Below are 45900 nucleotides of genomic sequence, written 5' to 3'. Positions count from 1 at the left end.
CTTGCATGTGTAAGGCATGCCGCCAGCGTTCAATCTGAGCCAGGATCAAACTCTTCAGTTTAAACCTGTTACTGTTTTCGGTTCGGTTAAGAACCGGTCGCTCACTCAAAGCTGACAGGAATATGAATCACTTCATAAACCTGACTTACTTTAGTGTGAGACTCTTGATACTTTTGCTATCTGACCCGAGGATCAGCTCGCTTTCATCAAGCGCCCACACTTATCGGCTGTTAATTTTTAAAGAGCAATCTGCGAGGAACTTCGTGTTTCTCAGCAGCGCTGCATTTTCAGCAGCAGAGAAGCGAGATTATTAACCGTTTTTTAAAACTCGTCAACAACTTTTTTAACTACTTCGTTGCGACGACTGCGGTTTAATTTCGTATGTACTGGAGTTGCTAAAACCAACTTCAACAGCACCGCTTCCCTTCTTCTCCCGCGCTGCGTTTCCGTTAGCGCGAAAGAGGCGTGATTCTAAGCACCTGCCCCCATCCACGCAAGCCCTTTCGTGAAATATTTTTGACATGCTATGCCGGGAGCAGCCGAGCCTGCCCAGTGGTCATATATAAGCGAAACGGCAAGAGCCGCCCCGGTCGCCCGTGTACAGCCCCGCCGCCGCGAACTCAACCTTCCGTCAGTTACCGCCCCACCATCGCCCTTACCACACCGTCCCGCCGAATCAGTCCGTGATACAGCGCCGCCGCAAAGTGCGCGAGGAACGTCAAGAAGAACAGATAGGCCAGCACGCGATGCGCGACCCTGAGCCAGGCGAACGTCACCGGATCAGCCGACACCAGCGCCGGCAGCTGCACGCCGCCGCCCAACGTCACCGGATACCCGCCCGCCGACAGCATCGCCCACCCGATCAGCGGCATCGCGACCATCAGCGCATACAGCACAAGATGCGATCCGTGCGCGGCCACCTTCTGCCACCACGGCAGATCCTCGGGCAACGCCGGCGGCTTCGACAACACCCGCACCACGATCCGCACGCACACCAGCACCAGCACGGCCACACCCAGCGGCTTGTGAATCGCCACCAGAACCTCGTGCCGCCCGGAAACGGACGCCACCATCCCCACCCCGATGAACAGCATCGCGATGATCATCGCGGCCATCACCCAGTGCAGCACCCTCGCGGGCAAACCAAACGTCGCAGAAGTCTTCATCACCGTCCCTCCGAACTCAACCTGGCCACGCCCGCCACACCGGCCTCTTCACTCGTCCTGCGCAGATACGAATCCGCATAGGCAGCCGAGCGCGCCGCCAGCAACGGATCCCCCGACACCTGAATCCCCTGCGGCAGCACCGTCGGGTCGTAATTCACATCCCGGCACGGCCCGCTGTCCTGCGCCTCCACGCGGTCGAGCACGAGCGTGCCCGCGTCGATCGTCGTGCGCTGCGCGGGCCAGACCTTCGTGGCGTCGTCCACCGGATCGCCGGGCTCCGCCAACGTGACCAGCAGCTTCCACTTCTGCGCACCCGCCGCAATACGCTGCGTCACGTCCTGCTGCAACACGTTCGGGTCCGCCGCCGTCGCGACGTCGCCGGCGCCGGCCGTCTGCTCCGGCACAACGCGCCACCGCACCGCCTGGCGCTTGCCGGCCGCGTCGACGAAGTAGAACGCGTTCAATCCGTAATAGCTTTCGGTGACGTAGCTCGCGCTCGGCTTCGCACCCTTCACCCATTGCAGGAACGCGCCCGCCTCCGGGTGCGCGCCGAAAAACGCCTTTACCTTCGCCGGGTCGGGCTTGCCCGTCTTCGGATCGGGCCGGGTCGCCATCAATTGCGCGTAGAACGCCTGCGGCGTCGCCACCGGAAACACGGGCATCGCGTTCATCCCGGTTCGCCATTGCTCGCCATCGGGCGCGGTGAGCTTCAGCGCGAGGCTGCGGATCGGCACGCTGCTGTCGGGCGCGTACGGGTTCCCGCCCGGCAACGCGAAGCGCCCGACCACCGGCGTGCGCACCGCCTTGAAGAACGGCGCGACCGAATACGCGCTCGCGGCGCCGTTGCCTTCGAAGTAACCGGTCACGCACACGCCCTTCGCGTGATTGCGCCGGAAGCCCGGGTGAATGCCGCCGCCGGCCGTCTGCAATGCGTCGACGATCCGGTGCGGGGTCAGACGCGCCGGCGCGAGCCATCCGCCGACATACCCGAACGCCACGGCCACGCCGGCCACCGCGCCGCCGATCGCGGCCCAGCGCCACCACCCGCGCCCGGGCTCGCGCTGCGGCGAAGAAGAGGAAGAAGATCGCTCCATGAATGTGCTCCCGACCATCAGGTCATTGTCGAACCCGCGTAGGACGCCACCCGCGCCGCTTTATTCCACGAAAATTTTTTTCCTATGCTGGTGGAATACGCGGCGCCCACCGGCGTCCTACGCTGCATCCCGACCCATTCGGCAACCGGCCCGGCCATGCCCTCTACCGCCCTCGACGACGACGTACTGCGCGAACTCATCCCCAGGCTGCGACGCTTCGCGCTCTGGCTCGCGCGCGACGTCCACGCCGCCGACGATCTCGTCCAGTCGACGCTCGAGCGCGCACTGTCGCGCTGGACGAGCCGCCGCGACGACGCGTCGCTGCGCAGCTGGCTCTTCACGATCCTGTACCGGCAGTTTCTCGACGGCAAACGCAGCGCGAAGCGCTACGCGTGGCTGCTCGGGCGCATCCGCGACGACGACGAAGCGCACTGGCCGTCCGCCGAACGCGAATTCGCGGCGCGCGCGACGCTCGAAGCGTTCGGCCGGCTCTCCGACGAACAGCGCAGCCTGCTGCTGCTCGTCGCGGTCGAGGGCTTTACCTATCAGGAAGTCGCCGACCTGCTCGAGGTGCCGATCGGCACCGTGATGTCGCGGCTCTCCCGCGCGCGCCAGGCGCTGCGCCAGCTCAGCGACGGCGAGCTTCCTGCTCCTTCTTTGCGACTGATGAAGAAATGAACACCCCTCCGAACGAACACGACCTCCAGGCCTACGTCGACGGCCAGCTCGACGACGATGCGCGCACCGCGGTCGAGCGTTATCTCGCGCTGCATCCGGCGCGCGCGGAACAGGTGAAGCAATGGCAGCAGGATGCGCAGCGGTTGCGGGCTGCGCTGGAAAGCGTGCGGATGCCGGCGGATAACCTTGCGCTGGATCCTGCCGCCATTCGCGGCAGGCAGGCGGAGCGCACACGGATGCGGTTCGCGATCGCGGCTTCGTTCGTGTTCTGCGTCGGGCTGGGGACATTCGGCGGATGGCAGGCGCGCGGATGGAACGCGGCGCCGCCCATCGCACCGATGAGCGATGCAGTCGAGGCTTACCGGATGATGGTGGTCGATCAGACGGCGAAGGTGGATTACCGGCCGACCGGTGCGGGCGATTTGCAGGGGTGGCTCACCCGGCGCGTCGGGGCATCGGCGCGGCTGCCGGATCTGAGCGCTGCGGGGTTCAGGCCGGTCGGTGGGCGGTTGTTCACGACGGACAGCGGGGCCACGGCTGCGATGGTGCTCTATGAAGACGAGGCCGGGCGGACGCTCAGCTTCTATCTCCGGCCGGCAGAATCGAAACATCGCCTGCTGCCGGCCGGGCAACGTGTGGATGGCGCGTTGCTCGCGCGGTACGGGTCGGTGAACGGGCTCAACTATGCGGTGGTCGGGCCGGCCGGGAGCCTCGCGGAGAAAGCGGTCGTGCAGGCGCTCGATCAGCAGACTTGAAGTAGCAGGATGCGCGCCCGGTTGGCGGTTGGGGGCGGCCGCCAGCGCGTTTTGTGTTTTGTGGCGCGGCCCGGCGGACTTGAACGGGCGCACGCTCACCACTCGCTTGCACAGTGTTTCGACTGACTTTCCCTGGCTGTTATGCACATCGAAGCCGCTCCGGCGCCCTCACCTTTGGGGATCACAGGGTTTCGAGTCGCTGCGGAACAGGATGTCCACATCGATCACGGGTAAGCGATCCGGCTTCCAAGGATGGCTACGATCCTGTCCGTCCAGGTAGAGTCGCCACCGAGACCTGGCTGCCGGCAAGCATCTTGTTCGCTCGACGCACGAACACCCAGTGCCAAACCCAGAGGAAAACTGCAACGCCACCGGCGATGGAGCCAAGGGTATCGGGTATCAACGAAACAACCTGCGCAAGACACCACCCGATGCCACTGATCCGGCCGAACGAGCGCAGACCCGACAGCGCCGGATTGATACGGGACTCTGCTTCCAGGGACTTCGCAACGTTGGAAATAATGAAGAAATCCTCGATGAAGTTGTACGGCAAGAGGAACATGAGCCAGACGCTGTCGGGTTTGGCCGCACGCGATCCTTGGTTGACCGATTTCAAGGTAGTCCTCAGGTCGCTCGCGTAGGCATAGACCAGAGCCAGGAAAACCGTGATGACGACGATGCCGCCGATTGTCCCAAGCCTCTCCATTTCGCCGAGAACGCCACCGTCTTCTGAAGGATGGACAAGGGGATAGGCGAGCCCAAAGGCAATGGGGAGGCTCAGCATGGCTTTGAGAATGATCCGCGCAGTTGCGCTCATGTGTATCCGATGGATAGGTGCGTTGTCACCGGCAGCATAGCGAACGATCATCCTCGCCGTGCGACTTTGTCCTGGTATATGCCGCCTTCTCTCGCGACACCAGTCGAGTCGGTGCCTGAACCGCACCGGGAATCGTGGAGGCCGGTCAGCTTGATCGTGGCGACGCTACATGCTGATATCGTTCGGTTCGCTCACCTTGGGTCTGCACAGCGTTTCGAGTTGCGTGGAAGCGTGATATCCACAACCCGGGAGGTGACGCAAACATCCTCACCACATTCGCGTACCCTCACCTGCTGAATGCACAGGATTTCGAGTGTCTTGGCTGCTCGATATCCACATGGCACTCAATCACGGCGGATCGCGCGAACATTCTCCCCATCACCTGCTCCATTCCGGAAAAACCCTGTCCAACAAGGCATTCGGGCTGATTCACATGGTCGAGTGCATGGCGCTCACCTGTCCGAGGCACAGCGATTCGACTGGCTGGGCGTGCAGGTTGTCCACATGCGGCACGTCGGCAAGCGCACGAACGTGATGCTCTTTCCCCTGCGCTCGCATCGTGGAGCCGGCATTTCTGCACTCAGTCGCGGGCTCACGTATCCGGATCGGCTTGTCACGGTCAGAATTCGCCGGGATCCGCCCTCCGCTTGCGATCCGAGCGCATGCTCACCTATTGCTCGCACAGCATTTCACGTCATTTGCGCCGCGGTTACCCACATACGAAGGCTGACCACCTTCACCGCCGCCCAGGTCACTTGGTCAGATGAACCTTGAGAATCTCGCCGGTCTCCGGGGAGATGACGTATCCCGTCGACGTTCCGAGCGGACTCGCATTGCCGAGCCCGCGCATGCCGGGAGGCATCTTCGCCAGAAACGTCACGCCGATGACGCGGTCGCCCGGTTTCGGATCGACCCTCGCGGCACTTTCGTCCGTGATGCAGATCTCGAAGTTGTGCAGATCCTGCCCGGTTTTCGCGAAGTCGTCATAGGCGGCCTTCAGGCCGAGCAGCGTCGCGGTATTGAGCCGGACGGAACATCGATCGACCTCGCCGAAATTCAGCTTGCTCATGGTGTTCTCCGGATATCACGGGTTCGGGTTCGTCTGCGGCGCTTGCCGTGGCTCGAGGAAATACTGCGATTCGTCGGGAACGACGCCGTTCACGTAACGCCGGTCTTCCCATAACAATCGCCAGCACGTCGGGATGAACAATCCCGGGAAATCGTCCGTCTGGTGCGGCGCACGCGTGCCCCGAGTGAAGTAATTGAAGCAACCTCCATTACGCAAGCCGGGCATGACGATCGGCACGAGGCCCGGCCGCCTCGACCACTTGACGACGACAGGCTCCCAGATGCCGTCGCAAGGCACTTTCCGGCCGGTCCAGACGATCGGGCCAACCGCTTCTGGAACCGCAGGCAGCTCCTCCGGAAACACCGGATACGAAAGCGTGTGGAAGTTGCGCTCATAGGCATTCGGGGACAACAGCTGTCTCGCCGAGCGCAGACGTGCGAGGTTGCCGAATCGATCGTCCGGATCGAACGGCGCAGACTCCATCTGGTATTCCGATGCGTGCAGCAGTCGGGCCAGCGCGTCGATCTTCGGCGGGTATGGGGCAACCTGCCCACCGCGATCCCAGTAATCGGGATTCGGGTAGAAATACGCGTCCAGAAGATGGTATTGCCGGTACACGTGCTTGAACGGCCCACCGCTCCGCCAGCCGAGCCGGTTCCCTCGGGCCAGCTCGGTCAGCCCTCGATCGTAAGCCGCGAGAATGTCGGCGATGATCGGAAAGTGGGTGCGCTGGATGGCCTCCGGATCACCATCGGGCCACGTGTTCACTGCATGCTCGTACGCGTTCGCGAAGCGCTCGAATGCCTCGCGCTTGCGCGTCCAGAGCGACAGGCTCGTCAGGCGTTGCAGCAGCCAGAAAATCTTGCGCCGGGTGGCGTCGTCCGTCATGTCGTACTGCTCGATCGTGTCGGTCATCATTGATCGTCTCGCAACGGCACCGGTTGCCTGCCCGTCATGCCCTCTCCTTTGCGTTCACGCTGGCGCAGCGTCATCGCCCAGGCCGCTGCGTTTCAACACCTCCCGCAGGCACACCGGACACACATACTCACCGGCGTCCCACAGCCGCACGAACATGGCCGGATCGTCGATCCGGAACGTCGAATCGACGATGTCGATATCCGGCCCGAGCACCTTGCGCAAAAACGCTTCGTCGAACCAATACTTGGGCTCGTGCTTCACACGGGCATCGATCACCCGCACGACGTGACAATCACGGATCACATCGATCGTGAGAATCGCCGTTTCGATATCCGGCGACGCCCGCGTCGGCCGGATCAGCCCGTGAAGTTCGCATCGCGCGAAATCGCTCGGCCACTTTGCATTCGCCGCGACGACGGACGTATCGAACGCCTGCTCTTTCGTCGTCGGTTGATGAGGCACCTCGCCGGAACGCACGAGCAGTTCGTCCAGACACGCCAGACAGACATACGCGCGCATGCGCTCCAATGCCGCGATCTTCGGAAATGCCTTCACGTGCGCGACCCGATCGACGAAGATCGCATCGACCTCGTGCTCGTCGAGTTCGGCGCGCAACATCCACATCTCCCGGCTGTATCTCGGCCGGTCGAGCGAGACCTTCACGAGTTCACCGGGCACACACTGCCCGCGCAACCTGATGCGTGCGTCCACACCCTTCGATGTTGTCGCCGTGGAAGCGCGTCCGTGTCGATGGCAAACGATCGGTCCCATTACTCACTCCAGTTGCGAGCGCCGCTTGCGTCGCCCTGTTCTTTCTTCGGTTTCGTCGCGCCGTGGAAGACATCGAGCGATCGCACACCACATTCATCGCGTTTCGATGACGCACTGTCTCGGCCCGCGCCAGGCGATCGCACATTCCCCGCGACCGGATTGCCGAGCGAAGCCCAACCGTGCCAGCTCATCGGCGGCGACCACCTTGGCCACGACAACCGCAACATGGCCGGCAATCTCCGTCGCCAGCATTTCGTCGACAGGTGCCTTCGTCGATCGCTTCGACCTTCGTCGTTCGTCGCGCGCCAGTCAATCCACTCGACCGCGAGCGCGAGGAGCTCCGGCAAATTGCCCTGGCCGCCGTAGCCGGCGAATTCAGCGCTGGTCGCGCGCACGGATATCCAGTCCGACTCGTTGCGCTCGATCGACAGATCGATCACCTTGCCGGACGTCGCGCCGTCGAGCTTCACCTTCCATCCCGGATTGTCCAGCGTGACGACCTCGATGCCGTGCGCGTGTTCCCAGACGCCATCGCAACGCGATTCGTACCAGCGCTGCAGCGCAGTCAAAGAATCAATCATGTGCCTGTGTCCCTCGTCATCCGGTTCACACCGTTGCGAGCCATCTGACGATGTCTTCGATGTCTTGGCGAGACAGCTTTCCGACGCGATCGACAAACACCCCGTAGCCGAGATCGAACTTCACGTTGAATCGCTCGCCTTTGTAGCGGCAGCACAGGACGTCGGCTTCCGGGATCGACACGCGTTGCTCGAACACGATGTCGCCCGGATGTTGCTGCATTCGATGTACGACTGTGTCGATGTCGAGCGTGTCGAGCGTGTCGAGCCTGGACAACGAAGAATCGGTCATGTGTCGTGAGCCTGTCCGCCGGGTCTTTGCATCCTCGATGCCGGCGATTCTACAGACATGACGGTTCGCACATCACCCACGCGCTTCACAGCTTCCCGATTCGTTCTTCTGTTCGCCGCACGCAGTGCATATCCCGGGCGGATCACAGTCGACGGACTGTGCTTATCCAAAGGTGTTAACAGGGTTCGTATATATACGTAGTGATAGTTAACAAGCGCTGTGCCTCACAGTGGATAACCTCCGTAACGCACTGAATTTTCAGCGCGAAGCGGGATGCATAACCATGGGTGTCGCACGTGAACAGCTCCGCGCAGCACAGAACAACTTTTCGTCGATTCACAGACTCGCCGACATATCCTCAATCGTTCCACTGTGAATCCAGAGGCTTGCCGGACGGTTATCCAGAGGGCAATGTGGATAACATCACCGCGCATCGACGCGTTTTGCTGTGATGCGAAGCGGTGAAAGCGACGTGCCCGGCATCGCCAGGCGCCAGCGATCGTTTGCCCCCGCACGCGCCGATTCAAAAAATTTTCACGAAAGGGCTTGTGCTCCTCAAAAACCCTCTCTATAATTCGCGGCTTCTTAGGCTCGTAGCTCAGTTGGTTAGAGCACCACCTTGACATGGTGGGGGTCGTTGGTTCGAATCCAATCGAGCCTACCAACGAACAAAATGAAGGGGTCCGGCAGCGCAAATTGCCTACAGGCAACGCGGCTCGCCAAACATACAAACGCCACGCGGCAACCTCGCGTGGCGTTTTTCTTTTTCCGGCCGAAACAACGCGAAACGACGCATATCGCCCCGATGCGTTGCGCGATCCACGGCATCGCATCTCCACCGACATCCTGGCCCGTGACACTACGACCTGCGCTGCACGGCGGGTAGAATCGTGTGCGACCGAAGCGGCTGCTCCGTTCGATTTTCACCGCACCCGACCACATCAAAACAACAACGCGCGACCCGCGCGACTGAGAGCACCCGACCATGTCCGACGTCACGACCGCCGCATCGTCCGCGAGCAACGACGAAATCGCCGCTTATGTCGGCAAGAAGGCTGCCTGGTTCGAGCGGAAATGGACGATCGCCGCGTCGCGCAAGAACCGGCAGTCGTGGAACTGGGCAGCCTGTTTCCTGGGCCCGGTCTGGATGGCGTATCGATGCATGTACTGGCAGGCCGCGGCCGTCCTCGGCGCGTCGCTCGCGATCACGCTGGTCGAGCTGCTGTTCTTCCCGACATACTTCGAATCGAGCACGCTCGATCCGGTCACGATCGGGATCGCGGTTTCGCTCGGCTGGTACGGGAACGGCCTCTACAAGGCGCACGTCGAGCGCCGGATCGACAAGCTGCGCCCGAACGCGACGTCGCGCGAATCGTTTCTCGCGTTGCTGGAAGCGCAGGGCGGCACGAACTGGCTCGCGGCGACCGGTTTCGCGATCGCGACGCCGTTGCTCGGCTTCCTGATGATCGTGATCCGCAACGTCGTGGTCGGCACGTATTGATCGCACGAGTACGAGCGCGAGCACGCACCGGCGGCCGGTAAAGCAGGGCGGCAGGACGGTGAACAGCGCGCATCGCGGCCGTGCCTGCGCATGGCACCCGACGCGCGATCCCGCCACCTTCAGTGCAGATGCTTCAACTTGTCAGGATTGCGCACGACATAGATCGCGACGATCTTTCCGTCCTCGATCTCGAGCGCCGTGGTCTGCAGCTCGCCATCGGATTCCAGCGTGACGAAACCCGGCAGCCCGTTGATGAACCCGGCACGCACGAGCTTCGATGCATGTGTCGCAAACAGCTCGGCCAGATACTCGTGCACCTTCATCACGCGTTCGAAGCCGAACACCGGCTTGCCCGCCGCCGAGCGCTTGCCGCCACCGTCCGAATGCAGGCTCACGTCCTCGGCGAGCATCGCGCCGAGCGTGCGCATGTCGCCGCTGCGTGACGCGGCAAAAAACGCTTCCGCCAATTCGATCCCGCGCTGTTTCTCGACATGGAAGCGCGGCCGCGCCTCGCGCACATGCGTGCGGGCCCGCGCGGCGAGCTGCCGGCACGCGGCCGGGTCGCGCTGGATCGTCGTGGCCACTTCGTCGAACTCGAGGCCGAACACGTCGTGCAGCAGGAACGCCGCGCGTTCGAGCGGCGAGAGCCGTTCGAGCGCGAGCAGCAGCGGCAGCGTGACGTCTTCCTGTTCGTCTTCCTCGACGACCGGCTCGGGCAGCCACGGGCCGATATAGGTCTCGCGCTGGTGCCGTGCGGACTTCAGCTGGTCGAGGCACATGCGCATCACCATGCGGCGCAGGAACGCCTCGGGCACGCGCACCTCGGTACGGTCGACGTCCATCCAGCGGATGAACGCTTCCTGCACCATGTCCTCGGCATCCGCGACGGAACCGAGCATCCGGTACGCAACGCGGATCAGCGTGCGACGCAGCGGGTCGAAGCTCGCCGCCGCGTCGGCCTGTGCTTCGGCGCTGCCCCTGGCCGGGTCGAGGGTCGGCATCAGGCCACCATCTTCGCGGCGGCGGCCTTCGCGTCGGCCGGGTCAATCCACAGCCCGAAGCCGACGGCGAGCCGGTTCCAGCCGTTGATCACGTTGATCATCAGCGTGAGCTTCACCTGTTCCTCCTGGCTGAAGTGGTCGTTCAGCGCCGCGTAGGCTGCTTCGTGTGCGGCGTGGCCCTCCGACAACCGCGTGAGCGCTTCGGTCCAGCCGAGCGCCGCGCGTTCGCGGTCGGTGTAGCAGGGCGCTTCGCGCCACGCGGCAAGCAGATAGATGCGCTGCTCGGTCTCGCCTTGCTCGCGCGCCTCGGCCGTGTGCATGTTAATGCAGTTCGCGCACGCGTTGACCTGCGATGCGCGGATCTTGACGAGCTCGATCAGCGTCGGCTCGAGGCTCCCGGCAGCGGCGACCGATACGGTCATCCAGTTCTTCATCAGCGCGGGGGCGGCGGCAAACGGATTGAGTTTCGCAGTCATGGTCCTTCTCCTTTCGTGTGGGTTCCGGTGACATGACGAGCGAGCTCCCCGCGTGTGTGACATCGGCGAAAAATTTTTTCGAAGCGCGTTTGGCCGCGGATCCGGACGAAGGGCGGGGCGGTTCATCGTCGTGCCGGTCGCGGCGCACGCACACGTTCGTCAGACAAATCCGGGCATCTCGGGGCATTCACTCACGATCGCTGCGCGGATGTCATGGGGCGTCAGCAGCCCGCCTGCGCGGACCGGCGCGTCGTGCACGGCGTTCACGCCCGAACCGGCAGGCCTGCCCGGCGTGTCACGCGTGCGACACGCGCGCAGCCAACACTTTCATTTCTCTTTCGTTCGCGTTTCACCGGCATCCCGATTCGCAGCATTCACATTTCTGGACCATACTGTTCTGCACGGGCAGATGAAGTGACGCCGCATTCGCGGCCCGGCGCGCGCGCCGGCTGCCCGTCGACGCAGCAGCAGGTTGCACGTCAGCCGCGCGCATCATGCGCAAGGCTTTCCCTTTTCCGGCAACGCAACGCAGCGAATCGCGACGTGGACGGTAAACCGATGAGCCTCCTTGCATCACAGCTTCAGCGCCGTTACCAGGACGTGCGCACCCATAGCGTCGCGTTGACCGCGACGCTGTCCGCCGAAGACCAGGCCGTGCAGTCGATGCCCGACGCGAGTCCGACGAAATGGCATCTCGCGCACACGACCTGGTTCTTCGAAACCGTCGTGCTGATGCGCCGCGTGCCCGGCTACGCGCCGTTCGACGACGCATTCCAGTTCCTCTTCAATTCCTATTACGAAGCGCTCGGCCCGCGCCATCCGCGGCCGCAGCGCGGGCTGCTCACGCGCCCGTCGCTCGACGAGGTGCATGCGTACCGGCAATACGTCGACGACGCGATGCTGCGCGCGCTGGCCGGCGCCGATGCGGCGCTGCTCGATACGATCGCACCCGAGATCGTGCTCGGCCTGCATCACGAGCAGCAGCACCAGGAACTGATCGTCACCGACATGCTGCACGCGTTCTCGTGCAACCCGCTGAAGCCGGCGTTCCGGCCGCGCAACGGGACGGACGCGGACGCGATGGCCGCGGGCGATGCGGGCGCGCTGCACTGGCTTCACCAGCCGGGCGGGCTCGTCGAGATCGGCCACGACGGCGATGCGTTCTCGTTCGACAACGAACGGCCGCGTCATACGGCGCTCGTGCGGCCGTACGAGATCGCGAACCGCCTCGTGACGAACGCGGAGTTCGCGGCGTTCGTCGCCGACGGCGGCTACACCCGCCCCGAGTTCTGGCTGTCCGACGGCTGGGCCACGGTGCAGCGGGAAGGGTGGCAAGGGCCCGCGTACTGGATGCCCGACGACGACGATGCGGCCGCCACGCGCGTCCGTCGCACGTTCGGCCTGCACGGCATCGAACCGCTCGCGCCCGACGCACCGGTGTGCCACGTGAGCTTCTACGAAGCGGCCGCATACGCGGAATGGGCCGGCGCCCGCCTGCCGACCGAATTCGAATGGGAAGCCGCGTTCCCCGCCGAAGGCATCCGGCAGATGCTCGGGCACGTGTGGCAATGGACGCGCTCGTCCTACGAGCCGTACCCGGGCTTTCGGCCGCTCGCGGGCGTCGCCGCCGAATACAACGGCAAGTTCATGGTCGGCCAGCAGGTCCTGCGCGGCAGCAGCATCGCGACGCCGCCCGGGCACGAACGGCCGACGTACCGCAATTTCTTTCCGCCGGCCGCGCGCTGGCAATTCACGGGGGTGCGACTTGCGCGAGACGTCTGACCAGACGGCCACGAGCGGTGGCCAGCAACCCGCCCGCGATTCGCGGCCGAGCGCGTTCGAGCGCGACCTGATCGACGGACTGTCGCGTACGCCGCGCAGCATTCCGCCGAAATACTTCTACGATGCGGCCGGCTCCGCGCTGTTCGATCGCATCTGCGAACTGCCCGAGTATTACCCGACCCGTACCGAGCTCGGCATCCTGCGCGATCGCGCGGCCGAGATCGTGCGGCGCGTCGGCCCGCATGCGGAACTCGTCGAATTCGGCGCGGGCTCGCTCGAGAAGATCCGCGTGTTGCTCGACGCGTTCGCGGGCAACTATGCGAACGCGCCGGCGCGCTACGTGCCGGTCGACATCTCGGCGGACTACCTGCACGGCGCAGCCGCGCGGCTGCGGTCGGCCTATCCGTGGCTCGACGTCGCGCCGATCGCCGCCGACTACACGAAGGCCGAGCAACTGGCCGCGCTGACCGCGACACCGGCGCGGCGCATCGGTTTCTTTCCGGGCTCGACGATCGGCAATTTCTCGCGGGACGAAGCCGACGCATTCCTGCGCGATGCCGCACGGCTGCTGCGCGGCGGCGGCCTGCTGGTCGGCGCCGATCTCGTGAAGGACGCGCGCACGCTGCACGACGCGTACAACGATGCGCAGGGCGTCACCGCGCAGTTCAACCTGAACCTGCTGGTGCGCGCGAACGCGGAGCTCGGCGCGGATTTCGACGTCGACGCGTTCTCGCATTGCGCGTTCTACGACAGCGCGCGGCAGCGCATCGAGATGCATCTCGTCAGCGATGTCGCGCAGACGGTGCACGTGCGCGGCCACGCGTTCCGCTTCGACGCCGGCGAGCGCATCCATACGGAGAATTCGCACAAGTTCACGATCGACGGCTTCCATGCGATCGCGCGCCGCGCGGGATTCGCGCCCGATACCGTGTGGACCGACGCGGACAACCTGTTCAGCGTGCACTGGCTGCGCAGCGTCGACGATATCCGCGCGTAACGCCCGCTGTTGCGAACCGCTCGCGCCGCGCGGTGCGGGCGGTTCGCGTCCCGCGCACGCCGGCGAGCTCGATCGAATCGCCCGGTTTCGTGCCGAAACGCCCTTTTTACCGGCCCGATGCATCGCCGCAACGGTGTTTCGAGCACGGCCTCGCCCTTGTCCCGCAAGGCTTTGCGGGCATCCGTAAACGTCCGTTACCTGTCTCGCATACCCGTTTCACCTGTGTCTGTGTCCGGTGCCTAGACTCCGAACCGTATTCACATGACGCACGACACGTGCAGGGAGTCGCGAGATGAGCAAGAAACTTATTCTCGGTGCAGTTCTCGGTGTAGCGGCGCTGGCAGCTTCGGGGGTCGCGTCGGCCCACGTCGACCTGTCGGTCGGCATCGGCGTGCCGGGCGTCTACGCGGCGCCGGCACCGGTCTACGTCGCGCCGCCGCCGCCTGTCATGTACGCGCCGGTCGGCTACCGCGATGACGGCTGGCGTGACGATGGCTGGCGTCGGCGCGAATGGCGCGAACACGAGTGGCGCCGCCGTGAATGGCGCGAGCACGAGTGGCGCGACCGCGGCGGCTGGCGCGGCGGCCGCTGGGACTAAGCGGCCCGGCTGATCACCACGAGAGGAGAGTGACAACATGACGCCCATTCGTCACATCAGGCTGTGTGCCGCCGCTGCTGTCGTGGCGCTCGCAACGATCGGCAGCGCGCATGCGGCGGGCTGCATGAAGGGTGCGGTGGTCGGCGGGGTCGCCGGCCACTACGCGGGGCACCACGCGGTCGTCGGTGCGGTCGGCGGCTGTATCGTCGGCCACCACATGGCGAAGAAGCAGGCGCAGGAGCAGGCCGCGCAGCACAAGGCCGCCGCGCAGGGCATGCAGCCGCCGCAGTAAGCACTTCACCACCGGGGCGGCGCCCACGCGCCGCCACCGCCTGCTTCGTTCCCCGTTCATGCAACACCCGGATTGATCCGACGAATGTGCACCGCGCGCACCGTTACGATCATTTACAACGTCGTGTGGCGCAAATTTGGCGCGTTCATAGAATGCAGTCACACGAACGCGCTCCAGGGAGCACAAGATGAAACAGCAACGATATCTGTCCGTATTGACGGCCGCGCTGCTCGCGCTCGGCTCGGTGTCCGCCTACGCGGCGGCCGGCGGCAATGGCGGTGGCAACGGTGGCGGTCATGGCGCAGGCGGCTCGGGCGGCAACGCGGGCGGCATGTCCGGCGGCCACATGAGCGGCCAGGCGCTGAGCAACTCGAACGGCATGCACGCGGGGGACCGCGACAAGGGCCTGTCGCGCGCAGCCGACCGCTCGGATACGATCGCCGATCGCGCCGGCGTGCAACCGGGTCGCGGTCACACGCATGGGCAAACGCATGGCCATGCCGCGCATGCGTCGACGTCCACGCATCGTTCGCATCACAACGCATTCGGCCGCACGCTGTAAGCGCGGCACACGCATGCGGGAAAAGGGCGCTTCGGCGCCCTTTTTTTCATCGAGGCACCGCATCGCCGCCGTCGCGCGGAAACGTCGTGCCGACCCGATTTGCAACCAGCCGTAACCGCGTCGTACTCGCGCAGGAACACGGATCGCCTTCACGCGGATGACGGAAGAGAATCCGTCGCGTGAAGAGGGCGCCGCGAGGGTGTCCGGCACGCTCACCAACGCAGAAAAAAGGGCGGCTCATCGCCGCCCTTCGTATCACCGCCCGGCGCCTGCCAGCGGCACCGCAGGTTCGAACAACGCATCGGCCTGCCTGACGCGCACGAAGCGCGCCGCGCCGTCGCCGTCCACCAGTGCACGGAAATGCGCTTCGCCGCACGCGAGCTTCGCACGCTCGTGCTCGCTCGGCACATGGCCGTCCGTATTCGGCGTATCGACGACGAAGTACAGCCGCTCGCCGCCGTCCTGCTCCGCGAGCACGGCCCAGTCCGGGTGATAGCTGCCGAGCGGTGTCTGCACGCGGAACCACGCGGGCAGCTTCGCGTACAGCTTCACGCCGTCGTGCGCCTCGAGCGCATCGGCGAACGCGCGCTCCGCGTCCGTCTCGCACACGACCGCTTCGTGGATCGACTTCTGCGCGTCGGGCCGCAGGTTGCGCAGGTAACCCGTCAGCGCCTCGCTTTCGAACGATTCGAGCGCATGCACATGGCGCTCGCCGAGCTTGCGATACGCGATGCCCGCGACGAGCGCGAGCCGCTTGCAGCGGTTGATCGCATCGGCCGCGACCGCGATGAACTGCTGCGGATTCACGCGGAAATCGTCGAGCCGGCCGCTGTCGGCCAGGATCGTCGCAAGCGAACGGCGCGTGAGCTGCGTGCGGTCCTGCAGCTCGGTGAGCAGGTCGGGCAGCGGCAGTTCGCCTTCGTCGAGCAGCACCGTGCCGGCGCCGGCCACCTCGATCGCCTCGATGCCGGCCTTGCCGATATCGATCTCGGCCTTGCGCCACTGCAGCCGGGCGCGCGCGATATCCGGCGCGTCGTGCAGCGCGGCCGCGCAGTCGCGCACGAGCTTCGCGTTGTCGAATTCGACGCGGTACACGGTGCGATGACGGATGCGGTCCCACAACGCGCGGAAATCCTCGCCGAACACGACGGCCTTGCCCGACGCATCGCGCCGCAGCGCGATCGCACGGCGCTCGTCCGCGTTGCGCACGGCAAAACGGCCCGACAGCTTGCGCAGCGTCGCGACGATCGGCGCGCGCAGCATCTCGAACGCCTCGGGCAGCACGAGCGCGCTCTGGCGCAGCGCATCCTTCAGCCGGTCGAGCACCTTGCCCTGCGCATCGACGTAACCCTGCTCGTGCAGATGACTCCACAGCACGCGCGACAGCTCGATGCCGAGCGCATGCGCGGGCGCGTCGCCTTCCTGGACGGGCAGCGCCGCGAACTGGTGTTCCTCGACGATCCCGAAACGGATGCCCGTATCGGCCTCGATTTCCTTCTGCAGGTTCTCCGCGAACGACTCGTAGCGCTCGGTCGCGATCACGGTGAGCGTGTTCACGCCCGGGTCGCGCACGCGTTCGCCGTCCTGGTCGACGGCAAGGCGCAACCCGCGGCCGAGCGTCTGACGGCGCTCGCGCTCGGTCTGGATGTCGCGCAGCGTGCAGATCTGGAACACGTTCGGGTTGTCCCAGCCTTCCTTCAGCGCCGAGTGCGAGAAGATGAACTTCAGCGGCGTGTCGAACGACAGCAGCGCTTCCTTCTCGCGCATGATCAGGCCGTACGCGCGTTCCGCGTTCTCACGGGCCGCCGCGCTGCTTTCGCTCGTATCGGTCCAGCCGCCCTTGCGGTCGATCGAGAAGTAGCCGTTGTGCGCACGCTCGACTTCGAGTGCGACGTCGACGCCGTCGAACAGCGCACGGTAGGCCGGCACGCGCGCCGCGCGCGCATATTCCTCTTCGAAGATCAGCGCGTAGTCGCCCTTCACGGGCACACCGTTCTCGTCGTAGCGGCGATAACGCTCGACCGAATCGACGAAGAACAGCGACAGCACCTTCACCCCGCGCTCCGCGAGGCGCAGTTCCTTGTCGAGATGCTCGCGGATCGTGCGGCGGATCATCTCGCGCTGCACGGCGAGCGTATCGATGTCGCCGAACGCCTCGCCGAGCGACAGGAACGCCTCGCCTTCCGGATGGCGCAACTCGACGTACTCGGCGCCCTTCACCGCATGCACCTCGCCGATCCGCAGCCCCGCATACAGCGCGCGCCGGGTCAGGCGTTCGAGATCGTCGCCGTCGGTGGCCGTCACGATCTGGCGCTTCACGCCGGCCGCCGTCGCGACGTCGAGCTCGACGCGCGCGCTGATCGCGCCGCGCCGGTTCGACACGCCGACGAGCCGCACATACGGCTTGTTGTGCGCATCCTCGACGATCGCCGACGCGATCTCGATCTGCTTCACGAGCTTGCGTTCGTAAGCGTCGACCGCGTCGAGCCGGTACACCATGTGGTGACGGTCGACGTGCGTGGCCGAATAGCGCAGCGTGCAGAGCGGCGCCATCGCGGCGAGCGCTTCGCGCCCGCGCCCCTCGAGCCCGCCGTCGACGCTTTGCGGCTCGTCGACGATCACGATCGGCCGCGTCGCACGGATCAGGTCGATCGGCTTCTCGCCGCCGGTCTTCTCGCTGTCCTTGTAGAGGTTGTTGATTTCCTTCTTGTTGATCGCGGCAACCGTCATCACCATGATCTGGATCGCCGCGCTCGCCGCGAAGTGGCGCACCTGGCCGAGCTTCGCGGAGTCGTACAGGAAGTAGTCGTACGGCACGCCCGCGTACAGCGCGCGGAAGTGATCCTCGGTGATGGAAAGCGTCTTGTGCACGCCTTCCTTGATCGCGATCGACGGCACGACGATCACGAACTTCGTGAAGCCGTAGCGGCGGTTGAGCTCGAAGATCGTGCGCAGGTACACGTAGGTCTTGCCGGTGCCGGTCTCCATCTCGACGGTGAAGTCGCGCGAGCCGGGCAGGCCGGACGGCGGCAGCCCGCCGCGCAGCTGCACGTCGGCGAGATTGCGCGCGAGCGCGTCGTCGGTCAGCGACAGCCGGTTGCCGACGCCCTGTTCCGACACCGCGAAGCCGAGCGAACCTTGCGCGGCGGCCGTCGTGCCGGGCGCGGCGTTCGCGAGCACGCTGAAGTCGCCGCGATACGATTCCTGGCCGCGAAACAGGTCGCAGACGGCGTCGATCGCCTCGCGCTGGTAGTCGAGATCCGCTTCGAAATGCAGCCGCATCACAGGCTCCGCACGCGCTTCACGCCGTGCTGTTCGAGCAGCGCGGCGAGATTGAGCTTCGCGACGTCGTCGACGAAGCCGCTGTCGCGGAACAGGCACGTGACGTCGTGCGTCGTGCCGGTCGCGTCGAGCAGGTCGACGATGCCGTCGGCGAGCGGGCCCGCGTCGTCGCGCGAGATGCGCGCATCGAAGCACGCGACGATCGCGCGGCCGATCAGGTGCACGGTCTTGCCCGCCACCTGGTGATGCTCGACCGGCGTGCACAGGTCGAGGCCAAGCTTCAGCGTCAGTTCGGCGAGCAGGTCGTCTTCGGTGCGGCCGGTCTTCACGTGCTCGACGGATGCGAACAGCGCGTGGTCGAAGTCGTCGCGGCGCGGGTCCCACTCGATCACGTTGGTCGTGTCGAGCCGGTACACGCGGAAACCGAGGTCGCCATAGCTTTCCGGGTAATCGCGCGCGACCTGCTGCGCGGCGCGGCGCAGGCGTTCCTTGGTGATTTCGGCGAGCGTCAGCGGCTTTTTCAGCTTCGCGCAGAAATCGGCGGCCGCCAGCTGCGTCTTGTCGCGGCGGTCGAGCGCTTCGGGCAATTGCACGAGCACGTAGCGGCGCGCGCCGCCGTCGGTCGCGTTCACCTGCATCACCGCGTGGCCGGTCGAGCCGGAGCCCGCGAAGCAGTCGAGCACGATGTCGTCGCCGCGCGTGCACCAGCCGATCACGGCCGCCGCGAAATCGACCGGCTTCGGCAGGTCGAACGGGATGCCGAGCGTCTTCAGGAGCGCGTCGTCGGAGCCGGCGAACGGCAGCACCGACGGCACGTTCTCGTACATGTTCTCGTCGAGGTAGTAGATCCGCTGCGGCTGCGTGGTTTCATCCGCGCCGAACTCGATCTGGCCGCGCTCGATCAGCGCCTGCATCGTCGCGGGCGGGTTGCGCCAGCCGCGCGCCGGCATCGCGCATGGCTTGCCGGTGACCGGGTGGATCAGCGGCGTGAAATACTCTTCCGGCGCCTTCTTCTTGTTCGGCCAGGCCATCGACACGAGACGGTACACGCGCCCGTCGGCCGACAGCCGGTCGTACATCACCTCGCCGCCCGACAGGTTGGTCTGCGCCTTCATCCACGCGCGGTACGCCTTCTGCGCGTCCTTCGCGTTGCCGCTGCGGTACACGGCGTCGTGCGCGGCGTCGAGCATGCGCTGCGCATTGCGCTTCGGGCGCTTGAGCGGCGCCCGTTCGAGCAGCGTCTCGGCGTTGCGCGCGAACAGCACCAGCGATTCGTGCTGGTACGCGACGCCGCGTGCGTCGCCCTTCGGGTTGCGCTTGTCCCACACGGCGACGCCCAGTTCGTTCTCCTCGCCGAAGATCTCGCGCAGCATCAGCACCAGCGCATGCACTTCGTGCTCGTCGATGTGCACCGCGATCAGCCCTTCGTCGGACAGCAGCGCGTGCGCGAGCTTCAGGCGCGGATACATCATGTTCAGCCAGTCGGTATGGAACCGGCCGTTCGCCTCGGTGTTGGTGCTGCGCTTCACGCCGCCCTGGGTCTGCCCGGTCATCGCCAGGTAGTGGCGGATGCTGTCGCTGAAGTCGTCCGGATAGACGAAATCGCTGCCGGTGTTGTACGGCGGGTCGATGTAGACGAGCTTCACCTTGCCGGCGTAACTCTTGTGCAGCAGCTTCATCACGTCGAGGTTGTCGCCCTCGATCACGAGATGGCGCGTGTCGTCCCACGCGACGCTGTCGTCGGGGCAGGGCCGCAGCGTGCCGGTCGACGGCGTGAGCGCGGCCTGGCGCGCGCTGCGCTTGCCATGCCAGTGGAAGCCGTAGCGTTCTTCGGCGTCGCCGACCGTGCGATCGCCGACCAGCGCCTTCAGCACGTCGATGTCGACCGACGCGCCGCCGGGGCCTTCGGTCACGAGTTCGGGGAACAGCGCCTTCAGGCGCGCGACGTTGTCGGCGGTGAAATCGGTCGACATCGCCTGCGGGCTGGCCGCATCGAGTTTCTGCATCGTCTTTTCCATCGGAGCCCGGCCGCGCGCGCCAGGACGTCGGGCGCGCTCACGGCACCGGCGGCAATGGCCACCCGGGCAAACCCGAAACGCTATCGAGTCGACCGGCCGAGGTCAAGCGCCGATGTGGCCCGATCGTGCGGGCATCGGCCGCGATCGCCCGCCCCACGGGCCGCAAGCGGCTTCGGGCCGGTTGTCGCACGGGCGGCCGGCGGCCGTTGTCCGGGCACTCCGGAGCGCCGCGGAAAGGACGAAAAAAAGGGCACGGTCGGCGCGAAGTGCCGGCGTGCCCGCATGGAGACATCCCGGAGGGAGGGAAAGGCGGGGTACCGCAAGCCCCGCCCGGATGTCCGGCCCGCAGGTCAGAAACGCGTGCGGATGCCCGACGTCAGTTCGAGCTGGTTCTTCGCGCCGAACGTCGACGACACCGTGTAGCCGCCGTGCAGCTTCATGTAGTCGCCGGCCAGGTACACCTCGGTGCGCTTGCTCAGGTGATAGAACACCGACCCGTAGATCGTCTCCTTGAAGCCGTTGGCGACGCCGTTGGTCAGGCTGAACGCGCCGAGGTTCGCGTTCGGCGTGAAGCCGTCGGCGTTGTTCGCGGCGTTCTTGATGCGCATCTGCTGGTAGCCGAGCTCGTAGTCGAGCGCGCCCTTCGGCGCGATCTTCATCGACACCGTCCACGAATCGTCGTGACGCTGGCCGAGCGGGCCCTGGTCGCCGTTGTAGCGGAAGTAGCCGGCGTTCAGGCGCACGATGTCGAACGTGTAGTTGCCGCCGACCGAGAACGTCTGGTTCCTGAAGCCGTTGTGGTTCACGTGGTTGTAGAAGCCCGACACGTTGAACGGCCCGCCGTTGTAGCCGAGCGCGGCCTGATACGCGGAGCCGGTCGCGAACGAGGTCGAGTTGCTGAACTGGTAGCCGGCGCTCGCGAAGATGCCGTTGCTGAACAGCTTCTTCCACGCGACGCCGTTGTTGTAGCGCGTGCCGGTCGGGCCGGCCGCGTAGAAGATCATCTGCTTGAAGTTGTTCGAGTTGGTCCAGCCGCCTTCCTCGGTCGACAGCCTCGCGGAACCGTACGCATCGCCGTAGATCGCCGCCGAGTCGCGCGCGATCGTGTTCTGGAAGCCGGCCGTCAGCTTGCCGAAGCGCTCGTCCTCGACGCCCACCCATGCGTCGCGGTCGAAGATCTGGCCTTCATCCTCCATCTGGCCGTTCGCGACCACGAATTCGCTTTCGAGGCGGAAGATGATCTTCGTGCCGCCGCCGATGTCTTCTGCGCCGCGCAGGCCCCAGCGGCTGCCGCTGAACCACGGCTCGCCTTCGTTGCCCATCCCGATCACGTGCTTGCCGTTCGCGTCGGCGTGGGTCCGGTAGGTCGGAAAGCTCAGGTCCATCAGGCCGTAGAGCTGCACGCTCGACTGCGCATGTGCCTGGGTGCCGGCGCACAGGCCTGCCGCCGCGATGGAAAGGGCAAGGGTTTTTCGTTTCAAGATCGTCTCCTCCGAGCTGCCGCATTGAAATCTGTTCGTTGGCAGTACGCAATGTATGCCGGATGTTGACGGCCACAGCGAGGGGGCCGACATCTAGCATCGTAGAGGGGGCAATCCTTCACGCCGCTTTCCCGGACTCGGGAATCGGATCGGTGAAAACACCGAACGCGCAACGATCACGGCTCGGGCGCACGTGCACAAGCGGGCCTGCCGGGCATCCGGCTGGCCTGGTCAACCTTTCGTGCTACGAATCGACGTCCGGTGCGGCGGGTGCGTGCCCGTCAGTCGTGCGCGCTCTTCATGCGCAGGATGTAACCCAGCCCGCGCAGCGTGATGATCTCGGCCGTGCTGCCCGCGAGATGCTTGCGCAGCCTGTGAATATAGATGTCGATCGCGTCGGCGCTGGGCTCGTCGTCGAGTGCGAACACGCTGTCCATCAGCCGCGCCTTCGATACCGTCTTGTTCTGCTGCAGCATCAGCGTCTCGAGGATCGCGTGCTCGCGGCGGCGCAGCGCGAGCACCGTTTCGCCGCAGCGGAATTCGCGCGTGCCGAACGCATAGACGAGATCGCCGCACACGAGCTGCGTCGTGCCGACGCCGGCCTGCCGGCGGATCAGCGCGCGAATCCGTGCGACCAGTTCGCGCGATTCGAACGGCTTCACGACGTAATCGTCGGCGCCCGCGCCGAAGCAGTCGACCTTGTCGTCGACCGAACCGTGCGCGGTCAGCATCAGCACCGGCACGTTGTCGTTGCGGCGGCGCAGCCGCGCGAGCACTTCCTTGCCGCTGATGCCGGGCAGGCGCATGTCGAGCAGCACCGCGTCGTAGCGTTCGGTCTTCAGCACCGTGTCGGCGCGCTCGCCGTCGCCGACGGAATCGACCGCGAAGTCCTCGCCGCGCAGCAGGTTCACGATCCAGTGCGCGAGTTCGGCGTTGTCTTCGACCAGCAGGAGTTTCATGGCGACTTCTCTTCAGGCGTAGGCGGGCAGCCGCACGGTCACGACGATACCGCGATTGCCGGCCCCCGGCGCGAGCGACGCGCTGCCGCCGTGCGCCTGCGCGATTTCACGGACGATCGCAAGCCCGAGGCCCGAGCCTTCGGTGTCGGCCGACACGCGGTAGAACCGCTTGAACACGTGCGGCCGCGCTTCGGCCGGGATGCCGGGGCCGTTGTCGATCACGTCGAGCACGATCGCGTCGCCGTCGCGGCGTGCGGCCACCGTCACGCAGCCGCCGGGCTGCGTGTAGCGCACCGCGTTGTCGACGAGGTTCATCACCAGCGCGGTCAGCAGGCTGTCGCTGCCCGCGACGTCGAGCCGCTCGCCGAGATCGGCGCCGAGATCGATATGGCGCCGCTGCGCGAGCACGATCGTTTCCTCAAGCACGCTCGATACGACGGCCGCGAGATCGACGCGCTGGGTCAGCAGCGTCGACGGCGTGGCCTCCGCATGCGCGAGCAGCAGCAGCTTGTCGGTCACGTCGGCCATCTTGCGGCTGCTGCGCTGCATGCTGTCGAGCACCGACGCGAGCTCCGGATCGTCGTGCCCGCGCCGCTGCGCGTACTGGATCTGCGTGTCGAGCACCGCGATCGGCGTGCGCAACTGGTGCGCGGCATCCGCGATGAAGCGGCGCTGCGTGGCCGTGTGCATGTTCAGGCGCGCGATGCACTGGTTGATCGCATCGACGATCGGCCGCAGCTCGTTCTGCAGCCGCTCGGGGCGGATCGGCTCCAGCTCCATCGGCCCGCGGTCGGCCACGTCGTCCTTCAGCTTCATCAGCGGGCGCATCTCGAAGGTGAGGCCGAGGTACACGAGCCCCATCGCGAGCATCAGCATCAGCGACAGGCGCACGAGCTGCGGCCGCCAGATCGTGGCGATCATCGCGCGATGCGAGCGCGTCGTCTTCGCGACGACCACCGTGACCGTCTCGACCTGCCCTTCGTCGTACAGCTGGCGATCGTAGGCCACCGCGCGCAGCGGCACGCCGTCGAGCGACGTGTCGTACAGCGTCGGCTCGACGGCGTGCCGTGCGGGCACGTCGAGTGCCGGCGTGCCCGCGAGCAGGCGGTCGTGCCCGTCGATCACCTTGTAGAACACCGAATCGCGCGACGGCGATTCGAAGATCTCCAGCGCGGCCGGCGGCACGTCGGCGACCGGCAGCCCGTTGCGCCATTCGACGTCCTCGCCGATCGTGCGCGCGGATGCGACGAGCGCGCTGTCCTGCACGAGCGCGGCCGTGGTCCGCGCGGTGTCGTACGACATCGCGCCCGCGATCAGCACGAACACCGCGAGCGGCAGCAGCAGCCACCACAGCAATCGCCCGCGCAGGCTGTGCGCCATCCTGTTGCGCTCCTTCTCCGGAATGCCGAACCGCGCCGGGAGCGCCGGCGCGGTCGGAAGTGTCATGTCAGGCGTGCGCCGGCGGCGTTCAGAACGCCGCGGGGCGCCACTTCAGCAGCCGCTTCTCGAGCCAGGTCAGCAGGTAGTCGGCGGCCAGCGCGACCACGGCCAGCACGATCATCGCCGCGAACACGCCGCTCGCGTTGAACGCGCCCTGGGCGGTGGAGATTAGCAAACCGATGCCCTGCTTGGAACCCAGGAATTCGCCGACGACCGCGCCGACCAGCGCGAAACCGAAGCTCACGTGCAGGCTCGCGAGAATCCAGCTCAGCGCGGACGGGATCACGACCGACGTCGTGATCTGCCGGCGCGACGCGCCGAGGATCTGCGCGTTCGCGATCAGGTAGCGGTCGGCTTCGCGCACGCCCTGGAACGCGTTGCCGAACACGACGAAGAACACCATCACGACGGCCAGCGCGATCTTCGACGCCATCCCGAGGCCGAGCGCGATCACGAAGATCGAGCCGAGCACGACGCGCGGAATCGAGTTCGCGATCTGGATGTACAGGCCGAACACGTCGGCCATCAGCTTGTTGCGGCCGAGCACGATCCCGCAGATCACGCCGGCCACCGAGCCGATCAGGAAGCCGATCGTGGTTTCCTCGAGCGTCACCCACACCTGCGTGAGCAGCGGCCCTTGCGACGTGCCGTTGACGAACCAGTCCTGGATCTGCGCGAAGATCAGCGTCGGCTGCGAAAAGAAGAACGGGTCGATCCACTTGAGCCGCGCGGCGAGTTCCCAGCCGCCGAGCACGACGACGAGCACCGCGATCCGCAGGCCGATGATCAGTTGCCGGCGGCGGCGCAGCCGGGTTTGCGCGGCGCGCGACTCGTCGTCGAGCGACTTCGCCGGGATGGCGGTGGGGGGAAGCGTCATGTCGGTCATGCTCCTGTCCTTGCTGTCCTTGCCGTGCGGCGTATGCGTCAGCCGATCTGCACTTCTTCGCGCAGGTCGTGCCAGATGTCCTTGGAAATTTCGATGAAGCGCGTGTCGTAGCGGATTTCCGACGTGACGCGCGGGCGCGGCAGGTCGATCTCGTACACGCGCTTGAGCGTCGCGGGGCGCGCGGTCAGCACGAACACGCGGTCGGCGAGCGCGATCGCTTCCTCGAGATCGTGCGTGACGAACACGACCGAGCCCTTGTTCGCGGACCAGAGCTGCAGCAGCTCGTCCTGCATCAGCGTGCGCGTCTGCATGTCGAGCGCGGAGAACGGCTCGTCCATCAGCAGGATTTCCGGCTGGTTGATGAAGGTCTGCGCGAGCGCGACGCGCTTTCTCATCCCGCCGGAGAGCTGGTGCGGGTAGTGCTTCGTGAACTTGTCGAGACCGACCTTGCGGATCCATTCCTCGGCCTGCGCATACGCGACGTCCTTCGAGCGGCCGCGAAACAGCGGGCCCGCCGCGACGTTGTCGATCACGTTGCGCCACGGGAACACCGCGTCGGCCTGGAACACGAAGCCGATGCGCGGATCGATCCCGTCGACCGGGCGGCCCATCACGCGCACGTCGCCCGACGCGGGCTTGAGCAGCCCGGTGATCAGGTTCAGCGTCGTCGACTTGCCGCACCCGGTCGGCCCGACGATCGCGATGAACTCGCCGCGCGCGACGCTCATGCTGAAGTCGCGCAGCGCGACGGTGGCCTTGCCTTCCGGCGAAATGAAGCGGCACGACACGTTGCGAAACTCGATCGCCGGTGTGCTCGGGGAGACTGCCTGGTTCATCGCATTCGTCCTGCGGGTGAGGAGGGCGCCGCATCGTGGCGACGCCGGGCCGGTCAACCGGGCCGGAACGGGGCACGCAAGGCGGCGGGATCGCCGCCGCCCGCGCCGCTTTCGGGATCGATCACTTCGCGTTCACGAAATCGTTCGTGTAGGTGCGCGCCAGGTCGATATGCTTGCCCTTCACCGACGGGTTGAACGCCGACAACACCTTCAGCACGGTGGCCGGGCCGTCGGCCGGCATCTTGCCGTCGGCGGTGTACATCGGCAGCGACGCCTTCAGCGCGCTCACGTACAGCGCCTTGTCCTTCTGATAGTCGGCCGGCATCTTCGCGGCGATTTCCTCGGCGCTGTGCGTGTGGATGAACTGCATCGTCTTCGCGAACGCATGCGCCAGCCTGGTCGCCTGCGCCTTGTGCGAATCGGCCCAGGCCGACTGCACGTACAGGCTCGCGGCCGGGTAGGTGCCGCCGAGCGCCGCGCGCGTGCCTTCCAGCGTGCGCAGGTCGACCAGCACCTTCGCGTCGCCCATCTTCTCGAGCGCGGATACCGTCGGCTCGGTCGTCATGCCGGCGTCGATGCGGCCCTGCTTGATCGCGGCGATGAAGCTCGCGTCGGCGCCGACCGGCAGCATCGTGTACTGCGTCGACGGCACGCCGTGCTGCAGCGCGAGATATTGCGTGAGGAAGCTGGTCGACGAGCCGAGGCCCGTCACGCCGAGCGTCTTGCCCTTCGAATCGGCCATCGACTTGAAGGTCGGCGCGGCCTTGGTCGACACCATCTCGACTTCGCCCGGCACCTGGCCGAACACGGCGATCGCCTTCACGTCCTTGCCCTTGCTCTGCAGGTCGATCGTGTGGTCGTAGAAGCCGACGACGCCCTGCACGGCGCCCGCGAGCAGCTCGTTTTCCGCGTCGACGCCGGCCGGCTGCGACAGCAGCTCGACGTCGAGCCCTTCGTCCTTGAAGTAGCCGAGTTCCTGCGTGAGCCGCGCGGGCAGGTAGATGAGCTTCGCGATCCCGCCGACCATGATCGTGATCTTGCCGCCGTCGTCGGCGAGGGCGGGGTGGGCGGCAAGCGCGCAGCTCAGGCTGGCTGCCACGGCGAGGGTGCGCAGGATGGGTCGCATCGGGTTGTCTCCGTTCGTTGTATTCGTCAGGCGCGATGCTTGCTGCATCGTTGCGACGAGTATAGGGACGTGAAACCTTCCGCAACCTTTCGCGGGACAGTGGAACCGTTAGGGGTTTTCCAGCAACGGGGGGCCGGAACAGGCAGCCAACGGGGGCGGGATGCGCTCAGCGCCAGCCGGTCAGCACGCGCCCCATCGCATCGATCCCCATGTCGAACAGGTGCGACACGAACGGCACGAGGTTCGGCACCATCAGCTGCACGAGCAACAGCCCGACGAGCATCGTGACGGGAAAGCCGATCTGGAACACGCCGATCTGCGGTGCCGCGCGGTTCAGGATGCCGAGCGCGAGGTTCGTGATCAGGAGCGCCGCGACCACCGGCAGCGAGAGCAGCAGCCCCATCTCGAACACCGTCGTGCCGAACGCGGCGAGCGTGCGCCAGCCGGGCGCGTGCAGCAGGTCGGCCGACACCGGCAGCGACTGGAACGACGCGGTGAGCGCGGCGAACACCTGCAGGTGGCCGTCCACCGCGAGGAACGCGAGCATCGCGACCGCGTTCAGGAAGCGCCCCATCACGGGCGTCGCGCCGCTCGTGTGCGGATCGAAGAAGGTGGCGAAGCCGAGCCCCATCGACAACCCGATGAAGTCGCCGGCCGCCTCGACGGCCGCGAACACGATCTGCATCGTGAAGCCCATCGCGGCGCCGATCAGGAACTGCGTGACGAGGATCCAGATGCCCTGCGCGGAAAACACGGTGACGTCCGGCATCGCGCCGAGCGTCGGCGCGACGACCAGCGCCATGAACGCGGCCAGGCCGATTTTCACGCGCGCGGGCACCGATGCGTGGCCCACGACGGGCGCGGTCGCGACGAGCGCGAGCATCCGCACGAACGGCCACAGGAACGCCGTGAGCCAGCCGTTGAGCTGCGCGTAGGTAACCGAGAACATCGCCGCCGGATCGTGCGCGCGCGGCTCAGCCGACGCCGAGCGTCGCGACGTGCAGCAGCGTCTGCCGCAGGTAGTCGAGCATCGTCGTCATCATCCACGGGCCGGCGATCACGAGCGTCGCGGCGACCGCGAGCAGCTTCGGGATGAACGACAGCGTCGCTTCGTTGATCTGCGTCGCGGCCTGGAACAGGCTCACGACGAGGCCGACCGCGAGCGCGACCAGCAGCAGCGGGGCGGAGAGCAGCAGGCCGACCATCATGGCCTGGTGCGCGAGGGTCATCACCTGTTCGGGCGTCATCGTGCGTTTCCTCCGCGCCTTACGTGAAGCTCTGCGCGAGCGAGCCGATCAGCAGCTGCCAGCCGTCGACCAGCACGAACAGCATCAGCTTGAACGGCAGCGACACGGTAGACGGCGACACCATCATCATCCCCATCGACATCAGCACGCTCGCGACGACCATGTCGATGATCAGGAACGGGATGAAGACCGTGAAGCCGATCTGGAAGCCGGTCTTCAGCTCGCTCGTGACGAACGCGGGCACCAGCAGCGACAGCGGCACGTCTTCCGGGCCCTGCATCGGCGCGGCCTTCGAGATCTTCGCGAACAGCGCGAGATCGGTCTCGCGGGTCTGCTTCAGCATGAAGGTCTTGAACGGCGCGACGCCGCGCTGCACGGCCTGCTCCATCGGCATCGAGCCGTCGGAAAACGGCTTGTAGCCGTCGTTGTAGGCCCGGTCGAGCACCGGCGACATCACGAAGAAGGTGAGGAACATCGCAAGGCCGACGAGCACCTGGTTCGGCGGCGTCGTCGCGGTGCCGAGCGCCTGGCGCAGCAGCGACAGCACGATGATGATGCGCGTGAAGCTCGTCATCATCAGCAGCATCGCCGGCAGGAACGACAGCATCGTGAGCAGCAGCATCGTCTGCACGCTCAGCGAATAGGTGGTGCCGCCGTGCGGGCCCGGGCTCGCGTTGAACGCGGGCAGGCCGTTCGCCTGCGCGCACGCGAGCGCGGGGGCGAGGCAGAGGATCAGCACGGGCGCGAAGCGCGCCGCGCGATGCAGGAATGCGTGTTTCATCGAAATGCGGGGTCGGAAAGAGGGCGCGGCGCCATGTCAGCGGTCCTTGCCGCGACCGAGGCGCTTCGCGGCTTCGCCCGCGAGCGCGTCGCGAAACCGCGAGCCAAACGTGCCGGGCAGGCCGCCGTCGGACGGTGCGGCGCCGGAAGGTGCGCCGGTCGAGGCGGTCGTCGCGCCGGCCGCCGCCGAACCGGCCGGCAGCGCATGCAGCAGTCGCACGTTGCCCGGCGCGACGCCGAGCACGAGCCAGGTGTCGCCGATCTCGACGATCGTCGCGCTTTCCTTGGCGCCCACCGCGACGCTCGACACGACCTTCAGCGGGCCGCCGCGGCGCACGTGCTGGAAGCCGAAGCGGCGCGCGAGCCACGCGCACGCGAACACGAGACCGATCACGACCGCGAGCCCGACGAGGGTCTGCAGCACCGCGCCGATGCCCAGCGACGGCGCGGCCGAACCGACGGTCACGCTCGACGCGATCGCCCCGGCGTTGTTCACCGCGTTCATGTCGGCGGCACCGGCCGGTGCGCACGCGAGCGACGCCGCGATGGCCGCGACAGCCGCCACCGCGCTCGCGACGCGCGCACGGCGGCCGGGCTTCGCCACGTTCATCGATTCAGCTTCCGGATGCGTTCGGCCGGCGTGATGATGTCGGTCAGGCGGATGCCGAACTTGTCGTTGACGACCACCACCTCGCCCTGCGCGATCAGGCAGCCGTTCACGAGCACGTCCATCGGCTCGCCGGCCATGCCGTCCAGCTCGACGACCGAACCCTGCGCGAGCTGCAGCAGGTTGCGGATCGCGATCTTCGTGCGGCCGAGCTCCACGGTCATCTTGACCGGGATGTCGAGGATCATCTCGATGTCGTTGTGTGTCGAGCTGGCCGCGGCCTTCGACAGCGGCTGGAACACGCCGGCGCCCGTCGCGCCCGGCTGCACCGGCTGCTGGTTCTGCTCGGCGAGCGCGGCGGCCCAGTCGTCCATGCCCGGATCTTCCTCCGCTGCGGCCGGCGCCGCCTGCGCGGCGGCGGCCGAGGCCGCGAGGGCCGCGTCGGCCATCGCTTGCGCGTCGTCCTCGGGCGTCTGGTTCAGCTCACTCATATCCACCTTCCTTCATCGAGTCGCCCGCGCTGATCATCTTCTGCACGCGCAACGCATATTGACCATTGAAAATTCCGTAGCCGCATTCCATCACCGGCACGCCGTCGACCTTCGCGGTGATCGTGTCCTCGATCTCCAGCGGCAGTACGTCGCCCGCGCGCAGGTTCAGGATCTTCTCGAAGGTCGACGAGATCTCGGCGAGATTCGCGGTCAGCTCGACCTCGGCGGCCTGCACCTGCTGCGACAGCACGCGCACCCAGCGGCGGTCGACTTCGAGCGCCTCGCCCTGGATCGGCGATGCGAGCACGTCGCGGATCGGCTCGACCATCGAGTACGGCATGCAGATGTGCAGCGTGCCGCCCGTCGGCCCGAACTCGATCGAGAACTGCGTGACGATCACGATCTCGTTCGGCGTCGCGACGTTCGCGAACTGCGTGTGCATCTCCGAGCGCACGAATTCGAACTGCAGCGGCCGCACGCTCTTCCACGCGGTCGTGTAGTGCTCGAACACGAGGTTCAGCAGCTTGCCGATGATCCGCTGCTCGGTGGCCGTGAAATCGCGGCCCTCGACGCGCGTGTGGAAGCGCCCGTCGCCGCCGAACAGGTTGTCGACGACGAAGAACACGAGGTTCGGGTCGAACACGAACAGGGACGTGCCGCGCAGCGGCTTCACGTGCACGAGGTTCAGGTTCGTCGGGATCGGCAGGTTGCGGGTGAATTCGCTGTACTTCTGCACCTTCACCTGGCTGACGGAGATTTCCGCCGTGCGCCGCATGAAGTTGAAGATGCCGATCCGCAACAGGCGCGCGAAGCGGTCGTTGATGATCTCGAGGCCGGGCATCCGGCCGCGGACGATCCGCTCCTGCGTCGCGATGTTGTAGGGGCGGACGCCCGACGTGTCGCGCTGCTCGTCGACTGAATCGGTTTCGCCCGTGACGCCCTTGAGGAGGGCATCGACCTCCTCCTGGGACATGAACTCCTGGTGGCCCATACGCGCTCCTTTCGCGGCCGCGTTACTGGACGACGAATTCGGTGAACAGCACGTCGTCGACCTTCGCGCGCTGGTTGCCCGGCTGCGTCGGCTGCTCGATCAGTTCCCGCAGTTCCTTCGCGAGCGAACGTTTGCCGTCCGGCGTCGCGAGATCCTCGGGATGCTTGTTCGACAGCGCGAGCAGGATCCGGCTGCGGATCTCCGGCATCCGCGCGGTCAGCTGCTCCTGCGCCTTCGGGTCGGTGAGCTTCAGCGACAGGCCGACGCGCAGGTAGTGCTGCGCGCCGTCGTCGGACTGCAGGTTCACGGTCAGCGGGTCGAGCGGGAAGAACACCGGTGCGGCCAGCGGCGCCGGCTCGGCGGGCGCGCTCGCATGGCCGACGCCTTCCTTGCTCAGGAACACGTACATGCCGCCGGCTGCGGCGGCCGCCGCGCCCAGCGCGATGACGGCGATGAGCGCGATGCGCTTGAACTTGCCGGACGAAGCCGGCTTGTCGGCGGTCGGGTTTGCGGTCGTGGAGGCCATGTGGATGCGTGCGTGATGTCTCGTAGCATGCATTGTTCGGCATCCGGGCCGAGCCTGATGGGCGGAAAAGAGGGGGGATTTGCGGCTATCTCAGCCGATTGTCGGCCGGCGCGGCTCGGTGCAGGGCAGGAACGGCGGGGGAAACCGGCCGGGGGCGGCGGGCCGGCGCTCCGTCAGGCAGGAAAGGCGAGGAGCGGTGGGGCGGGCGAGCCGTGGCGCCCGCCCGGACAACGTCAGATCGGCAACAGCGACAGCAGCGGCGCGATCAGCACCATCGCGACGCCCGCGATCATCATCGTGAGGCTCGACACGACGCCTTCCTCGCTGCCGATCTCGCGCGCCTTCGCGGTGCCCACGCCGTGGGCGGCCGCGCCGAACAGCGCACCGCGCGCGAGCCGCGTGCGCATCGGCACCAGCGCGAGCACGATCTCGCCGAGCAGCATCCCGCAGATGCCGGTCGCGATCACGAAGAGGGCGGTGAGGTCCTTGGGCGCGTGGATCTTGTCGGAGACGGCGAGCGCGAACGGGGTCGAGACCGAGCGTGTCATCAGCGAGCGCTGCAGCTCGGGCGACAGGTGCAGCAGCTTCGCGAGCAGCAGCGAGCCGCACACGCCCGCGCCGATCCCGACCGCGACGCCGACCGACAGCGACAGCCAGTGGCGGCGGATCAGGTCGCGATAGTCGTAGATCGGCACCGCGAACGCGATCGTCGCCGGGCCGAGCAGCCACATCAGCCAGCGCGTGTCGCGGAAGTAGACCGAATACGGGATGCCGGTCAGCAGCACGAGCAGCACCAGCACGCCCGGCACGAACACGAGCGGCGAGAACAGCAGCGTCTTCCTGTACGCGTAGAGCCGCTTCGACGCGAAATACAGCGCGACCGTCAGCACGAAGCAGCCGACGGAGATCGCGGTATTCACCTGGTCGACGGACAGGCTCGACAGCAGCGGCAACATGGCAGGCTCCGGCTCAGTGGGCGGACACGGTGGCGAGGCGCGCGCGGCGGCGTTCGGCGAACACGCGCTGCGCGGCGAGCCGGCGCTCGAGCTTCGCGGCGAGGTCGACCGCGACGGCCACCGCGACCATCACGAACGCGGTGCCGGCGAGCATCACCAGCGCGATGCGCCAGCCGTCCTCGCGGAACAACCCGCCGTACTGCACGGCCGCGACGGCGGCCGGCACGAAGAACAGCAGCATGTCGGACAGCAGCCAGTTCGCGCCGTCCTTCACCCACGCGGGCGCGACACGGCCCGAGAACAGCAGCACGAGGAGCACCGCGAGGCCGATCACGCCGGACGGAATCGGCAGCCCGATCCTGCGCACGGCCCAGTCGACCGCCATCCACAGCACGCCGAGCGCGGCGGCCTGCAGCACGATCCGGCCCGTGTGCGCGATGCTGCCCGAAGCGGCGGGGCGGGCGGCGGCGGTAGCGGTCGTCTTGGTCATGGCAGGCTCCATACAGATATTGCGTCGATGGGAGGAGTATAGGGTTTCCCCTAACCATAAATAAAATGACTTGTCTCTATCCTTATCATTCCAATTCGGAATTCTGATTGAGTTTGTTGCACCAATCTGGGGAGTGATCGATGGAATTGCGCGCACTGCGGTACTTCGTCGAGGTGGTTCGCCAGCAGAGCTTCACGGCGGCCGCCGACAGGCTGTTCGTGACCCAGCCGACCATCAGCAAGATGGTGAAGGCGCTGGAGGACGAGATCGGTTCGCCGCTGCTGCTGCGGGACGGCCGGCAGATGGTGCTGACCGACGCCGGGCGGATCGTGTTCCAGCGCGGCCAGGACGTGCTCGCCGCGCAGGCGCAGCTGCAGTCGGAGCTGAACGATCTCGGCACGCTCGGGCGCGGCGAGCTGACGATCGGCATCCCGCCGCTCGGCGGCTCGCTGTTCACGCCGATCATCGCCGCGTACAAGCAGCGCTACCCGAACATCGAGCTGAAGCTGTTCGAGCAGGGCGCGCGGATGATCGAGGCCGCGCTGACGTCGGGTGAACTGGAACTCGGCGGGCTGCTGGAGCCGGTGGATCCCGGCACCTTCGAACGGCTGCCGATGGTGCGTGCGCCGTTGTGGCTCGTCGCACCGCGCGAGTCGCGCTGGGAGGATCACGCGGCTGTGCCGCTCGCGGATCTCGCGCGCGAGTCGTTCGTGTTCTACGCGGAAAGCCTCGCGCTGCACGACGCGGTGCTGGACGCGTGCCGGCAGGCCGGCTTCACGCCGTCGATCGTGAGCCGCAGCGGCCACTGGGATTTCATGGCCGCGCTCGTGCATGCGGGGGTCGGCATCGCGCTGCTGCCCGAGCCGTATTGCCGGCGGCTCGACGCGGGCCAGTTCACGTGCCGGCCGATCGTCGAGCCGGAAATCACGTGGGCGATTGCGCTCGGCTGGCTGAAGAAGGGGTATCTGTCGCACGCGGCGCGCGCGTGGCTCGACGTCGCGCGGGCGACGCTGCCCATCGCGCCCGGCGACGATCTGGCGTTCGGCGGGTTGCGGGCGAGGGCGTGACGGCCGGGCGATGCCCGGCGCACTCGGACGTGCCTGATCGGGCCCGGATAGCAGGCGACGGCAGGGTCGTGCGCAAGCAGCGTAATGCCTTCCGAGATCGCCTGCGCGACCAGGAGACGGTCAAACGGATTTCGATGGATCGGCGGCAGTTGTTCGACTGCAAGTGCGTGTGCGCTCGTGATCGGCAATTCCACGTAGCCGACATCGAGGAGATTGCGGCGGAGCACGTTTGGGTCCACCTGGAAATCGTCGCGATCCAGACCACGCTTGATGACGATCTTCCAGAGGCTCGCGACGCTGAAAAGCGGTGTACAGGCGGGATCCTCGATGAGCGCACCGGCGCGGGCGGGCAGCTCGGCCGCACCGGCTGCCGCCCGAAGAAGCAGGCGTGTGTCGAGCAGCAACTTCATGCGTCACCCTCGAACCGCTTGCCGATTTCAATGCCCCATCGCCGGCCCCGCCCCCTTCCTCGGCTTCGTGATCCACACGAGCGCCGCGAGCGCGCCGAACATGAAGGCCGACAGCAGGAAGAAGTCGTTGGTCGCCATCATGAAGCCCTGCTGCGTGACGAGCTGGTTGAGCTGCGCGTTGGCTGTCTGGCCGACGATGCCGAGCTGCGACAGCGCGCCCTGGTAGTCGGTCGTGCTCTGCGCATACACGCTCACCGACTCCGACAGCCGCGCGTGGTGGTAGATCGCGTCGTTCTCCCAGAACGTCGAGCTGGCCGCGGTGCCGATCGCGCCCGACAGCGTGCGCAGGAAGTTCGACAGCCCCGACGCGCTCGCGAGCCGCTCGTCGGAGATGCTCGACAGCGTGATCGTCGTCATCGGCACGAAGAAGCACGCCACGCCGATCCCCTGCACGAGACGCGGCAGGATCACATGGTTGAACGGCACGTCGAGCGTAAACGTCGAGTTCCAGATCGACACGCCGGCGAACACGATGAACGCGAAGCTCGCGACCATCCGCAGGTCGAGCCGGTGCATGTTGCGGCCGATCAGCGGCGACAGCACGAGCGCGAGCAGCCCGACCGGCGCGGTCGCGAGGCCGGCCTTGCCCGCCGTGTAGCCCATCACCGTCTGCAGCCACAGCGGGAAGATCACGACCGAGCCGAAGAACGCCATGAAGCCGAACGAGATGATCAGCGCGCCGAGCGCGAAGTTGCGGTCCTTGAAGAGCGACAGGTCGACCACCGGCTCCTTCTCGGTCGCCTCCCACACGAGCATGAACGCGAGCGACACGACCGCGATCAGCGCGAGTGCGACGATGAACGTCGAGTTGAACCAGTCGCGGTCCTTGCCGAGGTCGAGCATCATCTGCAGGCACGACACGCCGATCACGAGCAGCGCGAGGCCGATCGCGTCGATCCGCTGCTTCGTCGTCTTCGTCTCGCGGCCGCGCAGCAGGAAATACGCGCAGGTCGCCGAGAAGATGCCGATCGGCAGGTTGATGTAGAAGATCCACGGCCACGTGTAGTTGTCGCTGATCCAGCCGCCCAGCAGCGGGCCGAAGATCGGCGCGACGATCACCGTCATCGCCCATAACCCGAGTGCGAGCCCGCGCTTCGCGGGCGGGTAGCTGCGCATCAGGATCGTCTGCGACAGCGGCACCATCGGCCCCGACACGAGGCCCTGCAGCAGCCGGAACGCGATCAGCGTCTCGAAGTTGGTCGCCAGGCCGCACAGCGCCGACGCGATCGTGAACGCGAGCACCGACAGCGTGAACAGCCGCACCTCGCCGACGCGCCGCGCGAGCCAGCCGGTAAGCGGCACCGCGATCGCGGACGCGACCGAGTACGACGAGATCACCCAGGTGCCTTCGCTCGTCGCGACGCCGAGGCTGCCCGAGATGGTCGGCACCGCGACGTTCGCGATCGACGTGTCGAGCACTTCCATGAAGGTGCCGAGCGCCAGCCCGACGGTGAGTAGCGCGAGTGCGCCGCCGGACAGCGGCGCGGGTTCGGCGGCGGGGGAGGCGGCGGATGCCGTGGTGGCGGACATCGAAATCTCCTAGACGCGGCGCGCGCGACGCGCCGGCACAACGCACGGGTGTGCGCCGCAGCGCAGCCCGGCCGGGTGGAACGGATAAAGGGAAAAGGGGAGCGCGTGCCCTGTCATCTTCTGCCCAGACAGATAAATAAGCGAACGCTTAACCTAGACATGGGGGCCTCCGCGCACATCAGCAGTCCGCTTCGTCGTCGGGTTTCGGGCAGCCGGCCGTGCCGGGCCCGTTGGCGATGAAGCGTTGCAGCAGGCCGGTGAGCGTCGCAAGCTCGTCGGCCGAGAAACCGTCGAGCTGCGCGTTGAGCGCGGTCGCGATCAGCGACGGCAGCGCACGGGCGGCTTCGGCGCCGCGTTCGGTCAGCGTCAGCTCGATCATCCGGCGGTCCTGCTCGCTGCGCGAACGGGCAATCAGCCCCTTGCGTTCGAGCCGGTCGAGCATTCGGGTCATCGAGCCGCTGTCGTACGACATCTTGCGGGACAGCTCGAACGGTGTACGCGCATAACCGCGCGCCAGCAGCAGGATCACGCCGATCTGCTGCGCGGTGAGGTCGAGCGGCTCGAGCGCGCGATCCATCCGCTCGACGAGCGCCTGCTTCGCCTTCGACAGGTAATAGCCGAGGCTCGTTTCCAGCGTGATGTTCTCGGGATCGTAGAGGCCGCCGGTCATGCGATTGCGCGCGCAGCAATAGTGCGTTTCGGATTTGGACGCGCCCAGTATCTTGAAAATTGATTGCTTAGTCAATATTATTCGAGACTACCAGTTACGACGTGCATGTTGCACTGCCGGAGACTATGTTCTGACCGATTCGCCCGCGCTGCCGGGCACCCGAGGATGTTCGCGATGCTGTTCCTGAAAAATGCCGCCGGCGCGCTGCGCCGCAACCTGACCGATACCGCTCACCATGTGTTTTCCGGGCCGCACCGCGGCTGGAAGATCGCGCTGTACGTGACGATGCTGGTGGTGCCGGGCGGCTCGCTCGCGGCGCTCGGGGTGGCATGGTTCGATCATCGCCGGCAGCGCAACGCGAAAGACGGTGCGCGCCGCACGGGCCAGCCGGCCGCGACGGAGCCGTCGACATGGCGGCCCGCCGCCGAACCGCTCCCGCTGCCCGCGCGCTGCCACTGACGGCGCGCCCTCCCGCCTGTCTTCCTGACTGTTCCGTCCGAACCCCGGCCGCAGCCCCGCACGGCCGGCATCGCCCGCCCGTCTTCCGGCCAGCGAGCCGTAATGGCCGGTAAACCGGCCGCTCGCGCCGGTAACACATTCCTGTCGCCGCGCACCGTACCCTTTGGGCTGCGCAGCTATCCCGCCGTCAGTTACCATTTGTCCGCCAGCGGCACGACGACCGCATCGCGCGACGCCGCTCGCCGGACGTCGCGCCCAGACAGGAATATCACCATGCCGTACGCCTCCCTCCCGCGCGCCCTTCGCCCGCTGAGCGCCGCCGTCGCCGTCGCGACGGCCGTGCTGCTCGCCGGCTGCGCCGTCGGGCCCGACTATCACCGGCCCGACACGTCGATCCCCGCCGCATACAAGGAAGCGCCGGCCGGCTGGAAGGTCGCGCAACCCGCCGACCGCACCGATCGCGGCCCGTGGTGGACGGTCTACAACGATCCGCAGCTCGATGCGCTGATCGGCAAGCTCAACGCCTCGAACCAGACCATCGCGCAATCGGCGGCCGCTTACCGGCAGGCGCGCGCGCTCGTCACCGAGGCGCGTGCCGCGTATTTCCCGACCGTCGGGCTGACCGCGTCGGGCTCGCGCGCCCGCACGCCGCGCACGTCGATATCGTCGGGTTCGTCGTCGGGTTTCGGCAGCGGTTCGTCCGGTTCGATCAACAACAACTACAGCGTCGGCCTCGACGCGAGCTGGGAACCCGACCTGTGGGGCAAGGTGAGCCGTACCGTCAGCGCGCAGCGCGCCGGCGAAGCGGCCGCCGCGGCCGATCTCGCGAACGCGCGGCTGTCGCAGCAGGCGCTGCTCGCGCAAACCTATTACCAGCTGCGCACGTCCGATGCGCTGCAGAAGCTGCTCGACGACACCGTGAAGTCGTACCAGCGGTCGCTGACGCTCACGCAGAACCAGTACGCGCAGGGCGTCGCCGCGCGCGCGGACGTGATCCAGGCGCAGACGCAGCTGCAGAGCGCGCAGGCGGCGTCGATCGACAACGGCGTCGCACGCGCGCAGTACGAGCACGCGATCGCGACGCTGATCGGCGAACCGGCGTCGACCTTCTCGCTGCCGCCGAATCCGCTCGCAGCCGAGCCGCCGATCACGCCGGTCGACGTGCCGTCCGCGATCCTCGAGCGCCGGCCCGACATCGCGGCGGCCGAGCGCCGTGCGGCGGCCGCGAACGAGCAGATCGGCGTCGCGATCTCGGCGTTCTTCCCGACCCTCACGCTGTCGGCCACCGGCGGCGTCCAGAGCTCGGTGTGGTCGCAGCTGTTCACGCTGCCGGCCCGCTTCTGGACGGTCGGCCCGCAGCTCGCGGCCACGCTGTTCGACGCAGGTCTGCGCGCCGCGCAGACCGACGCCGCGCGTGCGACCTACGACCAGGACGTCGCCGCATACCGCCTCGCGGTGCTCACCGCATTCCAGGACGTCGAGGACAACCTCGCGTCGCAACGCATCCTCGCGCAGGAAATCGACGTGCAGCGACAGGCCGTCGACAGCGCCGAGCACGCGCTCGCGATCGTCACGAACCAGTACAAGGCCGGCACGGTCGCCTACCTGAACGTGCTGACCGCGCAGACCACCGCGTTCACCGCGCAGCAGAAGCTCGCGACGATCGCCGGGCAGCGGATGGTGTCGTCGGTCGGGCTCGTGAAGGCGCTCGGCGGCGGGTGGAACGTCGCGGAGATGGCGCGCGAGAACGGCGACATGGCCGCGCCCGCACCCGTGCCGGCGTCCGGTGCGGCCGCGCCGCTCGCGCAGAAGTAGGAAGGAAAGGGCGACGCGCGCGTCAGCGCTGCGCGTCGCCGAAGATCAGCGAAACCTCGTTGTTGCCGATCGGATGACCGAGCAGGTTCAGCAGCCCGGCGAGGTTCGCCTGCTGCTCGGGCGCCGAATGCGCGGTGCCGCGGAACGATCCCTGGCCGGGCCCGAAGTTGCCGTGGCCGTCGAGAAACAGCGGGCCCTGCGTCGTCGACAGGTCGAGATCGGCGCCGGCTCCCTTCGCCTGCAGCACCGCGCGGTACGAACCGAGCGGCTTCACGCGCGAGATGCGCGAACTCATCGAGTCGATCGTCACCGTCAGCTGGCCGAACGCGTTGTTGCCGATCAGGCGCCAGTCGCTCCAGCCGAGCCGCACGTCGCCTTGCAGGTCGAGCGTGTTGAACGGCGTGCCGAGCCCCGCGAGCAGCGACGCCGGCACGGCCATCGTGCCCGCCGACAGCACCGCGCCGCGCCACGTCGCATCGAGCGTGACCGCATCCGGCATCGCCTCGGTCTGCCGCATGCGCATCTGCACGCGCCCGGTCAGGAGCGGCCAGAATCCCGTGGTCCATTCGACCCGGCCCGGCAGCAGCGTCGCCGCGCTCTGGTCGGCCCCCGGCGCGAGCATCAGCGTGCCCGAACCGTGCCACAGCGACCCGTCCGGATCGACGAGATTCACGTGCCCGCCGGTCGCGCGCGCGAACTGCGGCGCGATCCACGCGGCCGGCGCGAGCGCGACGAGCGTCACCGCCGTCGCCAGTCCGCCCGCCAGTACCCACGGCAATGCGGTGGCGAGCCGCTTGATCCCCGGCCTCATCGGCCGACCGCCACTTGCGTCATCCACTGCGTCATTTCTGCGTAGACGGTTGCATCACGGCCGTCAGGTCGACCTGGCCGTCGTCCTTCAGCGCGGTGGCATGCGCCTCGCCGACCTGCACCTTGAACTGCCGGCGCGCATCGTCGAGCCACTGCGTCCACGCCGGGAACGACACGTTCTTCATCTGGATCTGCACGCCGTTGCCGACGATCTGCACCTGCGCACCCTGCATTCCGTGATCGGACAGCGACGCGGTCAGCGCATCCTTCAGCGCGAGGCCGGTCGGTGCCACGCCTTGCGCGGCGGCCGCCAGCGACTTCGCCTCGTTCGCCTGCGCGGTCATCTGCGCAAGCTCGCGGCGCATCGTCGGCAGCTCGCGCTGGATCCGCGCGCGGCCTTCCTGCGCGGGCGACCACAGCACCGAATACGCGATCGCGACCGCCAGCACGGCGCCACCCCAGCCGAGCAGCATTTTTTCGCGCGGCGAGCGCTCGCCCCAGAACTGGGCCAGCGTCTGGTTCAGTTGTTCCGTCTTCATGAGCGGCTCCGGATCGTCCATTTGCCCGTGTTGCTGTCGACTTCGCCGGACAGTCCGTTACGCGCGAGGCGCTGCGTGAAATCGGGATCGACCTTGACCTCCGGCTTGAAGCCGACGTCGAGCCGCCGGTCGTGATAGTCGAGCGACGCGATGCCGTTCAGCGGCAGCGCACCCATCGATCGCGACAGCCCGCTCGACAGCGCGAGGAAATCGTTCGGCGACAGCTCGCCGGCCGCCACGCGCAACTGGTCGAGCTGGCGCTGCATCTGCGCGGGCGGATCGAGCACCGTCGTCGTCTTCGGGAATGCGGACAGCAGCGTCTCGGTGATCTGTGCCGACAGCGCATCGCGCTCGCGCGACAGCTTCCACCAGTGCAGGTTCATCCCGATCACCGCCACGCCGAGCGTCGCCGCGGCGAGTGCGAGCGGCACGCGCAGGCGCTTCACCGTCGCGCGGTCGAAGCGCCACGGCTGCGATTCGAATTCGAACTGGCACAGGTCGAACTTCTCGGTCAGCGCGCGCCGTGCGAACGCGTCGAACGACAGCGGCGCGGCACCCGGCAGCAGCGGGCCGTCGGCGCGGCCGACCGACGCGAGCCGCAGCTCCGCGCCCGGCTCGCCGAGTTCGTACAGTTCGACGTCACCGCCGCCCGCGAGCGCGGCCAGCGTGCCGGCCGCGCGCGACGCGGGTGCCGCGAAGCCTTCGCCGAGCGCACCGCGCGCGACCGCGAGTTCGAGGCGCGGCGCACCGGCCGTGGCCGGCAGCGCGCCGGCCTCGACGAGCACCGGTTCGACCGGCGCCGCGAGGCCGAGCACCGCGGCCACCGTCGCCGGGCGGGCCGGCGGCGTGTCGACGGCGTCCGCGGCAACCGCCACGACATCGACCTCGCCGTCGGCCGGCGCGGCCGGTGCGTGCGGCGCCGGCAGGCAGCGTGTCGCGGGCACCGCGCTCAGGTGCCGGTGGCCGGCCGCCGTGAACGCTTCGCAGATCGTGCGGAACCACGCGCGATCGACGACGGCCAGCACGCGGCGCCCGTCGGGCAGCGCATCCGGATCGAGCGCGATGTGACAGCCGAGCGGATCCTGGATCAGCTGATCCTCGACGATGTTGGGCAGCGCCTGGCGCAGCTTCGGACCCTTGAGCGGCGGCACGGTCGCGGCCAGCAGCAGCACGTCGCGCGCGGCGACGATCAGCACCGTCGCATTCGCGCGCGGCAGCAGCGCCAGCGCGGCGCGGCCGGCGCGCTGCACGTGGCCGGCCTTGTCGACGAGCGTGAACGGCAGCTCGGGCCACTGCCATTCCTGCAACGGCACGGCAGGCTCGCGCGGCGGCAAAGAAACAATCAACGTGCTCACAAGAGCTCCTCTCCCGAATGGCGTCGTTATAGCTGGTCGCGAATGCGCACGACCCGTGTCGAATGCGTGGTCGGATCACGATACACGAGCGAGGTGCGATCGACCTCCGCGCGTTCGTGCTGGATCCGGCCATGCACGATGAAATAGCTCGAATTGACGTCGACGAGACTCGAGTCGAGCGTCACGTTCGGCGGCGCACCGGCGCCGCGCAGCGCGAGCTGCACATCGGCGACGTTGCGGAAAAACACGGTCTCGCGGCGCGACACGAGCGCCTGCGCGGACGACACGCTCATCCCCGGGATCAGCGCCGCGATCACCTCGGCCGGCGCGGTGTTCATGTTCACGGGCGTCGTGGTCGGCAGCACGGTGACGAACGGGCGCAGCCGCGCGACCATCTCGGGCGTCACGCCGTCGACGTCGAGCAGGCTGTCGACACCCGTCATCATCAGCGGCGCGGGCCCGCGGTCGCCGCCCGTCATGCCGGGATCGTCGGTGAAGCCGCCGCCGCCCTGCTGATCGGTCGCCACCGGCGCGGTGACCGGCGGCGCCGTGCCGCCGCCCGGCAGCGTGGGCATCTGGAAACGCGTCGCCGAATTCAGCAGGCCCGCGCGCACCTGTAGCGCGACGCGTTTCGCGAACGCGCCGTCGTAGCCGAGCGTCGTCAGCAGGCGCTGGAACGCCTGGACCTGCGTGACGTTCAACTGCAGCACGCCGGGCGCCGGCGACGCCACGAGGTTGCGCAGGTTGAACTTCGCCTGGGCGTCCTCGATCGAGCCGGAGATATAGGTGTCTTCGCCGCCGGTGTCGTTGGGCGCGCCGATCCGCCCGAGGAAGTCCGACAGTTTCGTCTTCGCGATCGGCACGCCCCAGATGCCGCCGAGGTACGTGATGCCGGGCGCCGTATCGCCTTCGGAGCGCAGGATCATCCGCGTCCAGTCGAGCGCGCCGCGCGCGACCCACTGCGCCTGCGCGATCTCGCGCTGGTTCTCGATGCGGCGGATCTGCACCTGCTGGCGCCACAGCATCCCCGAGACGAGGATCGCCGACAGCGCGACGACGAGCAGCGCGGTGATGATCGCCGCGCCGCGCTGGCGGCCGCGTGCCCGTGCGTGACCGGCAGCACGGGCGGCAGGCAATGAACGGGGAGGGCGTGCGCGCATCGTCATTCCCCGACGAGGAAGATGCGCGTGACCGGCACGCGCAGCGACGTCGCACCGATGCTGACCTGCAGCCCCGTCACCGCGCGCGTCGGCGGCGCGTTGCCGAGCTGCGGCACCTTGAGCGCATCGTTGTTCTGCGCGAGCGCGTCGTCGGCCGTCTGCAGGTTGGTGGTCCAGCCCACGCGCGGCACGTACAGCTTCGCGTCGATCGCGCCGACGCCGCCCATCAGCGCGACCCAGCTCCAGCCTTCGACGCTGCTGTCCTTCAGCATGCCGCGCAGCCGGTTCGCGTCGTCGATCGGCGGCGACGCGTAGCGCACGACCCGCCCGCCGGCGATCCGGTAGCGGACCACCTGCAGCCGCGGCGCGACGCCCGGCACCTCGAGTTCGCGGACGATCTGCAGCGTGTTGCCGGCGACGCCGATCGCCGGCAGGCCGGCTTCGTCGTCGGTCGCGGCGAGCCGCGCGTCGATGCGCATCTGGTCGAACATCTGCGCGAACACGCGTTCGTCTTCCATCGCGGCCGCGACCTTGTCGCGACCGCGCATGATCTGGTCGAGCCCGCGCCACGCGAGGATCGCGACCACCGCGAGGATCGCGATCGCGATCATCAGCTCGATCAGCGTGAAGCCGCGGGCGGGGCGGGCGAACGGGCGTCGCATCGGCGCGTCAGAGCGGACGGCTGGTTTCATTCGCGACCACCGTCACCATCTGCGCGAGCACGCCGGCCTGCCCGGGCGTGCTCACCGAAATCCGGACGCGCCGGAACACCGGGTTGGGCGTGGTGCTCACGCGCTGCGTGCAGACGAGCTGCACGTTGCCTTGCGAGCAGTCGAAACTCTGCTCGCCGATCTCCGGCCACGCATGCGTGAGCCGCATCTGCGCGAGCGCGTTGTCGGCGCTCCAGCCGGCGAGCAGCCGGCGATGAAGATCGGAGGCGTTGGTCGCCATCGTCCCGACCGCGCGGATCGACGCGGCGAGCGCGACCGCGATGATCGCGAGCGCGACCAGCACCTCGATCATCGTGAAACCGCGCCGCGCATGCAGTCCCGTTGGGGCATGGCGGTGCGATGAAGCAACGGGGAAGGGCAGGCGACGACGCATCGTCATTGCACCTCGTAGCGGCCGTTGCCGGTGCCGACGATCGTCGCGCTGCCGGCGGCCGAATGCAGCGTCACGCGCACCGGCGTGTCGATGCTCTCGGTGCCGAACACGACGCGGCTCGCGCGCGTGTCGGACCCCGGATAGTCGATGTCGGCGCCCGTGACGCCGCCGTCCCAGTCACGCGGGCGCAGCAGGTCGTCGCGCAGCGTGCGCCAGCCGTCGGGCGAGCTCACGTCGAAACGGAAGCCGTGTGCGGTCGGCTGCCATGCGATCGGCCGTGCACGCACCTGCGCCTCGTCGCCGGCGGTCTCGAACAGCAGCGCGATGCGCTGCGCTTCCTCGCGCAGGTCGGTACGCGGATTGCGCGTGAGCGACAGCGACGCGAGCGACACGAGCAGGCCCGCGATCACGAGCACGACCAGCATTTCGAGCAGCGTGAAGCCGCGCGTGCGACGCCGCCGCGCACCGTGCTTCGTCGGCCCGCCGTCGGCATGCGCCGGCACGGACGAAGCCGCGCCGCGACGCACACGGCGGTCGCGACCGCAGCGGGAGGTCGTGCGAATGGCGAGCATGAAGAACGGGAACGAAGCGTCGGGCCGGTCAGTGAGCGCTTATTGCCACGAACCGATGTCGGTATCGTTGCCGTCGCCGCCTTCCTTGCCGTCGGCGCCGTAGCTGAACACGTCGATCTCGCCGTGCACGCCCGGGTTCAGGTACTTGTACCCGTTGCCCCACGGATCGTTCGGCAGGCGCTCGAGATAACCGCCGTCCTTCCAGTTGTTCGGGATCGGATCGGTGGACGGCTTCTGGATCAGTGCGTTCAGGCCCTGATCCTGGGTCGGGTAGCGGCCGTTGTCGAGACGGTACAGCTTGAGCGCCTGCATGATCGTGCCGATGTCCTGTTTCGCGGCGATGCGGCGCGCCTCGTCCGGGCGGCTCATGATCTTCGGCACGATCAGCGCCGCCAGGATCCCGAGGATCGCGACCACCACCATGATCTCGATCAGCGTGAAACCGCGCTGACGACGCACGGCCGCGTTGCGGCGAGTGATCCACGTTTGCATGACTGACTACCTCTTTCCAAAAAATGTCGTTGGTTGCGTGACGCGCCCGGTGCACCGGACGATTGCCTGACGGCAACCTTCCGGACCCGCGGGCGCGGAGCACGCATTGTAAGGCGCGCATTGCCGAGGGCTTTCACCCAACGCAAATTTCACATAGATCCGTACAATAGCGCGCATGAACGCGCTCTCGATCCGGATCCTCTCCCTAGCCCTCTTCGCGGGTTTGTGCGCGACGGCCACCTACTGGGTCGTCACGCTGTCAGCCCGTGAAGCGCCGCTGCCCGCCGCCGCCGCGCGGCTGCCGATCCGTACCGAGGACGCCGCGGCGCTCTTCGGCGGTCAGCTCGACAAGAATCCCGTGCAGGACATCCACCTGTTCGGCATCCTCTCGCTC

At 67.2% G+C, this 45900-nt stretch carries 49 protein-coding genes, 1 tRNA gene and 1 pseudogene (1 of these 51 cut by a window edge); 13 read left to right on the top strand and 38 right to left on the bottom strand.

What is annotated here, in order from left to right; all coding sequences use genetic code 11:
- Positions 1-635: 635 nt before the first annotated feature.
- Both ACTJLD_RS23990 and ACTJLD_RS23985 read right to left on the bottom strand, forming a co-directional pair.
- On the bottom strand, positions 636-1166 hold the full coding sequence (locus ACTJLD_RS23990) for a cytochrome b (RefSeq protein WP_175757937.1): 531 nt from the start codon (positions 1164-1166) through the stop codon (positions 636-638).
- Positions 1166-2260 carry a catalase family peroxidase gene (locus ACTJLD_RS23985; RefSeq protein ID WP_059694508.1) on the bottom strand — a complete coding sequence of 365 codons (1095 nt, stop codon included), beginning with the start codon at positions 2258-2260 and terminating at the stop codon, positions 1166-1168. Before ACTJLD_RS23985 ends, ACTJLD_RS23990 begins: the two co-directional genes overlap by 1 nt.
- A 156-nt stretch (positions 2261-2416) precedes the next feature.
- Between ACTJLD_RS23985 and ACTJLD_RS23980 the strand changes: the two genes are divergently transcribed.
- Together ACTJLD_RS23980 and ACTJLD_RS23975 are read left to right on the top strand one after the other, a co-directional pair.
- Positions 2417-2938 carry a sigma-70 family RNA polymerase sigma factor gene (locus ACTJLD_RS23980; RefSeq protein ID WP_027788777.1) on the top strand — a complete coding sequence of 174 codons (522 nt, stop codon included), beginning with the start codon at positions 2417-2419 and terminating at the stop codon, positions 2936-2938.
- Positions 2935-3693: an anti-sigma factor family protein gene (locus ACTJLD_RS23975; RefSeq protein ID WP_301762956.1), complete on the top strand. Its 759-nt coding sequence runs from the start codon at positions 2935-2937 to the stop codon at positions 3691-3693. Before ACTJLD_RS23980 ends, ACTJLD_RS23975 begins: the two co-directional genes overlap by 4 nt.
- A 256-nt stretch (positions 3694-3949) precedes the next feature.
- Here ACTJLD_RS23975 and ACTJLD_RS23970 read toward each other — a convergent pair whose 3' ends face one another.
- The 6 genes from ACTJLD_RS23970 to ACTJLD_RS23945 form a co-directional block, all read right to left on the bottom strand.
- The gene (locus ACTJLD_RS23970) at positions 3950-4510 is read right to left on the bottom strand and encodes a hypothetical protein (protein WP_321909125.1); all 561 of its coding nucleotides are present in this window, start codon (positions 4508-4510) and stop codon (positions 3950-3952) included.
- A 751-nt stretch (positions 4511-5261) separates the two neighbouring features.
- Positions 5262-5579, bottom strand: coding sequence for a hypothetical protein (locus tag ACTJLD_RS23965; RefSeq protein WP_124918763.1), 318 nt, complete (start codon positions 5577-5579; stop codon positions 5262-5264).
- A 15-nt stretch (positions 5580-5594) separates the two neighbouring features.
- On the bottom strand, positions 5595-6494 hold the full coding sequence (locus tag ACTJLD_RS23960; RefSeq protein ID WP_440659779.1) for an Imm72 family immunity protein: 900 nt from the start codon (positions 6492-6494) through the stop codon (positions 5595-5597).
- 57 nt (positions 6495-6551) lie between these two features.
- Positions 6552-7268 carry a hypothetical protein gene (locus ACTJLD_RS23955; protein WP_440659778.1) on the bottom strand — a complete coding sequence of 239 codons (717 nt, stop codon included), beginning with the start codon at positions 7266-7268 and terminating at the stop codon, positions 6552-6554.
- Entirely contained in the window at positions 7268-7837 is a 570-nt protein-coding gene (locus ACTJLD_RS23950; protein WP_440659777.1) for an Imm53 family immunity protein, read from the bottom strand. Before ACTJLD_RS23950 ends, ACTJLD_RS23955 begins: the two co-directional genes overlap by 1 nt.
- A gap of 37 nt (positions 7838-7874) precedes the next feature.
- The gene (locus ACTJLD_RS23945; protein WP_440659776.1) at positions 7875-8138 is read right to left on the bottom strand and encodes a hypothetical protein; all 264 of its coding nucleotides are present in this window, start codon (positions 8136-8138) and stop codon (positions 7875-7877) included.
- A gap of 587 nt (positions 8139-8725) precedes the next feature.
- Here ACTJLD_RS23945 and ACTJLD_RS23940 point away from each other — a divergent pair.
- Positions 8726-8802: transfer RNA gene (locus tag ACTJLD_RS23940), tRNA-Val, on the top strand.
- Between the two features lie 321 nt (positions 8803-9123).
- On the top strand, positions 9124-9639 hold the full coding sequence (locus ACTJLD_RS23935; RefSeq protein WP_048024032.1) for a DUF2628 domain-containing protein: 516 nt from the start codon (positions 9124-9126) through the stop codon (positions 9637-9639).
- 119 nt (positions 9640-9758) lie between these two features.
- Here the strand turns inward: ACTJLD_RS23935 and ACTJLD_RS23930 are convergent, their stop codons facing one another.
- On the bottom strand, positions 9759-10640 hold the full coding sequence (locus ACTJLD_RS23930) for a sigma-70 family RNA polymerase sigma factor (RefSeq protein WP_060205368.1): 882 nt from the start codon (positions 10638-10640) through the stop codon (positions 9759-9761).
- Positions 10640-11116: a carboxymuconolactone decarboxylase family protein gene (locus ACTJLD_RS23925; protein ID WP_059694499.1), complete on the bottom strand. Its 477-nt coding sequence runs from the start codon at positions 11114-11116 to the stop codon at positions 10640-10642. The genes ACTJLD_RS23930 and ACTJLD_RS23925 overlap by 1 nt, the downstream gene beginning before the upstream one ends.
- A 558-nt stretch (positions 11117-11674) precedes the next feature.
- Between ACTJLD_RS23925 and egtB the strand changes: the two genes are divergently transcribed.
- From egtB to ACTJLD_RS23900, 5 genes are all read left to right on the top strand, one after another.
- Entirely contained in the window at positions 11675-12898 is a 1224-nt protein-coding gene (gene egtB / locus ACTJLD_RS23920) for an ergothioneine biosynthesis protein EgtB (protein ID WP_124544925.1), read from the top strand.
- Positions 12882-13895, top strand: coding sequence for an L-histidine N(alpha)-methyltransferase (egtD, locus tag ACTJLD_RS23915; RefSeq protein ID WP_060084387.1), 1014 nt, complete (start codon positions 12882-12884; stop codon positions 13893-13895). Before egtB ends, egtD begins: the two co-directional genes overlap by 17 nt.
- A 292-nt stretch (positions 13896-14187) precedes the next feature.
- Positions 14188-14493 (top strand): hypothetical protein, encoded by a 306-nt coding sequence (locus ACTJLD_RS23910; RefSeq protein ID WP_027788766.1) that lies wholly within the window; start codon positions 14188-14190, stop codon positions 14491-14493.
- A gap of 37 nt (positions 14494-14530) precedes the next feature.
- A complete protein-coding gene (locus ACTJLD_RS23905) occupies positions 14531-14785 on the top strand; it encodes a hypothetical protein (RefSeq protein ID WP_060316389.1) in 255 nt (84 codons plus the stop codon).
- A gap of 187 nt (positions 14786-14972) precedes the next feature.
- A complete protein-coding gene (locus tag ACTJLD_RS23900; RefSeq protein WP_124815907.1) occupies positions 14973-15347 on the top strand; it encodes a hypothetical protein in 375 nt (124 codons plus the stop codon).
- Between the two features lie 255 nt (positions 15348-15602).
- Here the strand turns inward: ACTJLD_RS23900 and ACTJLD_RS23895 are convergent, their stop codons facing one another.
- The 17 genes from ACTJLD_RS23895 to ACTJLD_RS23815 form a co-directional block, all read right to left on the bottom strand.
- Positions 15603-18629 carry a type III restriction-modification system endonuclease gene (locus ACTJLD_RS23895; protein WP_321939477.1) on the bottom strand — a complete coding sequence of 1009 codons (3027 nt, stop codon included), beginning with the start codon at positions 18627-18629 and terminating at the stop codon, positions 15603-15605.
- Entirely contained in the window at positions 18629-20647 is a 2019-nt protein-coding gene (locus ACTJLD_RS23890; RefSeq protein WP_124533423.1) for a site-specific DNA-methyltransferase, read from the bottom strand. The genes ACTJLD_RS23895 and ACTJLD_RS23890 overlap by 1 nt, the downstream gene beginning before the upstream one ends.
- A gap of 350 nt (positions 20648-20997) precedes the next feature.
- The gene (locus tag ACTJLD_RS23885; protein ID WP_059694493.1) at positions 20998-22128 is read right to left on the bottom strand and encodes a porin; all 1131 of its coding nucleotides are present in this window, start codon (positions 22126-22128) and stop codon (positions 20998-21000) included.
- A gap of 281 nt (positions 22129-22409) precedes the next feature.
- Entirely contained in the window at positions 22410-23087 is a 678-nt protein-coding gene (locus tag ACTJLD_RS23880) for a response regulator (RefSeq protein WP_027788760.1), read from the bottom strand.
- Between the two features lie 12 nt (positions 23088-23099).
- Entirely contained in the window at positions 23100-24467 is a 1368-nt protein-coding gene (locus tag ACTJLD_RS23875) for a sensor histidine kinase (protein WP_440659783.1), read from the bottom strand.
- 88 nt (positions 24468-24555) lie between these two features.
- The gene (locus ACTJLD_RS23870; RefSeq protein WP_088611334.1) at positions 24556-25413 is read right to left on the bottom strand and encodes an ABC transporter permease; all 858 of its coding nucleotides are present in this window, start codon (positions 25411-25413) and stop codon (positions 24556-24558) included.
- A gap of 38 nt (positions 25414-25451) precedes the next feature.
- Positions 25452-26249: an ABC transporter ATP-binding protein gene (locus tag ACTJLD_RS23865; protein ID WP_060197236.1), complete on the bottom strand. Its 798-nt coding sequence runs from the start codon at positions 26247-26249 to the stop codon at positions 25452-25454.
- 121 nt (positions 26250-26370) lie between these two features.
- Entirely contained in the window at positions 26371-27375 is a 1005-nt protein-coding gene (locus tag ACTJLD_RS23860; protein WP_059694516.1) for an ABC transporter substrate-binding protein, read from the bottom strand.
- A gap of 166 nt (positions 27376-27541) precedes the next feature.
- Complete coding sequence (gene fliR, locus ACTJLD_RS23855) at positions 27542-28324, bottom strand: flagellar biosynthetic protein FliR (protein WP_059694492.1); 783 nt, start codon at positions 28322-28324, stop codon at positions 27542-27544.
- A gap of 25 nt (positions 28325-28349) precedes the next feature.
- Positions 28350-28622 carry a flagellar biosynthesis protein FliQ gene (gene fliQ / locus ACTJLD_RS23850; protein WP_021162238.1) on the bottom strand — a complete coding sequence of 91 codons (273 nt, stop codon included), beginning with the start codon at positions 28620-28622 and terminating at the stop codon, positions 28350-28352.
- Between the two features lie 19 nt (positions 28623-28641).
- Positions 28642-29403: a flagellar type III secretion system pore protein FliP gene (fliP, locus tag ACTJLD_RS23845; protein WP_027788754.1), complete on the bottom strand. Its 762-nt coding sequence runs from the start codon at positions 29401-29403 to the stop codon at positions 28642-28644.
- Between the two features lie 36 nt (positions 29404-29439).
- On the bottom strand, positions 29440-30012 hold the full coding sequence (gene fliO, locus ACTJLD_RS23840; protein ID WP_134257146.1) for a flagellar biosynthetic protein FliO: 573 nt from the start codon (positions 30010-30012) through the stop codon (positions 29440-29442).
- Positions 30009-30500 (bottom strand): flagellar motor switch protein FliN, encoded by a 492-nt coding sequence (fliN, locus tag ACTJLD_RS23835; protein ID WP_021162235.1) that lies wholly within the window; start codon positions 30498-30500, stop codon positions 30009-30011. Before fliN ends, fliO begins: the two co-directional genes overlap by 4 nt.
- The gene (gene fliM / locus ACTJLD_RS23830; protein WP_059687930.1) at positions 30493-31491 is read right to left on the bottom strand and encodes a flagellar motor switch protein FliM; all 999 of its coding nucleotides are present in this window, start codon (positions 31489-31491) and stop codon (positions 30493-30495) included. Before fliM ends, fliN begins: the two co-directional genes overlap by 8 nt.
- 22 nt (positions 31492-31513) lie before the next feature.
- Positions 31514-32050, bottom strand: coding sequence for a flagellar basal body-associated protein FliL (gene fliL / locus ACTJLD_RS23825; RefSeq protein WP_049097223.1), 537 nt, complete (start codon positions 32048-32050; stop codon positions 31514-31516).
- Positions 32051-32250: 200 nt separating this feature from the next.
- Positions 32251-32973, bottom strand: coding sequence for an LrgB family protein (locus ACTJLD_RS23820; protein WP_027788751.1), 723 nt, complete (start codon positions 32971-32973; stop codon positions 32251-32253).
- A gap of 13 nt (positions 32974-32986) precedes the next feature.
- Positions 32987-33463 carry a CidA/LrgA family protein gene (locus ACTJLD_RS23815; RefSeq protein ID WP_027788750.1) on the bottom strand — a complete coding sequence of 159 codons (477 nt, stop codon included), beginning with the start codon at positions 33461-33463 and terminating at the stop codon, positions 32987-32989.
- 140 nt (positions 33464-33603) lie between these two features.
- Between ACTJLD_RS23815 and ACTJLD_RS23810 the strand changes: the two genes are divergently transcribed.
- Positions 33604-34530, top strand: a complete 927-nt coding sequence (locus ACTJLD_RS23810) for a LysR family transcriptional regulator (RefSeq protein WP_027788749.1) — start codon at positions 33604-33606, stop codon at positions 34528-34530.
- 26 nt (positions 34531-34556) lie between these two features.
- On the opposite strand, the pseudogene ACTJLD_RS23805 reads toward ACTJLD_RS23810, so the two are convergent.
- From ACTJLD_RS23805 to ACTJLD_RS23795, 3 genes and pseudogenes are all read right to left on the bottom strand, one after another.
- A pseudogene (locus ACTJLD_RS23805) lies at positions 34557-34940 on the bottom strand (type II toxin-antitoxin system VapC family toxin); the annotation flags it as partial.
- 27 nt (positions 34941-34967) lie between these two features.
- The gene (locus ACTJLD_RS23800; protein WP_027788746.1) at positions 34968-36530 is read right to left on the bottom strand and encodes a DHA2 family efflux MFS transporter permease subunit; all 1563 of its coding nucleotides are present in this window, start codon (positions 36528-36530) and stop codon (positions 34968-34970) included.
- Between the two features lie 178 nt (positions 36531-36708).
- Positions 36709-37200, bottom strand: a complete 492-nt coding sequence (locus ACTJLD_RS23795) for a MarR family winged helix-turn-helix transcriptional regulator (RefSeq protein WP_027788745.1) — start codon at positions 37198-37200, stop codon at positions 36709-36711.
- 174 nt (positions 37201-37374) lie between these two features.
- Here ACTJLD_RS23795 and ACTJLD_RS23790 point away from each other — a divergent pair, with 174 nt between their 5' ends.
- Both ACTJLD_RS23790 and ACTJLD_RS23785 read left to right on the top strand, forming a co-directional pair.
- Positions 37375-37659 (top strand): hypothetical protein, encoded by a 285-nt coding sequence (locus ACTJLD_RS23790; RefSeq protein ID WP_048023998.1) that lies wholly within the window; start codon positions 37375-37377, stop codon positions 37657-37659.
- A gap of 273 nt (positions 37660-37932) precedes the next feature.
- Entirely contained in the window at positions 37933-39474 is a 1542-nt protein-coding gene (locus ACTJLD_RS23785) for an efflux transporter outer membrane subunit (RefSeq protein WP_440659775.1), read from the top strand.
- 22 nt (positions 39475-39496) lie between these two features.
- On the opposite strand, the gene ACTJLD_RS23780 is transcribed toward ACTJLD_RS23785, so the two are convergent.
- The 8 genes from ACTJLD_RS23780 to gspG are packed head-to-tail and all read right to left on the bottom strand — an operon-like array spanning position 39497 to position 45506.
- The gene (locus ACTJLD_RS23780; protein ID WP_124544919.1) at positions 39497-40285 is read right to left on the bottom strand and encodes a type II secretion system protein N; all 789 of its coding nucleotides are present in this window, start codon (positions 40283-40285) and stop codon (positions 39497-39499) included.
- 31 nt (positions 40286-40316) lie between these two features.
- Complete coding sequence (gene gspM / locus ACTJLD_RS23775; protein WP_021162223.1) at positions 40317-40823, bottom strand: type II secretion system protein GspM; 507 nt, start codon at positions 40821-40823, stop codon at positions 40317-40319.
- Complete coding sequence (gspL, locus tag ACTJLD_RS23770; protein WP_440659774.1) at positions 40820-42178, bottom strand: type II secretion system protein GspL; 1359 nt, start codon at positions 42176-42178, stop codon at positions 40820-40822. Before gspL ends, gspM begins: the two co-directional genes overlap by 4 nt.
- A 26-nt stretch (positions 42179-42204) precedes the next feature.
- Entirely contained in the window at positions 42205-43338 is a 1134-nt protein-coding gene (gene gspK / locus ACTJLD_RS23765) for a type II secretion system minor pseudopilin GspK (RefSeq protein ID WP_059694514.1), read from the bottom strand.
- Positions 43339-43340: 2 nt separating this feature from the next.
- Complete coding sequence (locus ACTJLD_RS23760) at positions 43341-44030, bottom strand: PulJ/GspJ family protein (protein ID WP_440659773.1); 690 nt, start codon at positions 44028-44030, stop codon at positions 43341-43343.
- Positions 44008-44442 carry a type II secretion system minor pseudopilin GspI gene (gene gspI / locus ACTJLD_RS23755; RefSeq protein WP_027788740.1) on the bottom strand — a complete coding sequence of 145 codons (435 nt, stop codon included), beginning with the start codon at positions 44440-44442 and terminating at the stop codon, positions 44008-44010. Before gspI ends, ACTJLD_RS23760 begins: the two co-directional genes overlap by 23 nt.
- A 2-nt stretch (positions 44443-44444) precedes the next feature.
- Complete coding sequence (locus tag ACTJLD_RS23750) at positions 44445-45014, bottom strand: GspH/FimT family pseudopilin (RefSeq protein WP_060174943.1); 570 nt, start codon at positions 45012-45014, stop codon at positions 44445-44447.
- A gap of 39 nt (positions 45015-45053) precedes the next feature.
- A complete protein-coding gene (gene gspG, locus ACTJLD_RS23745; protein WP_027788738.1) occupies positions 45054-45506 on the bottom strand; it encodes a type II secretion system major pseudopilin GspG in 453 nt (150 codons plus the stop codon).
- Positions 45507-45681: 175 nt separating this feature from the next.
- Between gspG and ACTJLD_RS23740 the strand changes: the two genes are divergently transcribed.
- On the top strand, positions 45682-45900 hold the 5' portion of the coding sequence (locus ACTJLD_RS23740) for a type II secretion system protein N (RefSeq protein ID WP_027788737.1). It continues 192 nt past the right edge of the window; the window shows 219 of its 411 coding nt (coding positions 1-219); the start codon lies at positions 45682-45684; the stop codon falls past the right edge of the window.

This window comes from Burkholderia sp. 22088, from assembly GCF_052045915.1.
Classification (GTDB): domain Bacteria; phylum Pseudomonadota; class Gammaproteobacteria; order Burkholderiales; family Burkholderiaceae; genus Burkholderia; species Burkholderia cepacia.
Note: the sequence above shows the minus strand (reverse complement) of the source record. Positions and strands in the feature narration are given on the sequence as shown.

Bases quoted from the DNA above. Each gene is read 5' to 3' on its own strand.
- ACTJLD_RS23990 (WP_175757937.1), bottom strand. From the start codon at position 1,166: ATGAAGACTTCTGCGACGTTTGGTTTGCCCGCGAGGGTGCTGCACTGG.
- ACTJLD_RS23985 (WP_059694508.1), bottom strand. From the start codon at position 2,260: ATGGAGCGATCTTCTTCCTCTTCTTCGCCGCAGCGCGAGCCCGGGCGC.
- ACTJLD_RS23980 (WP_027788777.1), top strand. From the start codon at position 2,417: ATGCCCTCTACCGCCCTCGACGACGACGTACTGCGCGAACTCATCCCC.
- ACTJLD_RS23975 (WP_301762956.1), top strand. From the start codon at position 2,935: ATGAACACCCCTCCGAACGAACACGACCTCCAGGCCTACGTCGACGGC.
- ACTJLD_RS23970 (WP_321909125.1), bottom strand. From the start codon at position 4,510: ATGAGCGCAACTGCGCGGATCATTCTCAAAGCCATGCTGAGCCTCCCC.
- ACTJLD_RS23965 (WP_124918763.1), bottom strand. From the start codon at position 5,579: ATGAGCAAGCTGAATTTCGGCGAGGTCGATCGATGTTCCGTCCGGCTC.
- ACTJLD_RS23960 (WP_440659779.1), bottom strand. From the start codon at position 6,494: ATGACCGACACGATCGAGCAGTACGACATGACGGACGACGCCACCCGG.
- ACTJLD_RS23955 (WP_440659778.1), bottom strand. From the start codon at position 7,268: ATGGGACCGATCGTTTGCCATCGACACGGACGCGCTTCCACGGCGACA.
- ACTJLD_RS23945 (WP_440659776.1), bottom strand. From the start codon at position 8,138: ATGACCGATTCTTCGTTGTCCAGGCTCGACACGCTCGACACGCTCGAC.
- ACTJLD_RS23935 (WP_048024032.1), top strand. From the start codon at position 9,124: ATGTCCGACGTCACGACCGCCGCATCGTCCGCGAGCAACGACGAAATC.
- ACTJLD_RS23930 (WP_060205368.1), bottom strand. From the start codon at position 10,640: ATGCCGACCCTCGACCCGGCCAGGGGCAGCGCCGAAGCACAGGCCGAC.
- ACTJLD_RS23925 (WP_059694499.1), bottom strand. From the start codon at position 11,116: ATGACTGCGAAACTCAATCCGTTTGCCGCCGCCCCCGCGCTGATGAAG.
- egtB (WP_124544925.1), top strand. From the start codon at position 11,675: ATGAGCCTCCTTGCATCACAGCTTCAGCGCCGTTACCAGGACGTGCGC.
- ACTJLD_RS23910 (WP_027788766.1), top strand. From the start codon at position 14,188: ATGAGCAAGAAACTTATTCTCGGTGCAGTTCTCGGTGTAGCGGCGCTG.
- ACTJLD_RS23905 (WP_060316389.1), top strand. From the start codon at position 14,531: ATGACGCCCATTCGTCACATCAGGCTGTGTGCCGCCGCTGCTGTCGTG.
- ACTJLD_RS23900 (WP_124815907.1), top strand. From the start codon at position 14,973: ATGAAACAGCAACGATATCTGTCCGTATTGACGGCCGCGCTGCTCGCG.
- ACTJLD_RS23895 (WP_321939477.1), bottom strand. From the start codon at position 18,629: ATGCGGCTGCATTTCGAAGCGGATCTCGACTACCAGCGCGAGGCGATC.
- ACTJLD_RS23890 (WP_124533423.1), bottom strand. From the start codon at position 20,647: ATGGAAAAGACGATGCAGAAACTCGATGCGGCCAGCCCGCAGGCGATG.
- ACTJLD_RS23880 (WP_027788760.1), bottom strand. From the start codon at position 23,087: ATGAAACTCCTGCTGGTCGAAGACAACGCCGAACTCGCGCACTGGATC.
- ACTJLD_RS23875 (WP_440659783.1), bottom strand. From the start codon at position 24,467: ATGGCGCACAGCCTGCGCGGGCGATTGCTGTGGTGGCTGCTGCTGCCG.
- ACTJLD_RS23870 (WP_088611334.1), bottom strand. From the start codon at position 25,413: ATGACCGACATGACGCTTCCCCCCACCGCCATCCCGGCGAAGTCGCTC.
- ACTJLD_RS23865 (WP_060197236.1), bottom strand. From the start codon at position 26,249: ATGAACCAGGCAGTCTCCCCGAGCACACCGGCGATCGAGTTTCGCAAC.
- ACTJLD_RS23860 (WP_059694516.1), bottom strand. From the start codon at position 27,375: ATGCGACCCATCCTGCGCACCCTCGCCGTGGCAGCCAGCCTGAGCTGC.
- fliR (WP_059694492.1), bottom strand. From the start codon at position 28,324: ATGTTCTCGGTTACCTACGCGCAGCTCAACGGCTGGCTCACGGCGTTC.
- fliQ (WP_021162238.1), bottom strand. From the start codon at position 28,622: ATGACGCCCGAACAGGTGATGACCCTCGCGCACCAGGCCATGATGGTC.
- fliP (WP_027788754.1), bottom strand. From the start codon at position 29,403: ATGAAACACGCATTCCTGCATCGCGCGGCGCGCTTCGCGCCCGTGCTG.
- fliO (WP_134257146.1), bottom strand. From the start codon at position 30,012: ATGAACGTGGCGAAGCCCGGCCGCCGTGCGCGCGTCGCGAGCGCGGTG.
- fliN (WP_021162235.1), bottom strand. From the start codon at position 30,500: ATGAGTGAGCTGAACCAGACGCCCGAGGACGACGCGCAAGCGATGGCC.
- fliM (WP_059687930.1), bottom strand. From the start codon at position 31,491: ATGGGCCACCAGGAGTTCATGTCCCAGGAGGAGGTCGATGCCCTCCTC.
- fliL (WP_049097223.1), bottom strand. From the start codon at position 32,050: ATGCATGCTACGAGACATCACGCACGCATCCACATGGCCTCCACGACC.
- ACTJLD_RS23820 (WP_027788751.1), bottom strand. From the start codon at position 32,973: ATGTTGCCGCTGCTGTCGAGCCTGTCCGTCGACCAGGTGAATACCGCG.
- ACTJLD_RS23815 (WP_027788750.1), bottom strand. From the start codon at position 33,463: ATGACCAAGACGACCGCTACCGCCGCCGCCCGCCCCGCCGCTTCGGGC.
- ACTJLD_RS23810 (WP_027788749.1), top strand. From the start codon at position 33,604: ATGGAATTGCGCGCACTGCGGTACTTCGTCGAGGTGGTTCGCCAGCAG.
- ACTJLD_RS23800 (WP_027788746.1), bottom strand. From the start codon at position 36,530: ATGTCCGCCACCACGGCATCCGCCGCCTCCCCCGCCGCCGAACCCGCG.
- ACTJLD_RS23795 (WP_027788745.1), bottom strand. From the start codon at position 37,200: ATGACCGGCGGCCTCTACGATCCCGAGAACATCACGCTGGAAACGAGC.
- ACTJLD_RS23790 (WP_048023998.1), top strand. From the start codon at position 37,375: ATGCTGTTCCTGAAAAATGCCGCCGGCGCGCTGCGCCGCAACCTGACC.
- ACTJLD_RS23785 (WP_440659775.1), top strand. From the start codon at position 37,933: ATGCCGTACGCCTCCCTCCCGCGCGCCCTTCGCCCGCTGAGCGCCGCC.
- ACTJLD_RS23780 (WP_124544919.1), bottom strand. From the start codon at position 40,285: ATGAGGCCGGGGATCAAGCGGCTCGCCACCGCATTGCCGTGGGTACTG.
- gspM (WP_021162223.1), bottom strand. From the start codon at position 40,823: ATGAAGACGGAACAACTGAACCAGACGCTGGCCCAGTTCTGGGGCGAG.
- gspK (WP_059694514.1), bottom strand. From the start codon at position 43,338: ATGCGCGCACGCCCTCCCCGTTCATTGCCTGCCGCCCGTGCTGCCGGT.
- ACTJLD_RS23760 (WP_440659773.1), bottom strand. From the start codon at position 44,030: ATGAAACCAGCCGTCCGCTCTGACGCGCCGATGCGACGCCCGTTCGCC.
- gspI (WP_027788740.1), bottom strand. From the start codon at position 44,442: ATGCGTCGTCGCCTGCCCTTCCCCGTTGCTTCATCGCACCGCCATGCC.
- ACTJLD_RS23750 (WP_060174943.1), bottom strand. From the start codon at position 45,014: ATGCTCGCCATTCGCACGACCTCCCGCTGCGGTCGCGACCGCCGTGTG.
- gspG (WP_027788738.1), bottom strand. From the start codon at position 45,506: ATGCAAACGTGGATCACTCGCCGCAACGCGGCCGTGCGTCGTCAGCGC.